Origin of the sequence: Mycobacterium sp. UM_11, from assembly GCF_001414075.1 — a bacterium.
In the GTDB taxonomy this organism is placed as follows: Bacteria; Actinomycetota; Actinomycetes; order Mycobacteriales; family Mycobacteriaceae; genus Mycobacterium.
Genome location: NZ_LATC01000040.1, coordinates 1 through 41,736, shown reverse-complemented (window position 1 = coordinate 41,736; position 41,736 = coordinate 1). Strand labels below are relative to the sequence as shown.

Sequence of the window (41,736 nt, the reverse complement as noted above, 5' to 3'; positions counted from 1 at the left end):
CGCGACCTTCGAGTCGACCAGGTACCACAGGTTGTCGCGCAGCGATTCGCACCGTTGCGCCGCCGCGCGCAGTTCGGTGGCCACCACGCCGGCGGTGTCGCAGTGGTGCTCCACGAATTGCACCGCGGCATCCCCGGCCGGCCCCGTCCACGCCGCGGCCAACTCGGCCACCTGCGCCCGCTGCATGCGCAGCGCTTCGGAGACCGCGTCGGCCGCCGCGCGCAGTTCCGCGCAGTCCCGGTCGAGGGCGCGCAGGTCGAGGCCGTCTTCGGTGTCGTACCAGTCGCGGATCTGCGAGGGCTGCGCCGTAAGGTCGGGATGTTGATAGCCCAGGGCGTGGCACGCCCGCACGTAAGTCTGAGTGTGCTCGACGGCGGGCAGCCCCTCGGCGAGGCGCCCGGCGACGTCCAACCGGTCGGCCACGGTCAGGCGATCCGCGCCGCGGCGTACAGCTCGGCGTCGGCGTAGCGGTCGGCGCTGGCCCGCAGCGCGGCGGCGATCTCGACGGACGCCCGCGACCACTGCTCGACCTGGGCGGTCAGCCGCTCCAGCTCGGCGCGCAACGCGTCGCCGCGGGCGGCGTGGGCGCGCCCGGCGCCGGCCCCGCCGAACGAAAGCCGGCCCAACTGATCGCTCAACGCGCGGTCGAGAATGTCCGCGGCGGCGCGGAATTGGCCGGCGATGCGGTGCGTGGCCGCGACGTCGATCTCGGTGCGGGCCACGGTGACGGGCCGTGTTCCCCTGTCGAATCTCATGCCTAATCCGACGCCCGGGGACGCGTCCGGGTTCCTCGCAGATTCGGCGCGGCCGGTGTGGCACATCCAAGAACAGTGAAACCCGTTGCGGGCGAACGCTATTGGTAGCTAGGATGCTGGGCTTGGTGCCGGCCAGCCCGGGGCCGGTGGCTGGGTGGGAAAGTTCGAGCGTGGATACTCACCGCCGCGAACGAGATCGGGGTGTGGGGGCGCTTTGGCGCGGCAGGCGTCGGTGTCCCGGGCGAGATCAGGCCATTCCGCCGCGAGCCCGTATTCGGCGAAGTACCCACCCTGATGACCGGTGATCCTCCAGCCGCCGAACACGTCGGCCGACGGCGCGCGCGCCGGTCCCTGTTGGGCGGGCAGTTGCGGGCCGGTGGTGGCGGGAGCCGTCATCGTGATTCGCATCGGCTCGATCCCCGAATCGGGGGGAGGCTGGCCGATGTTCGGGGTGTACCCGTGACCCCGCGCTTGCGCGGTGCCGAACATATATTCACAGACCACCACCGTCACGTCACGGCCAGAGGTCGCGATCGACAGGATGTGGTCGTATTCGGTTCCTACCCAGGGATTTTCGGTCCTGCGGTCGGTCTTCGGCCACAGGAACCGGGTGCCCGTCGGGTTGTCGATCGGCTTGTCGGCGTCTACCGCCTGCTTGAATCCCGGGTACAGGAATTTGTCCTCACCGGTGATGGAGGCCAGCAAGTAGGACTCGGCGTAGGCCCGAACCGCAACGGCGGGCCAGGTGGTGACGGCGATATCGGGTTCCGCGCTCCACACCACGCTGAAATCGTTAAGTGTCGGCGGCCACCCCGCAGGCGTCGTGGAGGTGGGCGACGCCGACTGGCCGGAGTGACTGCCTGAAGCGCAGCCGACCAGCGAAACCGTGATGGTCGACAGCGTCATCAAAAAGCGTCTTGCGCGCCGAATGTAAGTCATTTCTTCCCCGGGGGTTCCGGTACGCCGATGACGTTGTTGTAGCGGTCGACCATGTACTGGTCCGGCGACATCTTCTCATTCGGCGGCAGGTTCAGCGACTGGGACAACACCGGGCCAAGGACATTGTTGTACTGGCCGGCGGTGAGATCGGGATGTTTGGCTTGCATCTCGTCCAGGGTCGCGATTCGCCCATTGGGGTGATCGTGGTCGTAGACAACATATTCGGGTGGCAGTCCCGAGATGTGCTGGTTTGCGCCGAGCAACGCATCGAGCATGTGTTCGTCGGCGTTTCCGATGTCCATGGGCTGGATCGGCGTCTGGCCCGGTGCGGTGGGCGCCGGCCCCAACATGTCGTTTTCGAGGTTATGCCCAAGCATGCCAATCGCGGGCCCGCTGACTTTGCCCACCCCCGGGACCCAACCACCGACCGTGCTGGCGGCCTGGACGCCGTCTTCGTAGGCCAGCTTCTTCGAGTCGTATTCCGAAAGCTGTTGGTGGTAACCGTTTTGTTCGTTCGCTTCGTAGGCATTGTGGGTTCCCACGTCGACCAGTCCTCGCAACGTGGCGGCGTCGTAGAGCTGGTCGCTGTAACCGTCGTGATTCGGGTTCAACGCGAATGACGAGTCGTGCAGCAACGCCTGGGTGTACGCATTCTTGTTGAAGTCCCGCGCGGCGGTGGGGTCGCTGTCGATCACCGAGAATATGCCCTTGGCGAGAGGCAGTGCGCCGGAATGGACGTCGCCGTTGGTGTCGAGCGGTCTGCCGAATTCCGGCAGCCCGCCCGATGTTCCGGCGATGTTGTTGACGTACGGGTCGAGGCCGTGGCCCATCGCTTGGACAAGGTCGGGGTTCACTTGCCCCAAGGTGTGGTTGCCCGGGAGATGGAGCAAGTCCGTGGACGCGTGGTGGCCGACGTAATCGGCGTAGGCGCGGGCGGTTTCACCGGCGATCTTGGCTTCCGGTCCCTGCGCGGCGTCGCCGGTCCAGGAGAACAGCGAACCGACCGCCTGCCCGTTGTCCTTCCACGCGTGATGGGTGAGGTTCCGCAGGAACTTGTCGTGATCGCCGCCGGTCATGGTGTCGTGGACGACCTGGTGATCCGGCGACATCGCGGACAGCACGTTGGACACCGCGGGGTCCATGGCGGGATCGCGCTCGACGTTTTGGCCCTGGCTCGCCGGGTCGTGCTGCCACAGCGGGGTGTCCATCATGGCCCCCGCCTTGCGGATCATCGCCCGATCCAGATCGGTGTTCGTCTGGAACGATTTGTCGCCGTCCTTGACGATGTTGGCGATGTCGTTGGTTTGGCGCATGTATTCCAGGCCGGACGAATTCAGTGCCTGCTGAACACTTTCGGGCAGCTGCGCCGCGCCGCCCTTCACCGTGTCGGTGCCCTGCTTCGCACCGACCTGCAGCGGCGTCTTGGGAAACGTGAGGTTGGGATTGCTCATCAGCTGCCACGAGTTGCCGATCATGCCCTTCTCGTCGCCGAGCCGTTGTTCGGCGGTCTTGAGGGCATCGATCGACATGCCGTGTTCTTGAGCTTGCAGCTGGCTCAACACCGACGCCTGCTCGGCGGTCAACGGCACCTTCCCCGCCCGCTGATCGGGCGTGATCGAGTTGAGCACCCCGTTCACGCGGGCGGCGGCGCCCTTGTCGCCGCCCAGCGCGCCCTTGACGTCTTGCTCGGCTTGCTCGGGTGTCTCGGCCTCGTGACCGTCGACACCCAGGACACGGCCCGGGTCGTACCCGTCGTTGGCCAGATTGGTCTGGGCCTGGTGCAGCGAGTTCGAATAGTTGTCGCGGATGGCGTGCAGCTGGTCGAGCGCATCTTTGGTGTCCTCGACCGCGTCGGCTTTCGCGTCCTTGATCAAGGTTTCGAGTGCCTGGCGATCTTGCGCACTCAGGTCGGAATGCCGAAGCTCCTCCTTGGCCGCGCCGATGATTCTGTCGAGAACCTGCAGCCGGCCATCCAGGGTGGCGATGTCTGCGGCACCGGCCTTCTGCGCCTCGGCCAACGCGGCGGCGATGTTTTCCAAATCCGCGCCGATCTTGGGCAACTGCTCGGACTGCGCTCCCAGCGCCTGGGCCGTGCGTTGCACTTCAGCGGAGCCGTTGATCGGGTGATCCCCATTTTGGTGATTCCAGGCGGCGTCGAAGCGCTTGCGGGCCTGCTCAAAGGCATGATCGGACTCGGCAGTGGAACGCCCCGCCGCGTGAAAGGCGTTGGCCAGGTTGGAGATCTGTGCGGGCTGCCCCGCTTGCAGAGTCTGGTTCACTGCCCACGGATCACCGCCGGCCCCGGCCACCAGCTCACCGACACTCAGGTTAGCCAGCTGAACCAACCCGAAGCTCCTCCCCGCCCGACGCTCGCCGCCACCCGCCATCGAACGTCATCACACTACTGCCGCACGCTATCCCGTCAATTCAGTGTGGTGCGACGGCCGGGTTCCGATTCAGCGCGCGGAGCTGACCGCCTCGGCGACCCGGTTCGCGACGCGCTGGGCGACGTCGGCCTCGGGGGCTTCCACCATGACCCGGATGACGGGCTCGGTTCCAGACGGGCGCAACAGGATTCGGCCGGTGTCGCCGAGTTCGGCCTCGGCGTCGCCGACCGCGGTGCGCACCGAGGGCGCGGCGGCGGCGGTGTCCTTGTCGGTGACGCGGACGTTGATCAGCACCTGGGGCAACGTCTGCATCGGCGCGGCGAGCTCGGTCAGCGACGAGCCGGTCTGCACCATGCGGTTCATCAGCCGCAGCCCGGTGACGATGCCGTCGCCGGTGGAGCCCAGCGCGGGCATCACGATGTGGCCCGACTGCTCGCCGCCCAGGCTGTACTCGCCGGCCCGCAGTTCCTCGAGCACGTAGCGGTCGCCGACGCCGGTGGTGCGCACGGTAATGCCCGCGGCGCGCATGGCCAGGTGCAGCCCGAGGTTGCTCATCACGGTGGCCACCAGCGTGTCCGAGGCCAGCTCGCCGGCCTCGCGCATCGCCAGCGCCAGCACGACCATGATGGCGTCGCCGTCGACGAGCTCGCCGTTGGCGTCGATGGCCAGGCAGCGGTCGGCGTCGCCGTCGTGGGCCAGGCCGAGGTCGGCGCGGTGGGCGATGACCGCGGCGCGCAGCGAGTCCAGGTGGGTGGAGCCGCAGTTGTCGTTGATGTTCAGCCCGTTGGGGTCGGCGTTGATCGCGATCACCCGCGCACCGGCCGCCCGGTAGGCGCGCGGCGCCACCGACGAGGCCGCGCCGTGCGCGCAGTCGACCACCACGGTCAGGCCGTCGAGGCGCAGCGTGCTGGCCTTGCTCAGGTGCCGCAGGTAGCGGTCGTCGGCGTCCTCGGCGTCGATGACGCGGCCGATCCCGGCGCCGACGGGGCGCGCCCCGGCTTCCGCGGTGACCAGCGCCTCGATCCGGTCCTCGGTGTCGTCGTCGAGCTTGCGGCCGCCGGGGCCGAAGATCTTGATGCCGTTGTCGGGCATCGGGTTGTGCGACGCCGAGATCATCACGCCGAAGTCGGCGTCATAGGCGCCGGTCAGGTAGGCCACCGCCGGGGTGGGGAGCACCCCGACGCGCAGCGCGTCAACGCCCTGGCTGGTCAGCCCGGCGATCACCGCGGCCTCCAGCATCTCGCCGCTGGCCCGGGGGTCGCGCCCGATCACGGCGACGCGCCGGCCCGGTCCGCCCGCGCTGGCCAGGTGCCGCGCGGCGGCGGCGCCCAGCTCGAGCGCCAACTCGGCGGTCAACTCCCGGTTGGCGACCCCGCGGACACCGTCGGTGCCGAATAGTCGACCCATGCGGAAAAACCTCTCACAGTTGGCGGCCGTTCACCTAACGTGCCCGTTCTTTTCTGACCGAAACGGGGCGCGTTTGGGCGCAGACACGCCGATGCAAGCGCGGAACGACCCAGTTTGAGGCCCCGTTGCGGCCAGAAAGTGATGGTTGATCAGCGCTTGCTGTACTGAGGCGCCTTGCGGGCCTTCTTCAGGCCGTACTTCTTGCGCTCGGTGGCACGCGGGTCACGGGTGAGGAAGCCGGCCTTCTTCAGCGCCGGACGGTCCTCGGGCTGCGCCAGGATCAGCGCCCGGGCGATGCCCAGGCGCAGCGCCCCGGCCTGGCCCGACGGGCCGCCGCCGTGCAGCAGGGCGAAGATGTCGAAGCTCTCCACCCGGTCCACCGTGACCAGCGGGGCCTTGATGAGCTGCTGGTGCACCTTGTTGGGGAAGTAGTCCTCCAGGCTGCGGCCGTTCAGGTCGAACTTGCCGGTGCCGGGCACCAGGCGCACCCGCACGACGGCCTCCTTGCGGCGGCCGACGGTCTGAATGGGCCGGTCGAAGACGAACGGCTCCGGGGCGGGCGCGGGCGCGGCGGCCTCGGCCGGCACGTCCGGGGTTTCGGTGGCCGTGGGGTCGGGGGTTTCCAAGGCCTCGGTCGTTTCGGTCACTGGGCCACCTGCTTGATCTCGTACGGAACCGGCTTCTGAGCGGCGTGGGGGTGCTCCGGGCCGGCGTAGACGTGGAGTTTGCGCTGGATCTGACGGCTGAGCTTGTTCTTGGGCAGCATGCCGACGATCGCCTTCTCGACGACGCGGTCGGGGTGCTTTTCCATCAGCTCGCCGGTGGTGCGCGAGTGCAGGCCGCCGGGATACCCCGAGTGGCGGTAAGCCAGCTTGCTCTGCAGTTTGTCGCCGGACAGGGCGACCTTGTCGGCGTTGATGACGATGACGAAGTCACCGCCGTCGACGTTGGGGGCGAACGTCGGCTTGTGCTTGCCGCGCAGCAGGGTGGCTGCCGCGACGGCAAGGCGGCCAAGCACCACGTCCGTGGCGTCGATGACGTACCACGACCGCGTGGTGTCACCCGCCTTTGGCGCGTAGGTGGGCACAGCGCTTACCTTTTCTTTCTCGAGGTGGATCCCGGGTCGAGCCGGGTGCCGGTCAGGCGGTTGCGGTGGGGCTGGTCTCGGCGACCGACGTTGACCCGAGGCCCCGGCGTACCGCACGCCAACCGAGCAGCTTACCGATGCGCGTCCCCGCAGGTCAAAACGACTGCGTGGTCCCAGCGGCTCTCCCCCGCCGGGACCACACAGACGACTATGGGCGCGGCTACCGTCCCCAGACGCCGGCCGCCCGCCGATCGGCGTCGGCCACCTCGTCCGCGCCGTCGCGCACCGCGTTGCCGAGATCGACCAGTATTTCGTTGAGCGCCGTCGCCGCCTGGTGCCACTTCTGCTGTTCAACCTGGTAGGCGGCCGCCGCCTCGCGTGTCCAGAGCTGCTGCAACGGGGCGATCTGCGACCTCAGTTCGTCCAGCGCCGCATTGAAGCGAGCCGACGTGCTGTGGATCTCCTGGCGCACCGAGAACTCGATTTCGCCGAAGTCATAGGAAAGCACCGATTCCACGGATCATCCTTCCGATCACAGGTCTCCGCCGGCGGCGGCGATATGGGTTGCGTGGGCGTGGCCGGCCTCCTGCAGGGTGATCGCGTTGTGCCGAATGGTCTCGCCGATCGAGTGCAGGACGTGATAGAGCCGCGTCGACTCCGCGTTCCAGCGATCCACCACCTCTTTGAACCGCGCGGCCGCGACCCCACCCCAGACCGACGGCGGCACCGCGCCCATGCGGCCGATGAACCCTTGCAGCATGGCCCGGATCTCCTCGTTGCGGGCGTCCGTCGTGGCCGCGACCGACCGCATCAGGTCGAAATCGGTGCTCAGGGAGTTCGGTGCAGTCATACCAAGTTCGACCTGGGCGCCGTTGATTTGGTTCCACCCGATTTTCGGTTCATTCGATCGCATGCGCGGACCGCACCGCCAGCTCGCAGGGGCCACGCACGGCCTCTTCCTTGCCGGACCGGCTCTGGCACCCAAGGCTGATCCGCACCGACCCGTCGAGCAGCACCGTCCACCGCACGTCATGGGCGGCGCGGACTTCGCGGTACGTCACCGCCGGCCTGCCGACGCTTGTCGCGGAGGGGTTGAAGTCGACGAACACCCCGGCCGGCTCCGCGTCGATCGCGCGTTTCAACCGCTCGGCGGTGGTGTTCAGCGTGTCGCCTGCGACCGGCGACTGCGTGACGTGCAACGCCACCTCGGGATCGGATGGCGAGGTGACCTGCACCCGGGCCGACCCCGGCCCGGCCACCACCCGCTGCGTGGACCAGCCCGCGGGCACCGTCACCGCCACCCGGCCTTCCACCAAAAAGGTGGTGGGCGGGGCTTCCACCGCCGGCGGGGCGACCGTGCCGTGCCGGTCCGGGCTGATCAGGGCGGGGGCCACCACCAGCGCCACGGTGGCCGCGCCGACGGCGCTGAGTGTGCGCGCGCCGAATCGCACACGATGGCCACCCGGCCGGCGCAGCTCGTCGAGCTCGGAACCCGCCAGCCGGGCCAGCCGGGCGTCGTCGATTTCCACCACCGTCCGCCCGTTGCCGCGCACCGCTTCGGCGACGGACTTGCCCAGGGTCGACGCCCCAGCGACCGTGCCGGGGGCGTCGATCAACACGACGGCGGCGGTGGTGCTCACGATGGCGGTCACCACCTCGTCGGCGACGGGATGTGGTTCCGGCCTGCGCGGTACCGCAACGATGTCGGGCCCACCGATCACCACCATCCGGTCGGCGATCTCCACCACGATCGCCGCCTTTGCGTCGGCGCCCGCGGCCCGCGCCAACAACCCCGAACGGGGCCTCGCCAGCACGTCGCCGAAAGCGGTCTTCGCCGCCCCGCTTACCACTCCCACGCGCGACGCCGACCACCAAGACGGATGCACCACGACCACGCCCCCGCCGCGCGGGCAGGCCACGGACCGCAGCGCGTCAGCCCACAGGGAAGCAACGTCGACCGGGCGATCGCCCACCAATGCCACCCGATCGTCTATCGCGCGCAGCGCCGCCTCGACGATCTCGGAATTTCCGTATTGAGTGACGATGCTTGTCCCGCAACATAATCGGCGGATCGTGCCCGGACCGGTTTCGATGATGGTGCGATGCGCACTCACGGCGCGCTCCAGGCCACCTGGACGAGTTGCTCGTCGCCCGATCGGGTGAGTAGAACACCGCGGCCGGCCGGCAACCGCGCCGCGCGACGGGAGCCGAACGGCCCGTCCTCGCGTGGGCAGCCGTTCATCATCAGGGTCGTGCAGCCGAGGTCACGCATCCCCGCCAGCAGAGGCTCGAAAAGCGCGCGCTCCGCGCCGCCGCTGCGCCGTGCTATGACCAGATGTAAACCCAAATCCTGTGCGTAAGGCAAGAATTCGGCGATCGGCGCAAGCGGGTTTCCGCCCGAGCCGGCCACCAGCTCGTAGTCGTCGACGACGAGGAAGATTTCCGGCCCCGAACGCCAACCCCCGGCTCGCAACTGCGCCGGGCTCGCATTGGCAGGCGGCATTCGCCGCCGCAACAAATCAAGAAGATCCGGCAGCAATCCGGACAACGCGCCTGCCGACATGGCATAGCCGCCGAGGCGCTCCGGCGCGACGACGCCGAGCAGCGAACGCCGGAAATCGACGATCGCGAGGTGGGCCTGCGCGCTGGTCTTCGTCCGGACGATCTCGCGGCATAGTGTCCGCAGCGTCGCCGTCTTGCCACATTCCTTGTCGCCGAGCACGAGAAGATGTGCGTGTTGGTCGAACTCGCACGTCACCTGTGCCAGTCGACGCTCCTCGACGCCCAGCAGGACGCGGTCACCCGCCCGCTCCACAACGGTGTCGCGCTCGACCAATCTGGGCAGCACCGCTATTGGCGGCGCCACCGATTCGGCGGGAGGGATCTCGGCCAGGGGCAAGGCGATCATCATGTGCGACCCGTCGCTGCAAAGCCCGCGGCCCGGCTTGTCCCGGGGCACGTGTTGCGCCGCTTTGCGGTCGAGTTCGGAATCGGCTGGATCCCCCAGCCGCAGCTCGATGCGCGTGCCGATCTGGTCCCGCAATGCCGGCCTGATCTCGGCCCATCGCGTTGCCGACAACACTACGTGCACCCCGAACGAAAGGCCCTGTGTGGCAACGGCCGTGATCGAGGCTTTCAGCTCATCGAATTCCTCGCCTAGTCGCGCCCAGCCGTCGATTACCAGGAAGACGTCCCCGAACGCATCGCCGTGCGGCGCCTTGCGCCGCGCGCGGAGCGTACGGTACTCGGCGATCGACGTGATCCCGTGATCGCTGAAGATGTTCTCGCGCAGCTGGATTAGCGACTCGCATTCGGCAACCATCCGCGCGACGAGTCGCGGCTCGGCCCTTCCTGCAACCGCGCCGACATGCGGGACGGCCCGGGTCGATGTCAGCGACCCACCGCCGAAGTCCATGCAGTAGAACTGCACCTGCCCCGGATCGTGAGTGGCCGCCAAGGCCGTAATGAGTGTGCGCAGCGCCATCGACTTTCCCGACTGGGGCGCCCCGATGACCGCGACATTGCCGGCTGCCCCACGCAGATCGACCATCAGCGGCGTCCGTAGCTGCTCGAAGGGAAGGTCGATGATGCCGACGGGAACCGTCAGGGCATCCGGCGCGGGCGCAGCGTCGAGAAGCAGCGTGTGCAGGCTGGGTGCCCGGTCCAGCGGGGGCAGCCACACCCGGTGCGCGGGCGGCCCGTGTCCGCAGAGCAGGTCCAGGACGGCTCGCAGGGTCGTCGGTTCGGACGGCGCACTGGTGCCGCCGGGGCGGGTGATCGCTCCGACAGTCCAAGACTCGAACCGCCGTACGGCGGGATTGCCCACGGAAACAACGGCCGGCGCGCGCGACGGTGCCGGGCCGGAAACGTATGCCGCGGAGAAGCGGATCAAGTCTCCGCCGCTTGTCCGCAGATAACCCGCTCCGGGGGTGTTCGGTAATTCGTGCGCGTCGAGCGTTCCCAGCACCGCCCGTGATTCGTTGGCCGACAGTGTCTTCAAGCAGATCCGATAGGAGAGATGGGCGTCAAGACCGCGCAGCCTGCCCTCGTCGAGTCGTTGGCTGGCCAGCAACAGGTGCATGCCCAACGACCGGCCAAGCCGCCCGATCGCCATGAACATGTCGGCGAAGTCCGGGTGTTGGCTGAGCAGCTCGGAGAACTCGTCGACGATGATGAACAGCGTGGGCAGGGCGGGCGATGTGGCGCCCGCCGGGCGCCCACGTCCGTACGCCGCGGCGCTGACGCAGCCCGCCGCGCGCAGCAGCTGTTGTCGGCGATTCATTTCACCTGCCAGGGCGTCGCGCATGCGGGCCACCAGCGGTGCCTCGTCGGCGAGATTCGTGATGACGGCGGCGACATGCGGAGCGGACGCGAAATCGAGAAAGGTCGCGCCGCCTTTGAAGTCGATGAGCAGCAGATTGAGCACCGCGGGAGAGTTGCGTGCCATCATGCCGAGCGCGATCGTCCGCAAGAGTTCCGACTTGCCCGAACCGGTAGCCCCGACGCAGAGCCCATGCGGGCCCATGCCGTTTTCCGCGGCCTCCTTGATGTCCAGTTCCACCGGTGTTCCGTCCGCGCTGACCCCGATCGGGATGCGGAGCCGATCGCGGCTGCGCCACAACGGGATCGGGTCGAATAATGTCATGTCGCCGATTCCCACCAGGGCCGCCCAATCGGTGGCGGCGCGGCGGGAGGCGGCGTCGGCCCGGTACATCGCCAATCGGCGCGCGCATACCAGTGCCTCCAACGTGCTCATCCGGTCGGGGTGCGGCACCGTTTGGGTTTCGCCGGAGCGGCTGATCGTCACCGGCGCGTCGTCGCGGCCGCCGCCGAGTTGGACGACGGTAGCGCCCGTGATCTTGTCGATGGTCTCGTCGACCTCGGCGATCACCACCGTGTGCTCGCAGCGGATTTCGCCGACCGCCGCTCGTGCCTCGGCCACACTCCGATACATCAGCCGCGCCTGACCCGCTTCGTCGGCCGCGATCGGATGTTGGTTGTGCGGCAACCATTTGAGCCACTCCCAGTGCCTATGGCCCCGGTCCGGGATCGCGGCGACGATCCGCAATTGATCGGGCGGGTGCAGAACGGCGAGTTGGCAGATCATCGCGCGTAGCAGCCCCCGCGTCGCGGACGTGTCGCCTTCGAGCCTGACGCACGGGCTTTCCCGCAGGGCGGCCGTGATGGGCGCGATGACCGTCGAATGCGCACGCATGAACCGGTCCAAAGCGGCGGCGGTGACCGGGTCGGCAGGCTCCGCCGTCGGCGGGGCTACCAACCGGGTGGCCAGCGGCTGGGCCCCGACGCCGATTCGGACGCGGCAGAAATCGGCGTCGGTCGCCCGCCGCTCCCACATCCGGGGTCCCCCGATCAACGTCCACAGGGTGTCGGGGTCCGGGTGAGCCCACGTCAGCGAGTAGCACTGTGCCGCAGCCGTTTCGGTGGCCGTGACGCGCAGCCGACTGAGGTATCCGAGGTAACGGAGGCGATCGGCGTCGATGCCGCCGCCCCGTTGGCGGGCGCGCGCTGAGACCGCGGTCATCACCGTCGAGGCCAGCATCATGATCGGGAAGGCCAGGAAAATCGGCGTGCGGCTGCCGCCCGACCCCAACGCCAACGTCGCCGCCACGACGCCGCATCCCGCGACGGCCAGCACGGCCGGCAGCAAGCGGAATAGCAAGCCGGCCGTAGCCGGCGACGGCGGCTCCGGCGGCGCCTCGACGACGAGATCGCCGGTCGCCACCGTCGGTGGCTGCCGCCGCGCTGCGGGCACGAAACTCTGGGTCATCTCGTCCCTCCCGTTGGGCGACGGTAGGTAGCACCGACATGCACGGCAAGTCGGTTGTGGACAGCCGTAGACCGGGCGACGGAAACCTGGCTACGTTCGGGCAATCCGACCGAAGGGGTTTCGTCGTTGCCTGCAACCGATTCAGGGCTCCGCCGCGTATCGATCCATGCCGGCAGCGCCGCCGCCGACCTGGTCCTGCCGGCCGAGATACCCCTCGCCGTCCTCACCCCTACCATCGTCGACATCTTGGAGGTAAGCCATGCCCACAACCGTCTGACCGCGAAGCGCTACCACCTGTCGCTCCCCGGCTCCTCCCCCCTGGATCCGTCGAAGTCGCTGGCGCAGAGCGGTATCGGGGACGGCACCGTGCTGCTGCTGAGCCAGCCGCCGGCCGAGCCACCCGCCCCTCGTCACCACGACACCGCGGAGGCCATGGCCGAGGCGCTGGCAGCGGCTTCAGAACCGTCCGGATTCCCCGCCCGCCTCGCCGGGGCGGTGGCGGCGGGCTGTGTGATCGCTGTCGGTGCGCTGGCGCTGGCACGAAATGCCCTGGTGGCCAACGCGCCGCGCACCGCCGTGGGGGTGCTGGCATGCGCGGGTCTGGTCGCGCTGCTGTCGGCGGTGGTTGCCCACCGGGCGTATCGCGACGCGGTTGCGGGGCTGACGCTTGGCGCGATGGCCGCCGCGTTCGCCGCGGTGGCCGGCTTGCTCGTGGTGCCGGGGCCGCCGGGCATCTGCAATGTGCTGCTGGCCGCGACGGCGGCGGCCGCCACCTGTGTCGTGGCTATGCGCGTATCGGGCTGCGGCGCGGTCACATTGACCGCCGTGTCATGCGCGGCGACGGTCGTCGCCGTCGCCGCGTTGGTGGGGGTGGTGACCGCCGCACCGCCGCACGCCATCGGCGCCGCAGCCGGGCTGGCATCGCTCGGCATGGTCGCGGCGGCGGCGCGGGTGTCGATCGTGTTGGCGGGGCTGTCAACTCGGCTGCTCTGGACACCGGCCATGGACGAAACGGATGCGGATGAGTGGCGCCTGCGGGAACGGGCGCGGCGTGCCGACGCCTGGTTGTCGAGCCTGCTTGCCGGGTTTTCCTCTGCGGCGGCGGTCGGCGCCATCGTCACCGTGCTGGCCGGTGCCCCGCGCCTGTCGTGCATGGCGTTCGGCGGCATCACCGGCGCCCTGTTGCTGCTGCGCGCGCGTTGCGCTGACGGCGGCCGGATGGTGACGTTCATCGCCGCCGGGATCGCCGTCGTGGGAGTCACTTTCGGTGTCACCGCTTTCGGCGCGCCGGGGCAGGGGCCGTGGGTCGCCGTGGCCACGGCGATGCTGGCCGGCGCGGCGATGTATCTCGGCTTCGTCGCACCGGCAGTGACGCCTCCGCTCCTGGTGCGCCGAGCCATCGATGCGCTGGAGTGGCTTTCGCTCGTCGCGTTGGTGCCCCTGACATGCTGGCTCTGCGGACTTTACGGCGTCGCGCGGGGACTGAATCTCAGGTGAGGGCGTCCGGCGTCGCGCGCCTGCTGGCGGTATCGACGTTGGTTTGGGCGCCGTTGGCCGGACCCGCTCCGGCGCAAGCGGTTTCGCCGCCGCAGGTGGATGACAAATGGCTGCCGAATCCCGCGCGCCCCGCACCACCGTGGCCGACGGTGCAACGCGAGGTTTGTGCGACGATGACGACGGGATCCGCACCGAATCGGCTGGCCGGCCTGCCCGACCTGTCGCGGGTCCTGCAGCTGAGCCGCGGCGCCGGGCAACGGGTGGCCGTCATCGACACCGGTGTGTCGCGGCACCGCCTGCTGCCGGACGTGGTGGCGGGCGGAGACTTTGTCTCCAACGGCGACGGCACCCAGGATTGCGACGCGCACGGCACGCTGGTGGCGGGAATCGTTGCCGCGAAACCGGATTCCGGCGTCAGCGGAATGGCGCCCGAAGCGACTTTGATCAGCATTCGTCAATCCAGCGCTAAGTTCTCCCCGGCGACCGATCGATCCCGCGGGGGCGTTGGCGACGTCGACACCATGGCGAAAGCCGTCCGCACCGCCGCCGATCTCGGGGCTTCGGTGATCAACATCTCCTCGGTTGCTTGCGTTCCGGTCGCATCGGCGCTGGATGACCGCGCGCTGGGCGCCGCCCTGGCCTACGCCGTCGACATCAAGAACGCCGTCGTCGTGGCCGCCGCGGGCAACACCGGCGGGGCCGCGCAGTGCCCCCCTCAGCGCCCGGATGCCACCTGGGAGACCGTCACGGTCGCGGTCAGTCCGGCCTGGTACGACGACTACGTGCTGACCGTCGGTTCCGTGAGTCCCGAAGGGTCGCCGTCGGCATTCACCCTTGCCGGCCCGTGGGTCGATGTCGCGGCCCCCGGCGAGGCAGTCACCCCGCTCGGTTCGGAACCGGTGTCCGGCACCAGTTTTGCCGCCCCGGTGGTCAGTGGGCTGGCAGCGTTGATTCGGGCCCGCTTCCCCACGTTGACCGCGCGGCAGGTGATGCAGCGCATCGAATCGACGGCGCATCACCCGGCCGCCGGGTGGGACCCGGTCGTCGGCAGCGGCACGATCGACGCGTTGGCGGCGGTCAGCACGGATGTTGGCCCGTCCCCGCCCACCTCGGCACCGGCGCCCGCGCCGATCACCACGCGGCCACCGGCCGCGCCCCAGGACACGCGGCCGCGGAACACGGCTTTGCGCGGCGCCGCAATCTGCCTTGCCGCGTTGGCGATCGCGCTGGTCGCCGGCGTGGCGGGGGGCCGACGACGGGGTACCGGGAGTCGGTCAGGTTGAACGGGTCGATGGTTGCGCCTCGCGTCAGGCAGTGATCTTCGTAACTGAACCAAGGCCCCGTTAGGACCCCTAGCGCTCGGTTTCGGCACTAGGTAACCGGCACGTCATCAACGTCCCTGCGTCAAGCCTTCCCGAGCTTCCGCTTCGGTCATACCCATTACCGCGAAGTGGAGGATGGAAGTCAGGGTCTTGAACTCGGTCGCTTCTACGACCGAATTGATCGTGCCCGCCCGAACGGTCGAGCGCGGCCTATCGCACTCGATGCAGAGAACCCCGAAGGCTTCACCGTGGTCGTGCAGTTGCAGTTTGATGCCGGTCATTGCGCGAGTTTGCATTCGAAGGCCGCGGGCGTCTACGTCGGTGAAGCCATACGACCGGACCTGTGTTTCTTCCCAGTCAGCACGGCTAGCGGGCATGGTCACAACCGTCGGGGTACCTACTCCGCGCCACAATCGGCCGATGAAACCCTGTGTGTCGGGATATGAGTCCCGGCCGACCCGCGCGTAGTCGACGTTCGGTGATACCCGCCCAACAAGATAAAGGGAATTATCCCGGTGCCGGTAGACCGACAAGCGGGTGTCGTTCGAGTAGATGTTCACCGAAGTGGCAAGTTCGCGCAGAAGAATGTTGACGATGTCGATTAAGCGAACGGTGTGCGCGGTGACGCGGTTGCTAAGGTCCTCGACTTGCCGAATCAGATGGGTGTTCTGAATGGTCAATTGGGTGAGCGTAGGGCGATGCCTGGTCCGTTCATAAGCGATGGACGCAACCGCGATTGCTAGGCCCACCAGTAGCAGAGTCAAGACGATCGGGCGGACCCAAAGCCACGATGCGCCTATCCCGGCCATCCCGAGGACACCGGCGCTCAGCGCCGTGAGCACGTCCGAGGTGCATTCGCGCAACCACATACGGCATCGCTGCCGCCGGGTCAAAGGACTCTGGCTCGACGACGCCATTATGCAGACAGGTACTGACCCAGCGCTTCGACTAGGCGAGCGTCAATTCCCGCTGCCGCTCTCGCCAATGTGAACTGTGTGGAGAACCACGGAGAACCTCGATGATCGCCGCAGCTGCAGCGGCAGCATCCGCATCCGCATCCACAACGTCGTCGCTGACCATCACCAGATTGATCAAAACGCTGTCACCGTCACCGATTTCAACCCGCAACTGTGACACCCCATACCGTTCCTTCTCGAATCCTTCGAGGCAGGCGCGCATCTCGGCCAATGCGTCCTCGCGGCTCTGTCCCTCTACCCCGAAGTGCGCACTTGACTGAACACCCATAGCGTCCGCCTCTCTCAAACCTCGACCCGCTACGTCGAGTGAATCGGCAAGTATGTGGAAAGTGTACGGCCCACGCCGACAGGTTGATGTAGTCAGCGACGCACGGCTGTGCATGAAATGCGGCGCGATGGCGTGGGCCACGTTTCCGACCCGCCATGCTGAAAGCGTTGGCCGGCCGAATGATGGGGCACAGGCGTCTACACGGCAAGGGTGGTGACTCACTACGGGGAGCCCGTGACGGAGTCGCGGGGGATTGACGCCTTCTCTCTGCTCAGCTCCGGCCCAGCGGGGAGCAGGGCCAGGACCGGCCACGGCGCCGGGATCGCCGCCGGCAGTCCGAGGTCGTGTGCGGCGTCGTCGTCGTGAATCGCGAAGCGCACCCCGGAGTCGGTGACCAAATAGCGCGCGCCGGCCCGCACGTAGGCGCTCCGCCCGGGCGGCACGTACACGGCGTCCAGGGCGGGCCCGGGGCCGTCGGCCTGCGCCAAAGACATCGGCGTCCGACCCGGCGGGAGCGGCAGCCCACTGCCGACCGATAACGTGACGCCGGGTTCGCCGGGCGGCACAACCGGCCAGGAGACACACAACGCGCTGACGTCGTCCGAAAGCGTCGGCGCCCGATCGGGGAAGCCGGCCACCGGCAGCGCGTCGTCGATCGGGGCGGAGCGGATCGCGTCGGGCGCCACCGCCACGACGGTGGCCGTGCCCTGGGAGTTGCCGAAGCGCAGGAGGTCGGCGGCCACCTGCCCGATGCGCTGGACGCCGTCGGCAAGCACCGCGTAATACTCGTCACCGCCCGCTTGTGTGACGCGCACCACACTGCCCACCGCAAATCCGGGCAACGCAGCCGCCCTTCCGCCGGCGCCGCGCACCCTCGGCGTCCTGATCGGCGCCGCCTCCGGGATCGCATCCAGCAACGCGGGCGAGACGCGGCGCGGTGCGCGCCCGTCGAGCCGGAGCGCGCGCACCACCGCGGCGTCGGTGACGTCCACCAGGGCCCGCTGCCCGTCGTAGAGCAAGTAAGTCGGCGAACCCGGGCCGGCCGCGACCAGGGTGGCTTGCCCAGCGCCCAGGCGGCGGACCGGCGTTTCGTCGGTGTGCCCCGCGATCACCGTCGTCGCGCCGGGGCCTTCCGTATCGCAGATCGTCCAGCCCGAGTCGGCCGCCGGCAACGGTTCGCCGATGAGCTGCGGCGCGCCCGGGATGCCCAGCAGCGGGCCGCGTTTGGCGCGCGCCAGGTCGGCCTCGGGTGCCGATCGGGGGCTGGCCGCCGTCCCCACGACCAGCCGCGCGGATGCCAGGTTCGGCACCGGGTGCCAGGTATCGCCCACCCGCACGTACAGCGCACCGGATTCCCGCCCCATCACCAGTTGGGCCTCGTCCAGCGCCACCCGTGGCCGCAGCAAACCAGCGAGCCCAGCCACCGCGACGGCGATAGCCGCCAGCGCGCACCCGGCCGTCAGCGCCGCCCCTGACGAGGGCGAGCGTGCGCTGAGCGTGTGGATATCTCCACCCAGCAACGCGCACTCGGCACGGCGCAGCAGAAATCGGTGACCGCTGACGTGCAGCCACGTGGTCGGCCGACCCGGCACTGATCCCCCAACCCCCGTACTTCCTGGGCACACGGTAAAGCGGCCGGCCGCGCGGCCGCTTAATTGATCCACAGGCCAGCGAACTTTCGAACCGTGCTTAGGGTAGGTAAAGTTACGGCGTGTTTTCCCACCGCTTAGGTCGCTGGGTGGGCCCGGGGGTTTCTGCAGTGGTCACCGCCGCCGGCCTGCTGGTATCCCCCGCTGCGACGCCGACAGCCTCCGCCTTCGACTGCCCGGACGTCGAGGTCATCTTCGCCCGCGGCACCAACGAGCCGCCGGGTCTGGGCCGGGTGGGCGACGCGTTCGTGGACTCGCTGCGCGAGCAGACCCACCTGAACATCCTTCCCTACGGGGTGAACTACGCGGCCAGCAAGCTGCAGCTGCACGGCGGTGACGGCGCCAACGACACCATCGACCGCGTCAAGAAGAGCGTCGAAACGTGCCCGAACACCAAGATCGTGCTGGGCGGCTACTCGCAGGGCGCGTCGGTGATGGACATCGTGGCCGGCGTGCCGATCGGCGGCATCAACTGGGGCAACTCGCTGCCGGCGCAGTACGCCCCCAACATCGCCGCCGTCGCCACCTTCGGCGACGTGGCCGACCGCGCCGGCGGCACGCTGCCCAGCCAGAGCGCGCTGCTGGGCTCCAAGGCGATCGACCTGTGCAACCCCAACGACCCGATCTGCCACGCCGGCCCGGGCAACGAGTGGAGCGGGCACACCGAGGGTTACGTTCCGGTGTACACCACCCAGGCCGCCGCGTTCGTCGCGCAGAAGCTGTTGGCCGGCACCGGCCAGTCGGTTCCCGGCTTCGGACCGCCGCTGGGTCCGGTTCCGGGCAGCACGCCGTCGCCGGTGAACGGGCAGACCCCGCCCGGCTCCCCGCCGTCGATCCACGGCGGAACCGCTCCGGCTCCGGCCGCGCCCGACACGGTGACTCCGCAAGCTCCTCTCGTCTGAATCGTTACCGGCCCGCGATCATCGCGCCCCTAACATCGTGGGGTGAGGCTTATTCCGTTGACGCTGGGCGCCGGACTGCTCGCGGGAGGCGCGATAGTGGTTGCTCCGCAACTGCTTCCGCAAGCGTTCGCCTCGTGCCCCGGCGTTGAGGTGGTATTCGCCCGCGGCACCGACGAACCGCCGGGTGTCGGCAAGGTCGGCGGGGCGTTCGTCAACGCGCTGCGCCAGCAGACTTCCAAAAGCGTTGGCTCCTATGGGGTGAACTACCCGGCCAACAAGGACTTCCTGGCCGCCGCCGACGGCGCCAACGACGCGAGCAATCACATCCAGCAGATGGCCGGCAACTGCCCCAACACCAAGCTGGTGCTCGGCGGCTACTCGCAGGGCGCCGCGGTGGTCGACATCGTCACGGCCGCACCGGTGTCCGGGCTGGGATTTCGCCAGCCTTTGCCGGCCGCGGCCGCCGATCACGTGGCCGCCGTCGCGCTGTTCGGCAATCCGTCCGGCCGCGCCGGCCAGCTGATGAGCGCACTGACACCGGAATTCGGCGGCAAGACCATCGACCTGTGCAACCCCGGCGATCCGATCTGCTCGGGCGGCACCCAGTGGGCGGCGCACCTGAGCTACGTGCCGGGCCTGACGAACCAGGCCGCGCGTTTCGTCGCCGCCAAGGTTTAGCGGGTGCGCAGGTCCCGGGTGATCAGGTTGCGCGCCTCCAGCTGGTCGTCCGGCGGATAGTCGACGCGCACCAGCGTCAGCCCGTGCGCCGGCGCGGCCGCGTAGTCGCTGGAACGGCTTGTGGCGCTGAGCAATTCGCGACACCACGACGCCGGTCGGCGGTGTTCGCCGACGGCCAGCAGCGCCCCGACCAGTGAGCGCACCATCGACCAGCAGAACGCGTCGGCGGTGACGTGCGCGGTGATCAGGTCGCCGTCGCGCGCCCAGTCGAAGCGCTGCAGGTCGCGGATGGTGGTGGCGTTGGGTCGGTGCCGGCAGAACCCGGCGAAGTCGTGCAGCCCCACCAGCTCTCGGGACGCGGCGGCCATCGCGTCGACGTCCAGCGGGCGCGGCCACGCGGTGACGTAGCGCGCCTGCTGCGGCTGCGCCCCGTAGGGCGCCGTGGAGAGCCGGTACACGTAGTGGCGCCGCAGCGCCGAGAACCGGGCGTCGAAACCCGCTGGGGCGCGGGCGATGTCGAGCACTCGGACGTCGGTAGGCAGGAACCGGCCGAGCCGGCGCACCAGCGGCCGGAACTCCGGCTCGCCGAGCGGCGAGCGCGGATAGGCGTTCGGCAGCGCGTCCAGCGGCACGTCGAGGTGGGCCACCTGCCCGGTGGCGTGCACACCGGTGTCGGTGCGCCCGGCGGCGCGCAGCCGAACCGGCGTGCGGAACAGGGTGGTCAGCGCCTCGTCGAGAATCCCGGCCACGGTGCGCTGGCCGGCCTGAGCGGCCCAGCCCGCGAATTCCGTTCCGTCATAGGCGATGTCGAGCCGCAGACGGACGTGATCGTTAACTCTCGTCAGCCTCGTCGGCCTCTTCGGCCTTCTCCGCCTCGGCGCGTGCCTCGATGGCCTCGTCGTGCTTTTCCTCGGCGGCGGCCTCGGCCTCGGTCGCCTCCGAAGCCTCGGTGGACTCCGAAGCCTCCGGCGTCTCCTTGGCCTCGGTCTCGGTCGCCTCCTCGGCCGTCGGGCCGACGGCTTCGGAAGGCTCGACCGCCGCCTGAGGTGCCGCCGCCGCCGCAACCGGCGCCTTCTTGGGCGTCTTGGTCCGGCGCGCCCGTTCGGCCTCCGAGGTCACCGTCTTCTCCAGCACCAGCTGGATCACCGCCATCGGGGCGTTGTCGCCCTTGCGCGGCTCCACCTTGATGATGCGGGTGTAGCCGCCGTTGCGGTCGGCGAAGAACGGCCCGATCTCCTCGAACAGCTTGTGCACGACGTCCTTGTCGCGGATCTTCTTGAGAACCTCACGACGATTGTGCAGCGTGCCCTTTTTCGCGTGCGTGATCAGCTTTTCGGCATACGGCCGCAACGCGCGCGCCTTCGGCTCGGTCGTCTTGATCTGGTTGTGCTCGAACAGCGACGTGGCCAGGTTGGCCAGCAGCGCCTTCTGGTGCGAAGACGACCCGCCGAGGCGAGGACCCTTGGTGGGCTTGGGCATTGCACTATCTCCTAAGTGGGGCCGACCCCCGTATCAGGTAGGGCCGGGACGGACGTCTTTAGTTGTGTCCGGTTCCTCAGCGGCCGCTGCACGGCCGCATCGTCACCGGACTGATTAAAGCTGTTCGGTTTCCGCGTAGTCCTGGTCGTCGTAGGCGCCCTCGGTGGACCAGGTGCCGGTGGCCACGTCGTACCCGGCCACCTGCGACGGGTCGAAGCTCGGCGGGCTGTCCTTGAGCGACAGACCCAGCTGGTGCAGCTTGACCTTCACCTCGTCGATGGACTTCTGACCGAAGTTGCGGATGTCCAGCAGGTCGGACTCGGTGCGGCTGACCAGCTCGCCGACGGTGTGCACACCCTCGCGCTTGAGGCAGTTGTACGACCGCACCGTCAGGTCCAGGTCGTCGATGGGCAGCGCGAACGAGGCGATGTGGTCGGCCTCAGCCGGCGACGGCCCGATCTCGATGCCCTCGGCCTCGACGTTGAGTTCGCGTGCCAGACCGAACAATTCGACCAGGGTCTTACCGGCCGACGCCAGCGCGTCGCGCGGGGTGATGGAGCTCTTGGTCTCGACGTCCAGGATCAGCTTGTCGAAGTCGGTGCGCTGCTCGACACGGGTCGCGTCGACCTTGTAGGTGACCTTGAGCACCGGCGAGTAGATGGAATCGACCGGGATGCGGCCGATTTCGGCACCCGAGGCGCGGTTCTGCACCGCCGGCACGTAGCCGCGGCCCCGCTCGACGACCAGCTCGACCTCGAGCTTGCCCTTGTCGTTCAGCGTGGCGATGTGCATGTCGGGGTTGTGCACCGTCACACCGGCGGGCGGCACGATGTCACCCGCGGTGACCGCGCCCGGGCCCTGCTTGCGCAGGTACATGGTGACCGGCTCGTCCTCCTCCGAGGACACCACCAGGCCCTTGAGGTTCAGGATGATCGCGGTGACGTCTTCCTTCACCCCGGCGACGGTGGTGAACTCGTGCAGCACGCCGTCGATGCGGATGCTGGTGACGGCCGCGCCGGGAATCGACGACAGCAGCGTGCGCCGCAGCGAATTGCCCAGGGTGTAACCGAATCCGGGCTCCAGGGGCTCGATGACGAACTGCGAGCGGTTGTCGGTGAGGACTTCCTCCGACAGGGTGGGTCGCTGAGAGATCAGCATGGTGTTTCTTCTTCTCCTTCTCGGCACCCGCTATTTGATGCCGACTGTGTTGTCCGCTCCGACCCGCCGCGCCCGGCTTCACCGCGCTTGCGATCGTCGCAGCCCTGCGCCGGGTTCAGCGCGGGGAGTCTTACTTCGAGTAGAACTCGACGATCAGCTGCTCGGTGAGCGGCACGTCGATCTGCGCCCGCTCGGGCAGCTGGTGGATCAGGATGCGCTGGCGCTCCCCGACCACCTGCAGCCAGCTCGGGATCGGGCGGTCGCCCGCCGTCTCCCGCGCGATCTGGAACGGCACGGTGTTCAGCGAGCCCTCGCGCACGTCGATGATGTCGTACTGCGACACCCGGTAGCTGGGCACGTTGACGTGCACGCCGTTGACGCTGAAGTGGCCGTGGCTGACCAGCTGGCGGGCCATCCGGCGCGTGCGGGCGAGCCCGGCGCGGTAGATGACGTTGTCCAGCCGGCTTTCCAGGATGCGCAGCAGGTTCTCACCGGTCTTGCCGGAGACGCGGTTGGCCTCTTCGTAGTAGCGGCGGAACTGCTTTTCCATGACGCCGTAGGTGAAACGGGCCTTCTGCTTCTCCTGCAGCTGCAGCAGGTATTCGCTCTCCTTGATCCGCGCGCGGCCGTGCTGGCCGGGCGGGTAGGGGCGCTTCTCGAACGCCTGGTCGCCACCGACGAGGTCGGTGCGCAGCCGGCGCGACTTGCGGGTGATGGGTCCGGTGTAACGAGCCATGATCCTTGTTCCTAGACCCTTCTGCGCTTCGGCGGACGGCAGCCGTTGTGGGGCTGCGGGGTGACGTCGGAGATCGCGCCGACCTCGAGGCCCGCGGCCTGCAGCGAGCGGATCGCCGTCTCCCGGCCCGAACCCGGGCCCTTCACGAACACGTCGACCTTGCGCACACCGTGCTCCTGCGCCTTGCGCGCGGCGTTCTCGGCGGCGAGCTGCGCGGCGAACGGGGTCGACTTCCTCGAACCCTTGAAGCCGACGTGACCCGACGACGCCCAGGCGATGACGTTGCCCTGGGGGTCGGTGATGCTCACGATCGTGTTGTTGAACGTGCTCTTGATGTGGGCGGCGCCGTGCGGGATGTTCTTCTTTTCCCGCTTGCGGGTCTTCTGCCCCTTCTTGGGCGCAGAGGCTGCCTTCTTGGCTGGTGGCATGGGCGATTACCTGGCCTTCTTCTTGCCGGCGATGGTGCGCTTCGGGCCCTTGCGGGTGCGCGCATTGGTCTTGGTCCGCTGGCCGCGCACCGGCAGGCCGCGGCGGTGCCGCAGGCCCTGGTAGCAGCCGATCTCGATCTTGCGGCGAATGTCGGCCTGCACCTCGCGGCGCAGGTCGCCCTCAACCTTGAGGTTCGCTTCGATGTAGTCACGCAAGTGGGTCAGCTGGTCGTCGGTCAGGTCCCTGGTGCGCAGGTCCTTGTCGATCCCCGTCGCTGCCAGGATCTCGTTCGACCGGGTGCGGCCGACGCCGAAGATGTACGTCAGCGCGATCTCCATCCGCTTGTCGCGCGGGAGATCGACGCCTACTAGTCGAGCCATAGGTGGCGTTTCCTCTTTTTCTATGCGGAGGTCTGATCCCAGCCCGTTCCCGCTCCAAAGTTTGGGGCGGGGCCCGGCCTCCGTTCCGGGCGTGATGAACGGCCTATCCGCTCAGTGGTGCTGGGAGGTCTGCATTCAGTTGTGTGGCAAGCGCTTCGGGTCAGCCCTGACGCTGCTTGTGGCGCGGATCGGAGCAGATCACCATGACCCGCCCATGCCGACGGATCACCCTGCACTTGTCACAGATTGGCTTGACGCTCGGGTTCACCTTCACGGCTGTTCGATCCTGTTCTTCTCGTTGTCTGGTCGGGCTTACTTGTACCGGTACACGATGCGGCCCCGGGACAGGTCGTACGGAGACAGCTCCACCACCACCCGGTCCTCGGGCAGGATGCGGATGTAGTGCTGCCGCATCTTGCCGCTGATGTGGGCGAGCACCTTGTGTCCGTTCTCCAGCTCAATGCGGAACATCGCATTGGGCAGGGGCTCGACCACGCGGCCCTCGACCTCTATGGCACCGTCCTTCTTGGCCATATATCTTCAGCAATCCTCGTCTTTGGTTTCGTATCCTTGAGTGCGCCCATATCGGCGCAGCATTCGCCCGACTAGAAACGTGAGCCAAGGGCAGGAAATTCCAGGAATTCCTAGGACAGGGCACGCAAAAAGTCGGCGCGGATGACGCACCGTTGTCCCACGATACCTGGTCAGGCGCCTGACCCAAAATCGCCAGCAGCGTAATCCGCCGGGCCGGCAACGCGCCGCCTCGACCTGCCGTCAGGGCCCTGACGAGGGCATACTTGAATCCGATGACGAGTCCCGCGAGTCCCGCAGAACCATCCACCCAGCCTCGCAAGCCGGTCCTGCTGACCGTCGACGACGATCCCTCGGTCTCCCGCGCGGTCGCCCGCGATCTGCGCCGCCAGTACGGCGACCGGCACCGGATCGTGCGCGCCGAGTCGGGCCCCGACGCGCTGGAGACGCTCAAGGAGCTCAAGCTGCGCGGTGAGACGGTCGCGGTGCTGATCGCCGACTACCGGATGCCGCAGATGAGCGGCATCGAATTCCTCGAGCGGGCGATGGACCTGTACCCGGCGGCTCGCCGCGTGCTGCTCACCGCCTACGCCGACACCCACGCCGCCATCGACGCGATCAACGTCGTCGACCTCGACCACTACCTGCTCAAGCCGTGGGATCCGCCGCAGGAGAAGTTCTACCCCGTCATCGACGGGCTGCTGGACGCCTGGCGGGCGTCCCCCGAGCACCCGATCCCGCACACCAAGGTGATCGGGCACCGCTGGTCGGAGCGGTCCTGGCAGGTGCGCGACTTCCTGGCCCGCAACGGCCTGCACTACTCCTGGTTCATGGCGGACGAGCCCGACGGCGAGCGGCTGCTCACGGCCGCCGGCGAGGACGGCCTGCGTCTGCCCGTCGTCGTCACCGAGCGCGGCGACACCCTGGTCGAGCCCACCGACGCGCAGCTGGCCGACACCCTGGGCCTGACCACCACGCCGTCGCAGGAGTTCTACGACCTGATCGTCATCGGCGGCGGCCCGGCCGGCCTGGCCGCCGCGGTCTACGGCGCGTCCGAGGGGCTGCGCACGGTGCTCATCGAGCGCACCGCGACCGGCGGCCAGGCGGGCCAGAGCTCGCGGATCGAGAACTACCTCGGCTTCCCCGACGGGGTGTCCGGCGGCCAGCTGGCCGACCGCGCCCGCCGGCAGGCCGAGAAGTTCGGCGCCGAGCTGATCACCGCCCGCACCGCCACCGCGCTGGAGGTCAACGGCCCCAAGCGCACCGTGCGGTTCGCCGACGGCGGCTCCATCGACGCGCACGCCGTCATCCTGGCCACCGGCGTCGCCTACCGCCAGCTCCCGGCGGAAGGCTGTGGCGAGCTGACCGGCAAGGGCGTCTACTACGGCGCGGCGGTCTCCATCGCGTCGGAATGCGCGGGCGAGGAGGTCTACGTCGTCGGCGGGGCCAACTCCGCCGGCCAGGCCGCGATGTACCTGTCCCGCGAGGCCAAGTCGGTGACCATCGTGGTGCGCGCGCCGTCGCTGGACGCCTCGATGTCCTACTACCTGATCCAGCAGATCGAGCAGCGGCCCAACATCACCGTGCGCACCTGCACCGAGGTGCGCCGCGCCGTCGGAGCGGACCACCTGGAGCGGCTGACCCTGGTCGACAACCGGACCGGGGAGACCGAGGACGTCACCTGCGCGCGGATGTTCATCTTCATCGGCGCCGCCCCGCGCACCGAGTGGCTGGACGGGGTGCTCGCCCGCGACGACCACGGCTTCGTGCTCACCGGACCGGACCTGCGCAACGTGTGCGGCTGGACGCTGGACCGCCCGCCGCACCACCTCGAGACCAGCGTGCCGGGGGTGTTCGCCACCGGCGACGTGCGCGCCGAGTCCGCCAAGCGCGTCGCGGCCGCGGTCGGCGAGGGGTCGATGGCCGTCATGCTGGTGCACCGCTACCTGGCCGAATCGTGACCGCCAAGACCCCGTGCGAGCCCGACGAGCTGCGCAGCCTGTTCCTCTTCGAGGCGCTCAGCGACGAGCAGCTGGCGGTGCTGTGCAGCAACGGGCACATCGAGAACTACGAGCCGGGACCCATCTGCGTCGAGGGTGAGCCGGCGACCTGCTTCTACGTCCTGATCGAGGGCGAGCTGACCATGTCGAAGCTGTCCGGCGGCCAGGACATCGAAACCAACCGCACCTCGCAGCGCGGCGTCTACTGCGGGGCCTGGCGGGCGTTCACCGGCGGCAAACAGAAGAGCTACGACGCCTCGGTGCACGTGACCAAGCCCTCCCGGTTCTTCGTGATGGACGCGCCGGTGTTCGCCCAGTTCATGAAGGACCAGTTCCCAATGGCGGTGCACCTGCTCGACGGCATCGCCGTCGGCACCGACCGCACCCGCCGGATCATCGACAACCGGGAGAAGCTGCTGGCGCTGGGCCGGCTGTCGGCCGGGCTGACCCACCAGCTGAACAATCCGGCCGCGGCCACCGTGCGCGCCGCGTCGGAGCTGCGGCAGCGAGTCGCCGGCATGCGCCAGAAGCTCGCGATGCTCGCCGACGGCACCGTCAGCCCGGAGGCGCTGCGCGCGCTGGTGCGCCTGCAGGAGGAGGTCGCGGCCCAGGTCGCCAAGTCGGCGTCGACGAACCTGACCGCGATCGAGACGGCCGACCTGGAGGACGCCGTCGGCGAATGGCTCGAGGAACACGACATCGAGGGCGGCTGGGACATCGCCCCGACCTTCGTCGAGGGCGGCATCGACACCGATTGGCTGGAACGCATCGCCGCGGCCACCGAGGAGCTCGGCGCGTCGACGTCGCTGGAGAAAGCCATCCGCTGGCTGACCTACACCGTCGAGGGCGAGCTGCTGCTGAACCAGATCCTGGAAGCGAGCAAACGGATTTCGGCCCTGGTCGCCGACGCCAAGCAGTATTCGCAGATGGACCGGGCCCCCTTCCAGGTGGCCGACATCCACGATCTGCTGCGCAGCACGCTGGTGATGTTCGCCGACCGGCTGGGCCGCGACGCCGCCGTGCAGGTGGCCAAGGACTTCGACAAATCGATTCCCGAAATCCCTTGCTACCCAGGCGATCTCAATCAGGTGTGGACCAACATCATCGACAACGCGATCGCCGCGATGGGTGATGCGGGCGGCACGCTGACCATCCGCACCTGCCGCGAAGGCGAGAGCATGGTCCGCGTCGAGATCTGCGACACCGGTCCGGGGGTGCCCGAGGACGTCCGCGAGCACATCTTCGAGCCGTTCTTCACCACCAAGCCCTTCGGCCAGGGCACCGGCCTGGGGCTCGATCTGGCGTTCAACATCGTCGTGAAGAAACATCGCGGCGACCTGCGGGTGGAATCGGTCCCCGGCGACACCCGGTTCATCGTGCTGCTGCCGCTGGAGCCGCCGCCCCCCGACGCGAGTTCGCTGGACCCGGAATAGCGGCCTGCGCCGGCGGGTTGGGAACGACCATGACCGATGCAGCGAGCAAGCCCAATCTTGGCCGGTTCGGATCGTTCGGACGCGGCGTCACGCCCCAACAAGCCAAAGACATCGAAGCCCTGGGCTACGGGGCCGTCTGGGTGGGCGGTTCACCGCCGGCCGAGCTGGCCTGGGTCGAGCCCATCCTCGAGGCGACGACCACCCTGCAGGTGGCCACGGGCATCGTCAACATCTGGACCGCACCCGCCAAGCCGGTGGCCGAATCGTTCCACCGCATCGACAAGGCCTATCCGGGCCGGTTCCTGCTCGGCATCGGCGTCGGCCATCCCGAGGCGCACACCGAGTACCGCAAGCCCTACGACGCGCTGACGGAGTACCTGCAGCAGCTCGACGACTACGGGGTGCCCGCCAACCGCCGCGTGGTGGCCGCGCTGGGCCCGCGCGTCCTCAAGCTGTCGGCCGAGCGCGCCGCCGGGGCCCACCCGTACCTCACCACCCCCGAGCACACCGCGCACGCCCGCGAGCTGATCGGCCCGTCGGCGTTCCTGGCGCCCGAGCACAAGGCGGTGCTGACCACCGACGCCGAGAAGGCGCGCGCGGTCGGCCGGCGGGCGCTCGACATCTATTTCCAGCTCGCCAACTACCGCAACAGCTGGAAGCGGCTCGGCTTCACCGACGAGGAAGTCACCAAACCGGGCAGCGACCGCCTGGTGGACGCGGTGGTGGCCTACGGCACCCCCGAGGCCATCGCGGCCAGGCTGAAGGAGCACCTCGACGCCGGCGCCGACCACGTGCCCGTGCAGGTGCTGACGAAGGATGACAACCTTGTCTCGGCGCTGGCCGAATTGGCGGGGCCGCTCGGATTGAACGCATAAGGGGGACGTAGATGACCGGCGCCGCAGCACTGAAACCCGACCTGGGCCAATTCGGCGTATGGCTGCCGGGGCGCTCCATCACCCCCGAACTGGCCGAGCGGATCGAGTCGCTGGGCTACGGCGCCGCCTGGGTCGGCGGTTCCCCGGACGCCGACCTGTCCTGGGTCGAACCGGCCCTGGAGCGGACGACGTCGCTGCAACTGGCCACCGGGATCGTCAACATCTGGACCGCGCCCGCGCAGGCCGTCGCCGAGTCCTTCAAGCGCATCGAAAGCGCTTATCCCGGAAGGTTTTTGCTGGGGGTGGGCGTCGGGCATCCCGAGCACACCCAGGAGTACGTCAAGCCGTACGACGCGCTGGTCTCCTACCTCGACGAGCTCGACGCGGCGATGGTGCCGACCAGCCGCCGGGTGCTCGCGGCGCTCGGGCCGCGCGTGTTGCAGTTGGCCGCGCGGCGCAGCGCCGGCGCGCACCCTTACCTGACCACCCCGGAACACACCGCGAAGGCCCGCGAACTGGTCGGCAACTCCGTGTTCCTGGCGCCGGAACACAAGGTGGTGCTCACCACCGACCCGGAGGAGGCCCGCGCGGTCGGCCGCCGGTACGCCGACTTCTACCTGGACCTGAGCAACTACGTGAACAACTGGCTGCGGCTCGGCTTCAGCGAGGCCGACGTCCGCAAGCCGGGCAGCGACAAGCTGATCGACGCGGTGGTCGCCTACGGCACCCCGGAGGCCATCGCGCAACGGCTGCGCGAACACTGCGACGCCGGGGCCGACCACGTCGCCGTCCAGGTGCTGGACGCCGCCGGCGACGACGCGGTGATTTCGGCGCTGAGCGAATTGGCCGGACCGCTGGGGCTGACTCGCACAAGCTGATCGAGCCGCTCGGTTAGGGTTTGCACCATGCGGTTACTGGTCACCGGCGGCGCTGGGTTCATCGGCGCGAATTTCGTGCACAGCACCGTGCGCGAGCACCCCGAGGACTCGGTGACCGTGCTCGACGCCATGACCTACGCCGGCCGGCGCGAGTCGCTGGCCGACGTCGAGGACGCCATCCGCCTGGTGGTGGGCGACATCTGCGACGCCGAGCTGGTCTCGAAGCTGGTCGCCGAGTCCGACGCGGTGGTGCACTTCGCCGCGGAGAGCCACGTGGACAACGCGCTGGACGACCCGGGGCCCTTCCTGCACACCAACGTGGTCGGCACGTTCACCATCCTGGAGGCGGTGCGGCGCCACGGCGTGCGGCTGCACCACATTTCGACCGACGAGGTCTACGGCGACCTGGAGCTCGACGACCCCCACCGGTTCACCGAGTCGACGCCCTACAACCCCTCGAGCCCGTACTCGGCGACCAAGGCCGGCGCCGACATGCTGGTGCGGGCGTGGGTACGCTCGTATGGCGTGCGGGCCACGATCTCGAACTGCTCCAACAATTACGGGCCGTATCAGCACGTGGAGAAGTTCATCCCGCGACAGATCACCAACATCCTCACCGGCCGGCGGCCCAAGCTGTACGGCAGCGGCGCCAACGTCCGCGACTGGATCCACGTCGACGACCACAACAGCGCCGTGCGGCGCATCCTGGAACAGGGCGAGATCGGCCGGACGTACCTGATCAGCTCCGAGGGCGAGCGCGACAACCTGACCGTGCTGCGCACACTGCTGAAGATGATGGGCCGCGACCCCGACGACTTCGACCACGTGACCGACCGGGTCGGCCACGACCTGCGCTACGCGATCGACCCCTCGACGTTGTACGACGAACTCTGTTGGGCGCCAAAGCATACCGATTTCGAGGAGGGGTTGAGCTCAACCATCGATTGGTATCGTGCCAACGAATCCTGGTGGCGCCCTTTGAAGGACGCCGCGGAAGCCCGCTACGAAGGACGTGGTCAGTGAGATGAAAGTTCGTGAGCTCGACATACCGGGGACGTGGGAGATCACCCCGACCCTGCACGGCGACTCTCGCGGCCTGTTGTTCGAGTGGCTGACCGATCACGACTTCACCGCATTCGCGGGTCACCGCTTCGACGTCGCGCAAGCCAATTGCTCGGTGTCGTCGGCCGGCGTGCTGCGGGGCCTGCATTTCGCCCAACTTCCGCCGAGCCAGGCCAAGTACGTGACCTGCGTGTCGGGTTCGGTATTCGATGTGGTGGTCGACATCCGCGAAGGCTCGCCCACCTTCGGCCAGTGGGACTCCGTGTTGCTCGACGACCTGGAGCACAAATCGATCTATATCTCCGAAGGCCTGGCGCACGGCTTTCTCGCCCTGCAGGACAATTCCACGGTGATGTATCTGTGCTCGGCCGAATACAGCCCCGGGCGCGAGCACACCATTTGCCCGACCGATCCGGCGCTGGGCATCGAATGGCCGCTGGTCGACGGCGCACCACCGACGCTTTCCGCCCGCGACGCCGCGGCCCCGACTTTCGAAGAGGTGCGCGCCGCCGGCCTATTGCCTGGTTGGGCCGATACCCAGGCGTTCGTCGAGGGTTTGCGCCGCAAATTCGACGCCCAATAACGCGGGCGCGCCTCGACGGCGGAAGATTTCGCGGGGTATGGATCTGCCGGCCGTTCGCTACGCCGGGTTTGTTCGGGGCACATTAGGCCTACCTTTCTGCTGTTCTGTCTGGTTAGGATGGCGCCGTTACAACGTGTGCCGACGAAAGGCAGGCGGATGAAACTCGGGCAAGTGTTCGATCCGCGAAACAATGCACTAAACGCGTGGCGGCTGGCGCTGGCGGGCGAAGTCATCTTTTGGCACGTCTTTTCGCTCAACGGCCCCATCCCGTCAAACAGGACGTTCCTCCAACTTTTTTTTCGATAGGGGTTGACGGCTTCTTCGCGATCTCCGGCTTCCTCATCACCGCGAGCTGGTTGAACAACCCAAACGTCCGCGACTATTTCGTGGCCCGGGCCCTGCGTATCCTGCCCGGGTTTTACGTCTGCCTGCTCGTCACCGCGTTCCTCATCGCCCCCGTCGGCGTGGCGATCCGGGGCGGTTCGCCCGTTCAACTCATCCTTTCCGGCGCGCCGCTCGAATACGTCCTCAAGAACGCGGCGGTGGCGTTCGTGAAATTCGATGTCGGCGGCACACCGACCGGAATTCCCGATGCCGGCGACTGGGACGCCTCCCTGTGGTCGCTCATCTGGGAGGTGATGTGTTACCTGATCGTCGGGGTGATCGGCGTGGTGGGACTGGCCAGCCGCCGATGGGTCTCCCCCGCGATACTGGCGCTGGCGACCGTCGGTGCGCTGCTGATGCCGGCCATCACCTTTCCCGAGGTCTTGCATCACCCCGGCGGCGACGCGCGCACCGCGCTGATCTTCCTGGCCTGCCGCACCGCGATCATGTTTTCGGCCGGGGCGCTGCTGTACCAATGGCGAGACGCCATTCCCGCCCGCTGGTCGCTCGTCGCGGTCAGCGTTGTCGTCGTCATCCTGGCGGGCCGGTTGCCGGATTACCGGGTGATCGCCGCCGTTCCGCTGGCCTACGCCATCGTGGTCTCGGGCACGCTACTGCAACACCGGCGCCTGCGGCTGCGGACGGACATCTCGTACGGCATGTACATCTACGCGTATCCGGTTCAGCAGTTGCTGGCCGTTTCCGGGCTTTTCAACACGAACAGACTGCTGATCTTCAGCGTGGTGTCGGTCGCCACCGTGCCGCTCGCCTTCGCGAGCTGGTTCCTGGTCGAAAAGCCCGCGCGATCGCTCAAACACCGCTTCGCACCGAAGCGGTCCGGCGCGGGGAAGCAGCCGCTGGTCGTGCTGCCGCCGGACTTCCGAGGTATGGCGCACTAGTCGCCGAACGGCCGAAAAGCCGAACGCCCCTGGGCGGCGTGGCATAGGATGCCGCGGACAGCTTTGGCGGCGGACGAGGGGTGGAGACCGATGAACCTCGGGCAGGTGTTCGATCCGCGAAGGAACGCGCTGAACGCTTTTCGGCTAGGCCTGGCGGCCGAGGTCATCTTGTGGCACTCCTTCCCGGTGACGGGCCGCATGCCACCGGCGCCGACGCTCCAGCTGTTGTTCTCCGTGGGCGTCGACGGCTTCTTCGCGATCTCGGGCTTCCTGATCACGGCGAGCTGGCTCAACGACCCGCGGGCCCGTGACTATTTCACGGCCCGCGCCCTGCGCATTTTTCCCGGCTTCTACGTCTGCCTGCTCGTCACCGCGTTAGCCTTCGCCCCGATCAGCGTGGCGATCCAGGGTGGGTCGCCCACGAAACTGCTGTTCTCCAGCGCGCCGCTCGAGTACATCTGGAAAAACAGCGCCTTGATCTACCTGCATCACTTCGTCGGCGACACCCCGAAGGGGATCCCCGACGCGGGCGGATGGAACGCTTCGCTGTGGTCCCTCATCTGGGAATTCATGTGCTACATCATCGTTGCCATCATCGGCCTGGTCGGCCTGGCCAACCGCCGCTGGGTGTCGCCCGCGATCCTGATACTGGCGACGCTGGGCGCGCTGGTGTTGCCGCCGCTCACCTACCCCGGGGTGTGGACCATCCCCCAGCTCGCTGTCCGCTCCGCCCTTACGTTTTCGGCCGGCGCCCTGCTGTACCAATGGAAGGACGTGATTCCGGCCCGTTGGTCGCTCGTCGCGGTCAGCGTGGTGATCGTGCTGGCGTCCAGCCAGCTGCCCGACTACCGCGTGGTCGGCGCCCTGCCGCTGGCGTACGCGGTGGTGGTCTCCGGCATCCTGCTCAAGCACCGGCGGCTGCGGCTGCGCACCGACCTGTCCTACGGCGTGTACATCTACGCGTTCCCCACCCAGCAGCTGCTGGCCATCTGCGGGTTGATCTGGCTGAATCCGTTGATCTACTTCGTGATTTCGACGGCCGCCACCCTGCCGCTGGCCGCGGGAAGCTGGTTCCTGGTGGAGAAGCCGGCGCAGCGGCTCAAATCGCGCCTCAAGCGGAAGTGGTCCGGCGCCAACGCCGAGCTCTCCGAGGCCGAGGCGCCCCCCGATGCCGTCGCGGCGGACCGGGCTACGCCGAAGCCAACTCCGGAGGTTCCGGATACCGCCTAGCCAGCGGCCGCCACTTCACCGACAACGCCCACAGCAGCACGGTCAGCGCCTCCGCTCCCACGCTGAGCGCGGCGTACGGCGCGGGTTCCCAGCCCCGCTCCAAAAAGCCGTTCAGCCCAACGGTTCTCGATAACGCGAACGCGACCAGCGAGCCGCCCGCCAGGGCCGCGCCGGCCCAGCGCAGCCACGCGGGCCCGCCGACCAGCACCAGCAGCGCGATGGCGAACGACGCGCTGGCCTGGACCAGGAAGGCGGCGCCGATGTCCGGGATGTGGCGGTAGCCATGGACATACAGATAGGCGTGGCAGGCGCCGCCGACCGCCAGTGACGCGGCCAGGCCGATGCGGATCAGCAGAGTCATTGCAACGTCCGTTCTTTCAGCGCCAGGGTGGTTTCGCCCTGGGTGTAGCTCACCTCGCGGACGCCGAGCGCGTCGCGAAGCTTGCCGGCGGGCAGGGTGACCGGCTTGGGCGCCGGGCCGTCGCCGGGTCGCGGCAGCGGGTACGCGGTCGTGGTCCCGCTGTAGAACGTCACGTTGCCCTCGGTCTTGGAAAACAGTTGGTGCACATGCCCGTTGAGGCAGGTGACCGAGGAGAACCGGCGCAGGTAGGACAGGGCCTGGGTCGCGTCGTCGGTGCCCCACCCCCAGTCGGGGTACATCGCGAACAGCGGGATGTGGCTGAACACGATGATCGGGGTGTCGCTCGACAGCCGCGCGACGTCCTTCTGCACGAACTCCAGCTGATCGGTGCCCAGATGCCCGAGCTTGCGCAGGTTCAACGTGTTGACCAGTGCGATCACGTGAACGCCTGCGATGTCGAAGCTGTACCAGCCATCGCCGACCGAGCCCGCACCGAAGGCGCTCCGGTATTTCTGCCCCGCGTCGTCGACCGAATCGTGCTCCCCGGGCACGGTGAACACGTGCGGCGTCTTCAAGGCACTCATCATCTGCTTCGCCTGGTCGAACTGCTCGGGGCTGGACAGGTGTGTGAGGTCACCGGTGTGCACCACGAAATCCGGTGTGTAGCCGAGGTTGTTGATCTGGTCGATCGCGTGGCCGAACGTCCCGGTGACGTCCGGGTTGGGCGCGCCGGTGAACCCGATGTGGCTGTCACTGACCTGTGCGAATCGCAGGCTGGGCCGCGCGTGCGCGTGCTCGGCGGCCGATGCGCCGGCGACATGCGAGATCACCTCGCCGCCGACGACGGCGAACCCGACCGCCGCCCCGAACCACGCCGTGTGCCGCATCAGCTGGCGGCGGCTCATGTTCGGGTTCATCGCGTCACCACCACCGTCCCGCGCATCATCGGGTGGATGGAACAGACGTAGTCGAACGTCCCGGCGTCGGTGAAGGTGTGGGTGAAGGTGGCCCCCGTCCCCATCCCCGGCGAGTGGAACGACCCGTCGCTGGCGGCCACCGTGTGCGGCTCTTCGTCGCGGTTGGTCCACGTGACGGTGGTGCCCACCGGGACGGTCAGCGTGGTGGGCGCGAACGCGAAGCCGTCGATGTTGACCTGGTTGCCGCTCACCGGGGCGGCCGGCGCGGACGCCGACATCGAACCCATGGACATGGTGGGGCTGGAGCCGGTGGCGGGCCGCGCGGCCGAGCAACCCGCCAGCAGCGCGGCGGCGGCCAGCGCGACCGCCGAATGTTTTGCAAGCGTCATGCCCAGGAATAGGGCGGCGGGTTACACCGCTCAGGCGGGCTGGTCGGGCCGGGCGGGCGCGAACACCTCGATGTTGCCGTCGACCTCGCGGACCAGCAAGGGGGGCAACGGCTTTGGGGCGATCGGTAGCTGATGGGTGAGCACCTGCCCGCTGGGAGCGAAGGATGTCGAATGACAGGGGCAGCGCAACGTGTCGTCGGGCGCGTCGAACCACAGCCGGCAGCCCTGGTGGGTGCACACCCCGGACACGGCCTGCGGCTTGCCGTCGACGCGGCGGACGAACCCGCTGACCGACCCGAGGTCGAAGGGGTGCATGACCCCGTCGGGCACCTGCGAGCTGGCCGCCACCCGCTGCCAGGTTCCGGCGTTGGGCGTGAGCGGCGCGTTGTCGGCGGCGGGGACCGCGGTGGGCTCACCGGCGAGCACGGCCCGGTCTATGGACACCGCGGTGACCGCGGCGGCCGCGGCGGCCGAGGTGCCGACGATGACCTGCCGGCGCGTGCTGCTGTGCGTGCGCGCCGCTTCCGGCGGGGCGTCGGACAGCTGCTCGGCGAGGCGGCGATGCAGGTCGTCGAGGAATTCCGGGCGCGGGGTCTCGCCGCGGCGCCCGGCCGCGCGCAATTCGATCGCCGTGCGCAGCTGCGCCGCCTCGAAATCGTCGGGGGCGAACGGCCTGGGCCGCCGGCCCCGCAGCAGGTCGTCGACGTACCGGCGCAGTCCTCGCGCGTTCATGACGGGCCCCCATCGTTGACCTGCGCCGCCAGGCGCAGAGCGCGGTGCTGGAGCACCTTGGCGTTGGCGACGCTGACGCCCAGGCGCGCGGCGGAGTCCTTGATCGAATGACCTTGCAGGAAGCGCAGTTCCAGGATCTGCCGGTACCGGTCCGGCAGGTTGTCCAGAACCTGGGCGACACGCTGCGGCGCCGTGCTGATCGCCTCCTCGCTGTCCGGTGGTTGCTCGATGTCGTCGATCGAGGTTATCTCCCGACCCAGGGTCTCCCGCCAATGCGCGGCCAGCACCGTGCGCGCGGTGACGCGCAGGTACGCACGCACCTCGCCGACGCTCGCGGTCAGCCGCAGCGGCCGCAGCGCGGCCAGGAAGACCTCCGCGGTGAGGTCCTCGGCGTCGGCCCGGTTGCCCACCCGGGCGTACAGCGTGCGGTACACCCAGGACGCGTTGTCGGTGTAAACGGCCTCCCAGTCGGGATAGCCGGCGTCAAATCCGCTGTCGGGCACCGCCCGCAGCGGCCGTTTGACGGGTTCGCTTTGTGCCGCCACGTGCCTCCTCCACCCGATGAATATCGAGCCGGGTTACACCGGAATCACGGTGCGGCCAGTGAGGTTTGTTCACTCAGCAGTTCGTCGAGTTTGCTGGCGGTCGCCGCGAACACCGACTTGGCGATGCCCAGGAGGCGCTCACGCACCCGCGGCTTGGCCGACGCAGGCGGCAGCAGGTGGCCGATCAGGTGGCCGAACAGGTCCAGGCGCGCCCCGGACATCCAGGCGGTCAAGTCCGGGTCGTCGAGCCAGCGCAGCTGGTTGGCGTAGTCGGCCTGCGCCAGTCGCAGGTAGTCGGTGTCGGTGTCGGGATGCGGCAACGGCACGCACAGCTCGTTTTTCACCTCGTCGTCGGCGTAGGCGGCCTCGACGTGGGCGGTCAGCGCGGCGCTGAAGATCTGTTGGCATCCGCGCACGCTTTGCAGCGTGATCCGGCCGGCATCGAAAATGGGCGTGGCGGGCCGCTTTTCGGCGCCGTCGGCGGTGCAGTCGATGTACAGCGCGCGTCCGTCGCGGGCCAGGACGCCGCCGTCGAGCACCATCCGGTCCGCCTCGACGCGCAGCAGGTGGCCCATCCGCACCACGTCGCGAATGCGCTGCAGTTGCTCGAGCTCGAGCCGGGTGACGGTGGCGCAGCGATACATGGTCGGCCGGACCGCGGGATCTAGCCGCAACAGGCCGCCGGATTCCTCGAGGCGCGAGAACAGGTCGTCGACCGACACGGCGTCGCTGATGGCGCGCAGCTGCGCGATGAAGCTGGCCTTGATTTGGTCGGCGAACAACGCCCCGGGCTGCATGGCGGCGCGGTCCAGCAGCCACGAGTCGCGGGGCATGATCCAGGTCAGCCGGTCCGGCGCGACGCCCTGGCCGAGCAGCCACAGGCAGGTGTCGATGCCGGTCTTGCCGGCCCCGACGATCACGTAGCGCCGATGCGGGCCCAGCCTCGGCAGCTCGTTGGGCGACACGCAGCTGACGCCGTCGGCCACCTCATACGGCGGCGGGCGCATGGCGGGCACCGTCACCCGCATGTAGGTGGCGTCGACGGTGCGGCGCGCGTCGACCGTGTACTCGGCACCGGCGAGCGTGGTGAAGCGGCCTTTACCGTCGTCCTGGCCGAGGTATTCGCTCATCGGGAAGTAGCTGAGCCGCCCGCTGGGCAGCAGCTGCTGGCGCAGCACGTGGTCGTAGTAGGCGCACACCTCGCCGGCCGTCGCCAGCTCGTAAAGCCCTTGGTTCCAGCCGATTTGGTCGATCGAGTCGCGGCCCAGCGGCAGCGAGTTGACGCCGTAGAACGCCGAGGGCTGGTGCAGCCGGACGAAGGGGTAGGCCATGGTCCAGTGGCCGCCCGGCTGGTGGTGGCGGTCGACCAACACCACGCGGGCGTCCGTCTCGGTCACCAGCGTGTCGACGAACGCCATGCCCATGGCGCCCGCGCCGACCACCAGGTAATCCGCCTCGATGGTGTGCATACGCCTGAAGGCTACGCGCGCCCCCTGGCCACCCGTCCTTGCGACGCCCGGCGGCAGTTACTAGGATATCCAAGTATCCGCCTCTCCTGCGCGCACGAACCCGAGGACACCATGACCACACAGATCTCCCACTTCATCGATGGGCAGCGCACCCCCGGCCAGTCCGCCCGCACCGCCGACGTCTTCAACCCCAGCACCGGGGAGGTGCAGGCGCAGGTGCCGATGGCCGGCCAAGCCGACGTCGACGCCGCGGTGGCCTCGGCCGTCGAGGCCCAAAAGGGTTGGGCGGCATGGAATCCGCAGCGCCGCGCCCGCGTGATGATGCGCTTCATCGAGCTGGTCAACGACCACATGGACGAGCTCGCCGAATTGCTGTCCCTCGAGCACGGCAAGACGCTGGCCGACGCGCGCGGCGACATCCAGCGCGGGATCGAGGTCATCGAGTTCGCCATCGGCATCCCGCACCTGCTCAAGGGCGAGTACACCGAGGGCGCGGGTCCCGGCATCGACGTCTACTCGCTGCGCCAGCCGCTGGGGGTGGTCGCGGGCATCACCCCGTTCAACTTCCCGGCCATGATCCCGCTGTGGAAGGCCGGACCGGCGCTGGCCTGCGGCAACGCGTTCGTGCTCAAGCCCAGCGAGCGCGACCCGTCGGTCCCGGTGCGACTGGCCGAGCTGTTCGGAGAGGCCGGCCTGCCGCCCGGCGTCTTCCAGGTCGTCCACGGCGACAAGGAGGCCGTCGACGCCATCCTGCACCACCGGAACATCCAGGCGGTGGGTTTCGTCGGCAGCTCCGACATCGCCCAGTACATCTATTCGACCGCCGCGGCGACCGGCAAGCGCGCGCAGTGTTTCGGCGGCGCCAAGAACCACATGATCGTGATGCCCGACGCGGACCTCGACCAGGCCGTCGACGCGCTGATCGGCGCCGGTTACGGCAGCGCCGGCGAACGCTGCATGGCGATCAGCGTGGCGGTGCCGGTCGGCGAGCAGACCGCGAACCGGCTGCGCGCCCGGCTGATCGACCGGATCAACAACCTGCGCGTCGGCCACAGCCTGGACCCGAAGGCCGACTACGGCCCGCTGGTGACCGATGCCGCGCTGGCGCGGGTGCGCGACTACATCGGCCAGGGCGTGGAGGCGGGCGCCGAATTGGTGATCGACGGCCGCGAGCGGTCCAGTGACGACCTCGCGTACGGGGACGCCAGCCTCGAGGGTGGATTCTTCATCGGCCCAACGCTTTTCGACCACGTCACCCCCGACATGTCGATCTACACCGACGAGATCTTCGGCCCGGTGCTGTGCATCGTGCGCGCCCACGATTACGAAGAGGCGCTGCGACTGCCGTCGGAGCACGAGTACGGCAACGGCGTGGCGGTGTTCACCCGCGACGGCGACGCCGCCCGCGACTTCGTGTCCCGGGTGCAGGTGGGCATGGTCGGCGTGAACGTCCCGATCCCGGTTCCGGTGGCCTACCACACCTTCGGCGGCTGGAAGCGCTCCGGTTTCGGCGATCTCAACCAGCACGGCCCCGCGTCGATCCAGTTCTACACCAAGGTCAAGACCGTCACGTCGCGGTGGCCGTCCGGCATCAAGGACGGCGCCGAATTCGTGATCCCGACAATGGATTAGGCGCCATGTTCACTCTGAACGACGACGAGCGGGTCATCACCGAGACGGCTGCCGCGTTCGCCGCCAAACGAATCGCCCCGCACGCGCTGGATTGGGACGCGACCAAGCACTTTCCGACCGACGTGCTGCGCGAGTCCGCCGAGCTCGGCATGGCCGCCATCTATTGCCGCGAGGACGTCGGCGGCAGCGGGCTGCGCCGGCTCGACGGCGTCCGCATCTTCGAGCAGCTGGCCATCGCCGACCCGGTCACCGCCGCCTTCCTGTCCATCCACAACATGTGCGCGTGGATGATCGACAGCTTCGGCACCGCCGAACAGCGCAAGGCCTGGGTGCCGCGGCTGGCCGCGATGGACGCCATCGCCAGCTACTGCCTCACCGAGCCGGGCGCCGGGTCGGATGCCAGCGCGTTGAGCACCCGCGCCGTCCGCGAGGGCGGCGACTACGTCCTCGACGGCGTCAAGCAGTTCATCTCCGGCGCCGGGGCATCGGATGTCTACGTGGTGATGGCCAGGACGGGCGGTGACGGCCCGCGCGGCATCTCGGCCTTCGTCATCGAAAAGGGCGCCAAGGGGCTGAGTTTCGGCGCGCTCGAGGAGAAGATGGGCTGGCACGCCCAGCCGACCGCGCAGGTGATCCTCGAGGGGGTGCGGGTGCCGGCCGAGGCCATGCTGGGCGGCGCCGACGGCGAGGGCGCCGGCTTCGGCATCGCGATGAACGGCCTCAACGGCGGCCGGCTCAACATCGCGGCGTGCTCGCTGGGCGGCGCGCAATCCGCCTTCGACAAGGCGGGCGCCTACGTGCGTGAACGCGCGGCGTTCGGCAAGTCCCTGCTCGACGAGCCCACCGTCCGGTTCACCCTGGCCGACATGGCCACCGGGCTTCAGACGTCGCGAATGATGTTGTGGCGGGCCGCGGATGCGCTGGACAACGACGATCCGGACAAGGTCGAGCTGTGCGCGATGGCCAAGCGCTACGTCACCGACACCTGCTTCGAGGTGGCCGACAAGGCCCTGCAGCTGCACGGCGGCTACGGCTACCTGCGCGAGTACGGTCTCGAGAAGATCGTTCGCGATCTGCGGGTGCACCGCATCCTGGAAGGGACCAACGAGATCATGCGGGTGGTCATCGGCCGCGCCGAGGCCTCGCGAGTGCGCGCGAGCGCGTAGAAAGGCGGTCAGATGACCGAGCACCTGACGGTGGCCTTCCTGGGCCTGGGCCACATGGGCGGCCCGATGGCGACGAACCTGGTCGCGGTCAAGCATGCGGTGCGCGGGTACGACCCCGTTCCGGTGGCGTTGTCCGCGGCGGTCGAGACCGGCGTCACCGGATTCGACACCGCCGCCGACGCGGTGGCCGACGCCGACGTGGTGATCACCATGCTGCCCAGCGGCGACATCGTCAAGCGTTGCTACGCCGAGGTGCTGCCCGCCGCGCGGGCGGGCGCGCTGTTCATCGACAGCTCGACGATCTCGGTCAACGACGCCCGCGAGGTGCACGCGCTGGCCACCGGGCACGGCATGGCGCAGCTGGACGCGCCCGTCTCCGGCGGGGTGAAGGGCGCGGTCGCCGGCACGCTGGCGTTCATGGTGGGCGGCGATGCGGAGGCCCTGGAGCGCGCCCGGCCGGTGCTGGAACCCATGGCGGGCAAGGTGATTCACTGCGGCGCCGCCGGCGCCGGGCAGGCCGCCAAGGTGTGCAACAACATGGTGCTGGCGGTGCAGCAGATCGCCATCGGCGAGGCGTTCGTCCTGGCCGAGAAGCTCGGGCTGTCCGCGCAGTCTTTGTTTGACGTCATCACCGGCGCGACCGGCAACTGCTGGGCCGTGCACACCAACTGCCCGGTGCCCGGCCCGGTGCCGACCTCGCCGGCCAACAACGACTTCAAGCCGGGTTTCGCGACCGCGCTGATGAACAAGGACCTGGGCCTGGCCATGGACGCCGTGAGCTCGACGGGCTCCTCGGCCTGTCTCTTATACAC

The 41,736-nt window shown here is 68.7% G+C and carries 41 protein-coding genes and 2 pseudogenes; 15 read left to right on the top strand and 28 right to left on the bottom strand.

From position 1 onward, the window contains the following. From WU80_RS12495 to eccCa, 11 genes and pseudogenes are all read right to left on the bottom strand, one after another. Positions 1 to 423 (bottom strand): annotated as a pseudogene (locus WU80_RS12495) (hypothetical protein); the annotation flags it as partial. Between the two features lie 2 nt (positions 424 to 425). Next, positions 426 to 755, bottom strand: a complete 330-nt coding sequence (locus WU80_RS12490; protein WP_055403418.1) for a type VII secretion target — start codon at positions 753 to 755, stop codon at positions 426 to 428. A gap of 108 nt (positions 756 to 863) precedes the next feature. Continuing rightward, positions 864 to 1,661, bottom strand: a complete 798-nt coding sequence (locus WU80_RS12485) for a hypothetical protein (RefSeq protein ID WP_231633818.1) — start codon at positions 1,659 to 1,661, stop codon at positions 864 to 866. Between the two features lie 29 nt (positions 1,662 to 1,690). Then, complete coding sequence (locus tag WU80_RS12480) at positions 1,691 to 4,039, bottom strand: hypothetical protein (RefSeq protein WP_231633817.1); 2,349 nt, start codon at positions 4,037 to 4,039, stop codon at positions 1,691 to 1,693. Between the two features lie 111 nt (positions 4,040 to 4,150). Continuing rightward, entirely contained in the window at positions 4,151 to 5,488 is a 1,338-nt protein-coding gene (glmM, locus tag WU80_RS12475; RefSeq protein ID WP_055403416.1) for a phosphoglucosamine mutase, read from the bottom strand. A 149-nt stretch (positions 5,489 to 5,637) separates the two neighbouring features. Then, complete coding sequence (gene rpsI / locus WU80_RS12470; RefSeq protein WP_156349558.1) at positions 5,638 to 6,075, bottom strand: 30S ribosomal protein S9; 438 nt, start codon at positions 6,073 to 6,075, stop codon at positions 5,638 to 5,640. A 56-nt stretch (positions 6,076 to 6,131) separates the two neighbouring features. Next, a complete protein-coding gene (gene rplM / locus WU80_RS12465; RefSeq protein ID WP_007172542.1) occupies positions 6,132 to 6,575 on the bottom strand; it encodes a 50S ribosomal protein L13 in 444 nt (147 codons plus the stop codon). A gap of 220 nt (positions 6,576 to 6,795) precedes the next feature. Continuing rightward, the gene (locus WU80_RS12460; protein ID WP_055403414.1) at positions 6,796 to 7,092 is read right to left on the bottom strand and encodes a WXG100 family type VII secretion target; all 297 of its coding nucleotides are present in this window, start codon (positions 7,090 to 7,092) and stop codon (positions 6,796 to 6,798) included. A 15-nt stretch (positions 7,093 to 7,107) separates the two neighbouring features. Further along, positions 7,108 to 7,425 carry a WXG100 family type VII secretion target gene (locus WU80_RS12455; protein ID WP_055403413.1) on the bottom strand — a complete coding sequence of 106 codons (318 nt, stop codon included), beginning with the start codon at positions 7,423 to 7,425 and terminating at the stop codon, positions 7,108 to 7,110. A gap of 49 nt (positions 7,426 to 7,474) precedes the next feature. After that, on the bottom strand, positions 7,475 to 8,689 hold the full coding sequence (locus WU80_RS12450; RefSeq protein WP_055403412.1) for a type VII secretion-associated protein: 1,215 nt from the start codon (positions 8,687 to 8,689) through the stop codon (positions 7,475 to 7,477). After that, positions 8,686 to 12,363 (bottom strand): type VII secretion protein EccCa, encoded by a 3,678-nt coding sequence (gene eccCa / locus WU80_RS12445; protein ID WP_055403411.1) that lies wholly within the window; start codon positions 12,361 to 12,363, stop codon positions 8,686 to 8,688. Before eccCa ends, WU80_RS12450 begins: the two co-directional genes overlap by 4 nt. Before the next feature lie 126 nt (positions 12,364 to 12,489). Here eccCa and eccD point away from each other — a divergent pair, with 126 nt between their 5' ends. Together eccD and mycP are read left to right on the top strand one after the other, a co-directional pair. Next, the gene (gene eccD, locus WU80_RS12440) at positions 12,490 to 13,860 is read left to right on the top strand and encodes a type VII secretion integral membrane protein EccD (RefSeq protein WP_055403410.1); all 1,371 of its coding nucleotides are present in this window, start codon (positions 12,490 to 12,492) and stop codon (positions 13,858 to 13,860) included. Continuing rightward, on the top strand, positions 13,857 to 15,143 hold the full coding sequence (mycP, locus tag WU80_RS12435) for a type VII secretion-associated serine protease mycosin (protein WP_055403409.1): 1,287 nt from the start codon (positions 13,857 to 13,859) through the stop codon (positions 15,141 to 15,143). Before eccD ends, mycP begins: the two co-directional genes overlap by 4 nt. A gap of 107 nt (positions 15,144 to 15,250) precedes the next feature. Here the strand turns inward: mycP and WU80_RS12430 are convergent, their stop codons facing one another. From WU80_RS12430 to eccB, 3 genes are all read right to left on the bottom strand, one after another. Continuing rightward, entirely contained in the window at positions 15,251 to 15,862 is a 612-nt protein-coding gene (locus WU80_RS12430; protein ID WP_156349557.1) for a hypothetical protein, read from the bottom strand. 268 nt (positions 15,863 to 16,130) lie between these two features. Then, positions 16,131 to 16,427, bottom strand: a complete 297-nt coding sequence (locus WU80_RS25835) for a hypothetical protein (protein ID WP_156349556.1) — start codon at positions 16,425 to 16,427, stop codon at positions 16,131 to 16,133. A gap of 221 nt (positions 16,428 to 16,648) precedes the next feature. After that, the gene (eccB, locus tag WU80_RS12425; protein ID WP_055403407.1) at positions 16,649 to 18,019 is read right to left on the bottom strand and encodes a type VII secretion protein EccB; all 1,371 of its coding nucleotides are present in this window, start codon (positions 18,017 to 18,019) and stop codon (positions 16,649 to 16,651) included. A gap of 119 nt (positions 18,020 to 18,138) precedes the next feature. On the opposite strand from eccB, the gene WU80_RS12420 reads away from it, so the two are divergent. Together WU80_RS12420 and WU80_RS12415 are read left to right on the top strand one after the other, a co-directional pair. Then, entirely contained in the window at positions 18,139 to 18,978 is an 840-nt protein-coding gene (locus tag WU80_RS12420; RefSeq protein WP_055403406.1) for a cutinase family protein, read from the top strand. Between the two features lie 57 nt (positions 18,979 to 19,035). Further along, entirely contained in the window at positions 19,036 to 19,656 is a 621-nt protein-coding gene (locus WU80_RS12415) for a cutinase family protein (protein ID WP_055403405.1), read from the top strand. Here WU80_RS12415 and truA read toward each other — a convergent pair. The 8 genes from truA to infA form a co-directional block, all read right to left on the bottom strand. Then, positions 19,653 to 20,501, bottom strand: a complete 849-nt coding sequence (truA, locus tag WU80_RS12410) for a tRNA pseudouridine(38-40) synthase TruA (protein WP_197281252.1) — start codon at positions 20,499 to 20,501, stop codon at positions 19,653 to 19,655. The two genes, WU80_RS12415 and truA, sit on opposite strands and share 4 nt — an antisense overlap. Further along, positions 20,488 to 21,135 (bottom strand): 50S ribosomal protein L17, encoded by a 648-nt coding sequence (gene rplQ, locus WU80_RS12405; protein WP_055403403.1) that lies wholly within the window; start codon positions 21,133 to 21,135, stop codon positions 20,488 to 20,490. Before rplQ ends, truA begins: the two co-directional genes overlap by 14 nt. A 114-nt stretch (positions 21,136 to 21,249) precedes the next feature. After that, a complete protein-coding gene (locus tag WU80_RS12400) occupies positions 21,250 to 22,293 on the bottom strand; it encodes a DNA-directed RNA polymerase subunit alpha (protein WP_055403402.1) in 1,044 nt (347 codons plus the stop codon). Between the two features lie 130 nt (positions 22,294 to 22,423). Further along, positions 22,424 to 23,029: a 30S ribosomal protein S4 gene (gene rpsD, locus WU80_RS12395; RefSeq protein ID WP_055403401.1), complete on the bottom strand. Its 606-nt coding sequence runs from the start codon at positions 23,027 to 23,029 to the stop codon at positions 22,424 to 22,426. A gap of 11 nt (positions 23,030 to 23,040) precedes the next feature. Beyond that, complete coding sequence (rpsK, locus tag WU80_RS12390; RefSeq protein WP_046182344.1) at positions 23,041 to 23,457, bottom strand: 30S ribosomal protein S11; 417 nt, start codon at positions 23,455 to 23,457, stop codon at positions 23,041 to 23,043. Between the two features lie 6 nt (positions 23,458 to 23,463). Beyond that, on the bottom strand, positions 23,464 to 23,838 hold the full coding sequence (gene rpsM / locus WU80_RS12385) for a 30S ribosomal protein S13 (protein ID WP_007167900.1): 375 nt from the start codon (positions 23,836 to 23,838) through the stop codon (positions 23,464 to 23,466). A 160-nt stretch (positions 23,839 to 23,998) separates the two neighbouring features. Next, on the bottom strand, positions 23,999 to 24,112 hold the full coding sequence (gene rpmJ, locus WU80_RS25415) for a 50S ribosomal protein L36 (protein WP_003879483.1): 114 nt from the start codon (positions 24,110 to 24,112) through the stop codon (positions 23,999 to 24,001). Between the two features lie 38 nt (positions 24,113 to 24,150). Next, on the bottom strand, positions 24,151 to 24,372 hold the full coding sequence (infA, locus tag WU80_RS12380; protein ID WP_003418601.1) for a translation initiation factor IF-1: 222 nt from the start codon (positions 24,370 to 24,372) through the stop codon (positions 24,151 to 24,153). A 272-nt stretch (positions 24,373 to 24,644) separates the two neighbouring features. On the opposite strand from infA, the gene WU80_RS12375 reads away from it, so the two are divergent. The 8 genes and pseudogenes from WU80_RS12375 to WU80_RS12340 all read left to right on the top strand — a co-directional run bounded on the left by WU80_RS12375 (position 24,645) and on the right by WU80_RS12340 (position 33,713). After that, positions 24,645 to 26,330, top strand: a complete 1,686-nt coding sequence (locus tag WU80_RS12375) for an FAD-dependent oxidoreductase (RefSeq protein WP_055403421.1) — start codon at positions 24,645 to 24,647, stop codon at positions 26,328 to 26,330. Beyond that, positions 26,327 to 27,802, top strand: a complete 1,476-nt coding sequence (locus tag WU80_RS12370) for an ATP-binding protein (RefSeq protein ID WP_055403400.1) — start codon at positions 26,327 to 26,329, stop codon at positions 27,800 to 27,802. The genes WU80_RS12375 and WU80_RS12370 overlap by 4 nt, the downstream gene beginning before the upstream one ends. 29 nt (positions 27,803 to 27,831) lie before the next feature. Continuing rightward, entirely contained in the window at positions 27,832 to 28,677 is an 846-nt protein-coding gene (locus WU80_RS12365; RefSeq protein ID WP_046182367.1) for an LLM class F420-dependent oxidoreductase, read from the top strand. Between the two features lie 11 nt (positions 28,678 to 28,688). Next, complete coding sequence (locus WU80_RS12360) at positions 28,689 to 29,555, top strand: LLM class F420-dependent oxidoreductase (protein WP_055403399.1); 867 nt, start codon at positions 28,689 to 28,691, stop codon at positions 29,553 to 29,555. 27 nt (positions 29,556 to 29,582) lie between these two features. Beyond that, a complete protein-coding gene (rfbB, locus tag WU80_RS12355) occupies positions 29,583 to 30,578 on the top strand; it encodes a dTDP-glucose 4,6-dehydratase (protein WP_055403398.1) in 996 nt (331 codons plus the stop codon). A 1-nt stretch (position 30,579) separates the two neighbouring features. Beyond that, positions 30,580 to 31,200, top strand: a complete 621-nt coding sequence (gene rfbC / locus WU80_RS12350; RefSeq protein ID WP_055403420.1) for a dTDP-4-dehydrorhamnose 3,5-epimerase — start codon at positions 30,580 to 30,582, stop codon at positions 31,198 to 31,200. A gap of 156 nt (positions 31,201 to 31,356) precedes the next feature. Further along, positions 31,357 to 32,483 (top strand): annotated as a pseudogene (locus tag WU80_RS12345) (acyltransferase family protein). A gap of 90 nt (positions 32,484 to 32,573) precedes the next feature. Next, on the top strand, positions 32,574 to 33,713 hold the full coding sequence (locus tag WU80_RS12340) for an acyltransferase (protein ID WP_055403397.1): 1,140 nt from the start codon (positions 32,574 to 32,576) through the stop codon (positions 33,711 to 33,713). Here the strand turns inward: WU80_RS12340 and WU80_RS12335 are convergent. From WU80_RS12335 to WU80_RS12310, 6 genes are read right to left on the bottom strand one after another with little or no spacing between them, the layout of a single operon-like run. Next, a complete protein-coding gene (locus WU80_RS12335) occupies positions 33,673 to 34,074 on the bottom strand; it encodes a hypothetical protein (protein ID WP_055405765.1) in 402 nt (133 codons plus the stop codon). The genes WU80_RS12340 and WU80_RS12335 overlap by 41 nt on opposite strands. Next, complete coding sequence (locus WU80_RS12330; protein WP_055405461.1) at positions 34,071 to 34,991, bottom strand: metallophosphoesterase; 921 nt, start codon at positions 34,989 to 34,991, stop codon at positions 34,071 to 34,073. Before WU80_RS12330 ends, WU80_RS12335 begins: the two co-directional genes overlap by 4 nt. Then, positions 34,988 to 35,380, bottom strand: a complete 393-nt coding sequence (locus WU80_RS12325) for a cupredoxin family copper-binding protein (RefSeq protein WP_082460002.1) — start codon at positions 35,378 to 35,380, stop codon at positions 34,988 to 34,990. The genes WU80_RS12330 and WU80_RS12325 overlap by 4 nt, the downstream gene beginning before the upstream one ends. Positions 35,381 to 35,410: 30 nt before the next feature. Further along, positions 35,411 to 36,112, bottom strand: a complete 702-nt coding sequence (locus WU80_RS12320) for a Rieske (2Fe-2S) protein (RefSeq protein ID WP_055405463.1) — start codon at positions 36,110 to 36,112, stop codon at positions 35,411 to 35,413. Next, a complete protein-coding gene (locus tag WU80_RS12315) occupies positions 36,109 to 36,657 on the bottom strand; it encodes an RNA polymerase sigma factor (RefSeq protein WP_055405464.1) in 549 nt (182 codons plus the stop codon). Before WU80_RS12315 ends, WU80_RS12320 begins: the two co-directional genes overlap by 4 nt. 44 nt (positions 36,658 to 36,701) lie before the next feature. After that, complete coding sequence (locus tag WU80_RS12310) at positions 36,702 to 38,126, bottom strand: FAD/NAD(P)-binding protein (RefSeq protein WP_055405465.1); 1,425 nt, start codon at positions 38,124 to 38,126, stop codon at positions 36,702 to 36,704. Positions 38,127 to 38,237: 111 nt separating this feature from the next. Here WU80_RS12310 and WU80_RS12305 point away from each other — a divergent pair, with 111 nt between their 5' ends. From WU80_RS12305 to mmsB, 3 genes are all read left to right on the top strand, one after another. Continuing rightward, complete coding sequence (locus tag WU80_RS12305; RefSeq protein WP_055405466.1) at positions 38,238 to 39,758, top strand: CoA-acylating methylmalonate-semialdehyde dehydrogenase; 1,521 nt, start codon at positions 38,238 to 38,240, stop codon at positions 39,756 to 39,758. A 5-nt stretch (positions 39,759 to 39,763) separates the two neighbouring features. Next, positions 39,764 to 40,924 carry an isobutyryl-CoA dehydrogenase gene (locus WU80_RS12300; RefSeq protein WP_055405467.1) on the top strand — a complete coding sequence of 387 codons (1,161 nt, stop codon included), beginning with the start codon at positions 39,764 to 39,766 and terminating at the stop codon, positions 40,922 to 40,924. A 12-nt stretch (positions 40,925 to 40,936) separates the two neighbouring features. Further along, on the top strand, positions 40,937 to 41,736 hold an 800-nt coding region (gene mmsB, locus WU80_RS12295), incomplete at its 3' end, for a 3-hydroxyisobutyrate dehydrogenase (protein WP_055405764.1).

Bases quoted from the DNA above. Each gene is read 5' to 3' on its own strand.
- WU80_RS12490 (WP_055403418.1), bottom strand. From the start codon at position 755: ATGAGATTCGACAGGGGAACACGGCCCGTCACCGTGGCCCGCACCGAG.
- WU80_RS12485 (WP_231633818.1), bottom strand. From the start codon at position 1,661: ATGACGCTGTCGACCATCACGGTTTCGCTGGTCGGCTGCGCTTCAGGC.
- rpsD (WP_055403401.1), bottom strand. From the start codon at position 23,029: ATGGCTCGTTACACCGGACCCATCACCCGCAAGTCGCGCCGGCTGCGC.
- infA (WP_003418601.1), bottom strand. From the start codon at position 24,372: ATGGCCAAGAAGGACGGTGCCATAGAGGTCGAGGGCCGCGTGGTCGAG.
- WU80_RS12375 (WP_055403421.1), top strand. From the start codon at position 24,645: ATGACGAGTCCCGCGAGTCCCGCAGAACCATCCACCCAGCCTCGCAAG.
- WU80_RS12330 (WP_055405461.1), bottom strand. From the start codon at position 34,991: ATGAACCCGAACATGAGCCGCCGCCAGCTGATGCGGCACACGGCGTGG.
- rpsK (WP_046182344.1), bottom strand. From the start codon at position 23,457: ATGCCACCAGCCAAGAAGGCAGCCTCTGCGCCCAAGAAGGGGCAGAAG.
- eccCa (WP_055403411.1), bottom strand. From the start codon at position 12,363: ATGACCCAGAGTTTCGTGCCCGCAGCGCGGCGGCAGCCACCGACGGTG.
- rpsM (WP_007167900.1), bottom strand. From the start codon at position 23,838: ATGGCTCGACTAGTAGGCGTCGATCTCCCGCGCGACAAGCGGATGGAG.
- WU80_RS12305 (WP_055405466.1), top strand. From the start codon at position 38,238: ATGACCACACAGATCTCCCACTTCATCGATGGGCAGCGCACCCCCGGC.
- WU80_RS12400 (WP_055403402.1), bottom strand. From the start codon at position 22,293: ATGCTGATCTCTCAGCGACCCACCCTGTCGGAGGAAGTCCTCACCGAC.
- glmM (WP_055403416.1), bottom strand. From the start codon at position 5,488: ATGGGTCGACTATTCGGCACCGACGGTGTCCGCGGGGTCGCCAACCGG.
- WU80_RS12455 (WP_055403413.1), bottom strand. From the start codon at position 7,425: ATGACTGCACCGAACTCCCTGAGCACCGATTTCGACCTGATGCGGTCG.
- WU80_RS12310 (WP_055405465.1), bottom strand. From the start codon at position 38,126: ATGCACACCATCGAGGCGGATTACCTGGTGGTCGGCGCGGGCGCCATG.
- WU80_RS12320 (WP_055405463.1), bottom strand. From the start codon at position 36,112: ATGAACGCGCGAGGACTGCGCCGGTACGTCGACGACCTGCTGCGGGGC.
- WU80_RS12340 (WP_055403397.1), top strand. From the start codon at position 32,574: ATGAACCTCGGGCAGGTGTTCGATCCGCGAAGGAACGCGCTGAACGCT.
- WU80_RS12300 (WP_055405467.1), top strand. From the start codon at position 39,764: ATGTTCACTCTGAACGACGACGAGCGGGTCATCACCGAGACGGCTGCC.
- WU80_RS12335 (WP_055405765.1), bottom strand. From the start codon at position 34,074: ATGACTCTGCTGATCCGCATCGGCCTGGCCGCGTCACTGGCGGTCGGC.
- WU80_RS12360 (WP_055403399.1), top strand. From the start codon at position 28,689: ATGACCGGCGCCGCAGCACTGAAACCCGACCTGGGCCAATTCGGCGTA.
- WU80_RS12365 (WP_046182367.1), top strand. From the start codon at position 27,832: ATGACCGATGCAGCGAGCAAGCCCAATCTTGGCCGGTTCGGATCGTTC.
- WU80_RS12325 (WP_082460002.1), bottom strand. From the start codon at position 35,380: ATGACGCTTGCAAAACATTCGGCGGTCGCGCTGGCCGCCGCCGCGCTG.
- WU80_RS25835 (WP_156349556.1), bottom strand. From the start codon at position 16,427: ATGGGTGTTCAGTCAAGTGCGCACTTCGGGGTAGAGGGACAGAGCCGC.
- rfbB (WP_055403398.1), top strand. From the start codon at position 29,583: ATGCGGTTACTGGTCACCGGCGGCGCTGGGTTCATCGGCGCGAATTTC.
- rfbC (WP_055403420.1), top strand. From the start codon at position 30,580: ATGAAAGTTCGTGAGCTCGACATACCGGGGACGTGGGAGATCACCCCG.
- rplQ (WP_055403403.1), bottom strand. From the start codon at position 21,135: ATGCCCAAGCCCACCAAGGGTCCTCGCCTCGGCGGGTCGTCTTCGCAC.